A 55,644-nucleotide genomic window follows, 5' to 3' on the forward strand; every position below is an offset into this window, starting at 1 on the left:
GGGCGGCATCATCGCCTGGCGGGACGCGGGCGCCCCGCTGGTGCGCGACTGATGGCCGCCCCGCCGACCCCGCCCCCCCCCCCCCCCCCCCCCCCCCCCCCCCGGCCGCCCCCCCCCCCCCCCCCCCCCCGGACTCTTATCCGACACGCACATCGGAGGCCCTGCGGTGCACGAACTGCCGCAACAGCTGGCCAACGGCCTGTCCCTCGGTGCCCTCTATGGCCTCATCGCCATCGGGTACACCATGGTCTACGGCATCGTCCAGCTCATCAACTTCGCCCACGGCGAGATCTTCATGATCGGGGGCTTCGGCGCCCTCACCACCTACACCGCACTCCCGAGCGGAACCTCGCTCCTGGTGGCGATACCCCTCATGATCCTCGGAGGCGCCCTCGCCTCCGTCGCCGTGGCGACCGCGGCGGAACGCTTCGCCTACCGGCCACTGCGCAGCGCCCCCCGCCTGGCACCCCTCATCACCGCCATCGGCCTCTCGATCGCGCTCCAGCAGCTCGTCTGGCAGTTCTACCCGGACGCCAAGAAGGCCGTGAGCTTCCCCGAGTTCACCGGCAAGGCGTTCCAGATCACCGACAGCCTCTCCATCCAGCGCGCGGACGCCTTCGTCCTGGCCCTCGCCCCGCTCTGCATGCTCGCCCTCGGCGTCTTCGTCTCCAAGAGCCGCAGCGGCCGCGCCATGCAGGCCACCGCCCAGGACCCCGACACCGCCAAGCTCATGGGCATCAACACCGACCGCATCATCGTCATGGCCTTCGCCATCGGTGCCGCGTTCGCCGCCGTCGCCGCCGTCGCCTACGGCGTCGACAAGGGCCAGATCAACTTCGAGATGGGCTTCATCCTCGGACTCAAGGCCTTCACCGCAGCCGTCCTCGGCGGCATCGGAAACATCTACGGCGCCATGGTCGGCGGCGTCGTCCTCGGCCTCGCCGAGTCGCTCTCGATCGCCTACATCGAGGACATCCCGGGCATGCAGCAGCTCGGCGGTGGAGCCTGGGCCAACGTCTGGGCCTTCGTCCTCCTCATCGTCGTCCTCCTCGTGCGGCCCCAAGGCCTGCTCGGCCAGCGCGTCACGGATCGGGCGTGAGAACCATGACCACCAACGAAGCCACCCTCAGCCCCACCGCGGCCGAGAAGGCCGGCAACAGCACCACACTGCTGTACGCCATCACCGGCGGCTCCCTCCTCACCGTCGTCAGCGCCTTCCTCGCCTGGACGTGGACCTCCGCCTTCCCCGGCGACCTCACCTTCTACGGCAACCCGGCGCCGCTCCAGCTCCTCACGCTCATCGGCGCCCTGCTGACCGGCCTCTACGCCCTCGCCGCCCTCGGCACCAAGGGCCTCGGCTGGCTCGCCCCCAAGGGCAGCACCAAGGCCCTGCGGTTCCTCGCCCTCGGCGCCGCGGCCACCACCTGGTTCACCGCCGCCGCCATCTGCGTCGAACTCGGCGGCATCGTCAACCTCGAACCCGGTGCCTACCTCGCCCTCGTCGGCTCCCTGATCCCGGCCCTCGCCGCGTTCAAGCTCACCGACGACACCCGCAAGGCCGCCGCCACCACCGCGAAGCTGCCCTCCTGGGCCGAGATCCTGATCATCGTCGGCGTCTACGCCCTCGCCCTCTACGTGATCACCTTCGGCATCGACACCGATGACAAGGAACCGCAGCTCTTCATCGCGTACCTGATCACGGTCAGCCTCGCCGCCACCGGCCTCATCAAGTCCGGTGTCACCGACCGCTTCGCCGAGATCACCGCGAACCACCGCCAGGTCGCCCTCATCGCGACCATGGCCGCCTTCGTCGCCTTCCCCCTCATCCAGCAGAGCGGCGACACCTACACCCTCATCGCGGTCAACATCCTGATCTTCGCGACCGTCGCCCTCGGCCTCAACGTCGTCGTCGGCCTCGCCGGCCTCCTCGACCTCGGCTACGTCGCCTTCCTCGGCGTCGGCGCCTACACCGCCGCCCTGGTCTCCGGAAGCACCGCATCCGCCTTCGGCCTCCACCTCCCCTTCTGGGCCGCCGTCATCGTCGGCGCCCTCGCCTCCCTGGTCTTCGGCGTCGCCATCGGCGCCCCGACCCTCCGCCTGCGCGGCGACTACCTCGCCATCGTCACCCTCGGCTTCGGAGAAATCTTCCGCATCGCCATGGGCAACCTCGACGGCACCTCCGGCCCCCAGATCACCAACGGCCCCAACGGCATCCCCAACATCCCCCACCTCGACCTCTTCGGGTGGAACTTCGGGGAAGCCCACACCGTCCTCGGCATCACCCTCGGCGCCTACGCCAACTACTACCTCCTGATGCTGCTGGTCATGGCCCTGGTCATCGTGGTCTTCGCCCGCGCCGGCAACAGCCGCATCGGACGCGCCTGGATCGCCATCCGCGAAGACGAGACCGCCGCCGAAGCCATGGGCATCAACGGCTTCCGCGTCAAGCTCATCGCCTTCGCCCTCGGCGCCACCCTCGCCGGCCTCGCCGGCACCGTCCAGGCCCACGTCAACACCACGGTCGTCCCCGAGAACTACGTCTTCGCCGGACCCGTGCCCCCCAACTCCGCGTTCCTCCTCGCCGCCGTCATCCTCGGCGGCATGGGAACCATCCGCGGACCCATCCTCGGCTCCGCACTCCTCTTCCTGATCCCCGCGAAGCTGCAGTTCCTCCAGGACTACCAGCTCCTCGGATTCGGCATCGCCCTCATCCTGCTCATGCGCCTGCGCCCCGAAGGCCTCATCGCCGACAAGCGCGCACAGCTCGAGTTCCACGACGACACCGCCGACCAGGCTCCCACCGACCTGGCCACGGCCAAGGCGGGTGCGTGAACACCATGACGACCACCACCGACACCACCACCAAGCCCGCCGCCGCCCCGGCCGGCGAGACGGTCCTCCAGGCCAGCGGCGTCACCATGCGCTTCGGCGGCCTCACCGCCGTCAAGGGCGTCGACCTCCAGGTCAACTCCGGCGAGATCGTCGGTCTCATCGGCCCCAACGGCGCCGGCAAGACCACCTTCTTCAACTGCCTCACCGGCCTGTACGTCCCCACCGAGGGCACCGTCAGCTACAAGGGCACCGTCCTGCCGCCCAAGCCGCACCTGGTCACCAAGGCAGGCATCGCCCGCACCTTCCAGAACATCCGGCTCTTCGCCAACATGACCGTGCTGGAGAACGTCCTCGTCGGACGCCACACCCGCACCAAGGAAGGCCTCTGGTCCGCCCTCCTGCGCGGCCCCGGCTTCAAGAAGGCCGAAGCCGCCTCCGAGGCCCGCGCCATGGAACTCCTCGAGTTCATCGGCCTGGAGCACAAGGCCCAGCACCTGGCGAAGAACCTCCCCTACGGCGAGCAGCGCAAGCTCGAAATCGCCCGCGCCCTCGCCAGCGACCCCGGCCTCCTGCTCCTCGACGAGCCCACCGCCGGCATGAACCCGCAGGAAACCCGCGCCGCGGAAGAGCTCATCTTCGCCATCCGCGACAAGGGCATCGCCGTCCTCGTCATCGAGCACGACATGCGGTTCATCTTCAACCTCTGCGACCGCGTCGCCTGTCTCGTCCAGGGCGAGAAGCTCATCGAGGGCACCGCCTCCGAGGTCCAGGGCGACGAGCGCGTCATCGCCGCCTACCTCGGCGAACCCTTCGAGCCCCCGGCGACCGAAGCCGAGGCCGAGGCCGAGGCCGAGGCCCCCAAGGCTGAGGCCGAAGCCCCGGCCGCCGAGGCCGAGGCCGAGGAGACCGAAGCCCCCGCGGCCGAGGCCACCGAGGCGACGGACACCGACACGGCGGAAGCCGAGGCGACGGAAGCCGCCGACACCACGGACGCCGACACGGCCGAGGCGACGGACACGGAGACGGAGGCCGACACCCCGGACGCCCCCGCCCCGGCCCCGGCCGCCGACACCGAGGCGGCAGCCGCGGACAGCACCACCAGCAAGGACGGAGAAGCCAAGTGACCGCACTCCTCGAGGTCAACGACCTCAAGGTGGCCTACGGCAAGATCGAAGCCGTCAAGGGCATCTCCTTCACCGTCGAAGAAGGCCAGATCGTCTGCCTCGTCGGCACCAACGGCGCCGGCAAGACGACCACCCTGCGCACCCTGTCCGGACTCATCAAGCCCCGGTCCGGCAGCATCACCTTCGACGGCCAGCCCCTCGGCTCGGTCCCCGCCCACAAGATCGTCTCCCTGGGCCTCGCCCACTCCCCCGAGGGACGCCACATCTTCCCCCGGCTGACGATCGCCGAGAACCTCCAGCTCGGAGCCTTCCTCCGCAGCGACAAGGACGGCATCGAGAAGGACATCCAGCGCGCCTACGAGATGTTCCCCATCCTGGGCGAACGCCGCAAGCAGGCCGCCGGCACCCTCTCGGGCGGTGAGCAGCAGATGCTCGCCATGGGACGGGCCCTCATGTCCCGCCCCAAGCTCCTCATGCTGGACGAGCCCTCCATGGGTCTCTCCCCGCTGATGATGCACAAGATCATGGCCACCATCGCCGAGCTCAAGTCCACGGGCACCACCATCCTGCTCGTCGAGCAGAACGCCCAGGCCGCCCTCTCGCTGGCCGACCAGGCCCACGTGATGGAGATCGGCAAGATCGTGCTCTCGGGCACCGGCCAGGAGCTCCTCCACGACGAGGAGGTCCGCAAGGCCTACCTCGGCGAGGACTGACCCCCGCCGCACACCGCACCATGCGTGAGGCCCGCCACCGGATCCATCCCGGTGGCGGGCCTCACGCATTGCGTGCCGTGCACGCAGACGGGGCGGACTACCCCTTGCCGGCGTTCTTCTTCTCCTCGGCGTCCTCGATGACCGCCTCCGCGACCTGCTGCATCGACATGCGCCGGTCCATCGACGTCTTCTGGATCCACCGGAACGCCGCCGGCTCCGTCAGCCCGTACTGCGTCTGCAGGATGCTCTTCGCCCGGTCCACCAGCTTCCGGGTCTCCAGCCGCAGGGAGAGGTCCGCGACCTCCTTCTCCAGCGCGCGCAGCTCCGCGAAACGGGAGACCGCCATCTCGATGGCCGGCACCACGTCGCTCTTGCTGAACGGCTTCACCAGGTACGCCATGGCCCCGGCGTCCCGGGCCCGCTCGACCAGGTCGCGCTGCGAGAACGCGGTCAGCATCAGGACCGGCGCGATGGACTCCTGGGCGATCTTCTCCGCGGCGGAGATCCCGTCCAGGACGGGCATCTTCACGTCGAGGATGACGAGGTCGGGCCGGTGCTCACGGGCCAGCTCGACGGCGCTCTGGCCGTCGCCGGCCTCGCCGACCACCGAGTAGCCCTCTTCCTCCAGCATCTCTTTGAGGTCGAGACGGATGAGCGCCTCGTCCTCGGCGATGACGACGCGCGTCGTCAGCGGCGGAACGTGCGACTGGTCGGCGTCGGGCGTGGGCGTCGACTCGTGCTCGGCGGTCACGTGTGCTCCTCCTTGCGGGCATATCAAGCTCCCCTGAGCCTACCTAGCTACGGTATGGTGGTGTCCCGTAGGGCTCCCCCGAGCCTTCGTTTCTTAGGCCCCAGTACTCCAACCGGTTAGAGAGGCCGCTCTCAAACAGCGGACAGTGTGGGTTCGAATCCCACCTGGGGCACTTTGCTTAGATTCCATGGTCACGTGAAATTTGCGTGACCATCACTCGTTCCGGGGAAAGACCCCCATTTCGAGCCATCTGCCGCATCCATCTGAGCCAATGTCGCGCACATGTACGACATCGCCACCCGTCGACGAGCCCTCGCTCTCGTGGAGCAAGGTCGCAGCCTGAACTCGGTGAGCACGGAGACAGGCATCTCCCGTTCGGCACTCCGCGCCTGGAAGATCCGTATCGAGCCGCTCTCCCGCATGGCGCGGACCGCCGAGTGCTCCGGACCCGCCGATCAGGCGGCCTACGTCTATCTGCTCGGTCTCTATCTCGGGGACGGCTGCATCAGCCCGCACCCGCGCGGCGGCCATCACCTGCGTATCGCCTGCGCGGACGCCTGGCCGGGCCTGATCGAACTATGCCGGGCAGCGATGGCCGCCGTCCGCCCGGACAACCGGGTCTACATCCTGAAGCGACCCGGCTGTGTGATGGTGACCAGCTTCGGACACCACTGGACGTGCCTGTTCCCCCAGCACGCTCCGGGCAAGAAGCACGACCGCCGCATTCACCTGCGGCCTTGGCAGCAGGCTCTGGTCGACGCCCACCCCTGGGCCTTCGTCCGCGGACTGATCCACTCCGACGGCTGCCGGATCACCAACTGGACCGTCCGCAACGGCAAGCGGTACGAGTACCCGCGCTACTTCTTCACCAACAAGTCGGCGGACATCACCGCCCTCCTGACGACCACCCTGGACCGCCTGGGTGTGAGCTGGACCCGCGCCAACCGGCACAACATCTCCGTCGCCCGCAAAGAGTCCGTGGCGCTCACGGACCTCCACGTCGGGCCGAAGCACTGACCGGCCACGCTTTCCGGATTCCGTCCCTCGGCCGACCATGCGAGCGCCCGTCCGGCACCTCCGGTGTGCTACGGCGGCAAGCACAAGGCGCTGGGCTACTGGGGTCGCGCCGAACTGTGGGACGTCGACACCGGTGTGATGGTCGGTTCCATCGCCACCAACCAGTGGCGGTGGCAGCAGGCGGGCGTGGGCGGGTTGTACGGGCAGCACTACTACCTGCGCGGCACCGGTGGCGACTTCTACGGCGAGGTCTGGAACTAGCGGGCCCCATGCGGGAGGGCGCGACCCCGGCGGCACCATGGCTCGCCGGGGTCGTGCCCGTTCAGGTGTGCTCGATGTCGAATCGCCGCAGGTACCCATCCGGGTGGGGGCGGGGGCGGGCCCGCTGGCTACGGGCGGGCGTAGGAGCCGATGCCGACGAGGCAGTAGACGTATTCGTTGATGGGGACGCCGTTGCGGGTGTAGCGGTGGGAGAAGGCGTACTGGGTTTTGGGGTTGGCGTCGCAGCGGTTCATGTCGGAGGTGAAGGAGAAGCGCTGGATGACGCGGTAGTGGGCGTCGGAGGCGGAGCAGGGGACTTCGTCGACGTCGTTGACGCGGGTGGCGGTGGTGGAGTCGGGGAGGGTGCCGTTGAGGCAGGTGCCTTCGCCGTAGGGGCTGGGGTCGGGGGCTGCGCTGGTGGGGGCGCCGGCGCCGGGGAGGTTGAGGGTGGGGAGCGCGGGCGGTGACCAGGAGGGTGCCGTGGGGGTGGGGGTGGGGCGGCTGCCGGTCGCGGTGGTGTTCGGGTCGTCGTCGTTGTTGGTGAGGGCGATGATGCCGCCGATCAGGCCTGCTGCGATGAGGACGCCGAGGAGGCAGCCGAGGGGGTTGGGCTTCTTCGGGGCGGGGGCGCCGGCTATGCGCACGCGGAGGAGGACTTCGGTGGCGCCGAGTTGGGCGCGGACGAGTTGGCCGTCGCGGGCGGGTGGGACGCGGAGGTCGGCGGTGGTGCCGTTTTGGAGGGGGAGGGTGATGACGACGCCGGCGGCGGCTTGTTGGGGGGTGAGGGTGATGGGGATTTCCTGCTGTGACACCGGCTCCTCCAAGGGTGGGGGGACGTCGGGGATTGTGCCGGGTGCGGGGGTGGTGACGCAGGGATTCCGGTGGAGTGTGGTCGGTTCGGTATGGGCGGGGTGGTGCGGGCAGGGCGGAGTGGTGCGGGTACGGGAACGCCGCCGCCTTCGTGGGGCGGGGGCGTGCAGGGTGCGTGGGTCAGCGGACGGCGTCGCCGATGTGGTGGACGCGGACGAGGTTGGTGGAGCCGCTGACGCCGGGGGGTGAGCCGGCGGTGATGACGACGGTGTCGCCGGGTACGCAGCGGCCGATGCGGAGGAGTTCTTCTTCGACCTGGGCGACCATGGCGTCGGTGGAGTCGACGTGGGGGCCGAGGAAGGTTTCGGTGCCCCAGGTGAGGTTGAGCTGGGAGCGGGTGGCGGGGTCGGGGGTGAAGGCGAGGAGGGGGATGGGTGAGCGGTAGCGGGAGAGTCGGCGGACGGTGTCGCCGCTCTGGGTGAAGGCGACGAGGAACTTGGCGCCGAGGAAGTCGCCGATTTCGGCGGCTGCGCGGGCGACGGCTCCGGCTTGGGTGCGGGGTTTGTTGGTTTCGGTGAGCGGGGGGAGGCCGTTGGTGAGGATGTCCTGTTCGGCGGCTTCGACGATGCGGGACATGGTGGTGACGGTTTCGACGGGGTATTTGCCGACGCTGGTCTCGCCGGAGAGCATGACGGCATCGGTGCCGTCGATGACGGCGTTGGCGACGTCGGAGGCCTCGGCGCGGGTGGGCCGGGAGTTGTCGATCATCGAGTCGAGCATCTGGGTGGCGACGATGACCGGTTTGGCGTTGCGCTTGGCGAGTGTGATGGCGCGCTTTTGGACGATGGGGACGTGTTCGAGGGGCATTTCGACGCCGAGGTCGCCGCGGGCGACCATGATGCCGTCGAAGGCGGCGACGATGTCGTCGATGTTGTCGACGGCTTGGGGTTTTTCGATTTTGGCGATGACGGGGAGGCGTCGGCCTTCCTCGTCCATGATGCGGTGGACGTCTTCGATGTCGCGGCCGGTGCGGACGAAGGAGAGGGCGATGACGTCGGCGCCGGTGCGCAGGGCCCAGCGGAGGTCTTCGGTGTCCTTGTCGGAGAGGGCGGGGACGGAGACGGCGACTCCGGGGAGGTTGAGTCCCTTGTGGTCGGAGACCATGCCGCCTTCGATGACGTGGGTGTGGATGCGGGGGCCGTCGACGGCGGTGACTTCGAGGGTGACGCGGCCGTCGTCGACGAGGATGCGTTCGCCGGGGGTGACGTCGTCGGCGAGGCCGCTGTAGGTGGTGCTGCAGGTGTGGCGGTTGCCGGGGGTGTGTGCGGTGGTGATGGTGAAGGTGTCGCCGCGTTCAAGGAATACGGGTCCTTCGGCGAAGCGGCCGAGTCGGATCTTCGGGCCTTGAAGGTCGGCGAGGATGCCGACGCTGCGGCCGGTTTCGTCGGAGGCCTTGCGTACGCGGTGGTAGCGCTCCTCGTGTTCGGCGTAGGTGCCGTGGCTGAGGTTGAGGCGGGCGATGTCCATTCCGGCTTCGACCAGGGTTTTGATGCGGTCGTAGGAGTCGGTGGCTGGGCCCAGGGTGCAGACGATTTTTGCTCGGCGCATGAGGGGAGCGTATGCCCTACCGGGGGGTAGGTAGTGGGGTCTTGGTGTCTGCTCAACAACCTTTGGCTGAAGGGTTGTTGACAAGTGTTGAATGTGCGTGGGGGTGCTCCGATGAGCACCCCCACGGGCGGTTTCAGAGCCGGGGCGGGGTCATGGTGAAGCGGGCGTTGACCTGGGCGCGGACGGTCTGGCGCTGGGGTTCGAGGTCGAGGGGCGGGGCGGCGGTTTCCTCGGTGCCGGCGAAGGCCATGGAGCGGACGGCGCCGGCGGGGGCGGCGGTGTAGGCGAGGGTGTTCTCGGCGCCTTCGTCGGCGAGTTCGACGAGGGCGGTGAGGTCGGCGCCGAGGGCGGAGGCGTATTCGCGGGCGCGTTGGACGGCTTCGAGGACGGCTTGGCGGCGGGCTTCGCCGTGGGCGGGTGAGGTGGGTCGGAGGGACCACCAGGGGCCGTCGACGTGGGTGAGTTCGAGGTCGGCGAGGCGGGTGGTGAGTTCGCCGAGGGCGGTGAAGTCGCTGAGTTCGGCGGTGATGTGGACGCGGCCGTGGTAGGCGCGGACGCGTTCGCCGCGGCCGTGGCGGGTGAGTTCGGGGGTGATGGAGAAGGCGCCGGTTTCGGTTTTCTCGACGGCTTCGCCGTAGGTCTTGACGAGTTCGAGGACGGCGTTGTTGCGGCGGGTGAGGTCTTCGAGGGCGGTGCGTCGGTCGGTGCCGCGGGCGCTGACGGTGATGCCGATGCGGGCGATTTCGGGGTCGACTTCGAGGAGGGCTTCGCCGCGGACGGCGACGCGGGGGGTGTCGGGGGTGCCGTAGGGCGGGTGGGGGACGGGCTGCGGGGCCGGCTGGGGTGCCTCGTGGGTGGTGGTCATGGCTTCACTGTGGCACTGCTGTCGGCCGGTGGTCATCGGATCGAGATGTGGAGGGGGGTGGTTCGGTTGTTACCGATGAGTCAGAATCTACGCGCGTTGTCAGCTCCTTCAAGACAGCGCCTGAACAGGGGAGATGGCATGGCGTTCGACCGCAGGACGTTTTTGGGGACCTCGGCTGCGACGGGTGCGGCCGTCGCGCTGGCGGGGGCTGCGGCCGGCCCGGCCGCCGCGGCGAGCACGGCCGCCGCGGCGGAGTCGGGTTCGCGGCCGCCGCGGACGTATGCGTTCACGGTGATGGGGACGACCGATCTGCACGGAAACGTCTTCAACTGGGACTACTTCACGGACAAGGAGTTCGACGACAAGGCGCACAACGACGTGGGCCTGGCGAAGATCTCGACGCTGGTGAACCGGGTGCGGGCGGAGAAGGGGCGCTGCAACACGCTGCTCATCGACGCGGGTGACACCATCCAGGGCACGCAGCTGTCGTACTACTACGCGAAGGTGGACCCGATCACGGCGCGCCGTGGTCCGGTGCATCCGATGGCGCAGGCCATGAACGCGATCGGGTACGACGCGGCGGCGCTGGGCAACCACGAGTTCAACTACGGCATTCCGGTGCTGCGGAAGTTCCAGGAGCAGTGTGATTTCCCGCTGCTGGGGGCGAACGCGCTGGATGCGAAGTCGCTGCGGCCGGCGTTCCCGCCGTACAGCATGCACCGGCTGCGGACTCCGCACGGGCGGGACGTGAAGGTGGCGGTGCTGGGTCTGACGAATCCGGGCATCGCGATCTGGGACAAGGCCAATGTGCAGGGGAAGATGACGTTCCCGGGGCTGGAGGAGCAGGCGGCGAAGTACGTGCCGAAGCTGCGGTCGATGGGTGCGGACGTGGTGATCGTGTCGGCGCACTCGGGGTCGAGCGGTACGTCGTCGTACGGTGACCAGCTGCCGTACATCGAGAATGCCGCGGGTCTGGTGGCGGAGCAGGTGCCGGGGATCGACGCGATCCTGGTGGGGCACGCGCACACGGAGATCCCGGAGTACCGGGTGAAGAACAAGGCGACCGGCAAGGACGTGGTGCTGTCGGAGCCGCTGAAGTGGGGGCAGCGGCTGACGCTGTTCGACTTCGAGCTGACGTGGGCGAAGGGCTCGTGGTCGGTGGCGAAGGTGTCGGCGCGGGTGCTGAACTCGAACACGGTCGAGGAGGACCCGGAGATCGTCGGGCTGCTGTCGGACGAGCACCGCAAGGTGGTGGAGTACGTCAACCAGGTGATCGGTTCGTCGACGCAGGCGATGTCGTCGGCGGAGGGTCCGGTGAAGGACGTGCCGATCATCGACCTGATCAACCACGTGCAGGCGGAGACGGTGAAGGGAGCCCTCTCCGGTACGGAGTGGGCGTCGCTTCCGGTGCTGTCGCAGGCGTCGTGCTTCTCGCGGACGGCGGTGATCCCGGCGGGGAAGGTGACGCTGCGGGACGCGGCGGGGCTGTACCCGTTCGAGAACACGCTGGAGGCGCGGGTGCTGACGGGCGCGCAGCTGAAGGACTACCTGGAGTACTCGGCGCGGTACTTCGTGCAGACGGCTGCGGATGCGGTGGTGGATCCGGCGAAGCTGACGAACGCGGAGGGCATTCCGGACTACAACTACGACACGGTGTACGGGCTGGCGTACGGCATCGACATCGCGCAGCCGAAGGGTTCGCGGATCACGGGGCTGTCGTTCCAGGGGAAGCCGGTGGATCCGCAGGCGCGGTTCGTGCTGGCGGTGAACAACTACCGGGCGTCGGGTGGCGGTGCGTTCCCGCACGTGCCGCAGGCGAAGCAGGTGTGGGCGAACTCCGACGAGATCCGTAACACGATCATTTCGTGGGTGAAGGCGAAGGGGACGATCGACCCGTCGCAGTTCGCGTCGGTGGACTGGCGCCTGACCCGGGGCGGCGTGCCGGTGTTCTGATCCCTGCGGGGTGTCAGGGGCAATCGACGAGCGGGAGCAGTTCGACCGGGGGGTGGGGTCGGGTCTGCTCCCGCTGTTCGAGGCCGAAGGTGGTGAAGGTGGTGCGGGCGGGTTCGGGGTAGGGGTTTTTGCCCGTGAGGGTGTTGAGGATGGTGGCGCTGCGTCGGGTGGTGAGGCCGAGGTCGTGGGTGCCGATGCCGTGGGTGTGGCGTTCGGCGTTCTGGACGAAGATGCTGCCGGTGACGGTGGGGGCGAGGACCATGCGGTGGTGTTCGTCGATGCGGGGGCGTCCGGAGGAGTCCTTGCGCAGGTAGGGGTCGAGTCCTGCGAGGAGGCGGGTGAGGGGGCGTTCCCGGTAGCCGGTGGCGAGGATGACGGCGTCGGTGGTGAGGCGGGAGCGGGTGCCCTGTTGGGGGTGTTCGAGGTGGAGTTCGACCTTGGTGGTGGCGACGCGGCCGGCGGTGCGGACGGTGACTCCGGGGGTGAGGACGGTGTCGGGCCGGCCTCCGTGGAGGGTGCGGGTGTAGAGCTCGTGGTGGATGGCGGCGAGGGTGGCGGGATCGATGCCTTTGTGGAGCTGCGATTGGGTGGGGATGAGCTGGTCGCGGACGGGTTCGGGGAGGGAGTGGAAGTAGCGGGTGTAGTCGGGGGTGAAGTGTTCGAGGCCGAGGGTGGAGTGTTCCCTGGGGGTGAAGGCGGGGGTGCGGGTGAGCCAGGTGAGGCGTTCGCGGCCGGTGGGGCGGGCGCGGAGGAGGTCGAGGAAGACTTCGGCTCCGGACTGGCCTGATCCGATGACGGTGATGTGGTCGGCGCCGAGGATGCGGGTGCGGTGGCCGAGGTAGTCGGCGGCGTGGATGACGGGGACGGCGGGGGCGTCGACGAGGGGCCGCAGGGGGTCGGGGACGTGGGGGGCGGTGCCGATGCCGAGGGCGAGGTGCCGGGTGTGGGTGCGGCCGAGGGCTTCGGTTTCGCCGTCGGCGTCGAGGCGGGTGTGGTCGACTTCGAAGAGGTCGCGTTCGGGGTTCCAGCGGACGGCGTCGACCCGGTGGCCGAAGTGGAGTGCGGGGAGGCGGCCGGCGACCCAGCGGCAGTAGGCGTCGTATTCGGCGGTGCGGATGCGGAGCTGCTGGGCGAGGTAGAAGGGGTGGAGCCGCTCGGTGTGCCTGAGGTAGTTGAGGAAGGTCCAGGGGCTGGTGGGGTCGGCGAGGGTGACGAGGTCGGCGAGGAAGGGGCCCTGGAGGGTGGTGCCGTCGAGGAGGAGCCCGGGGTGCCAGCGGAAGTCGCGGCGTTCGTCGTAGAAGGCGGTGGCGAGCTCGCCGGCTCCTTGGGCGGGGAGGCCGTGGGCGAGGGCGGCGAGGGAGAGGTTGCCGGGGCCGATGCCGATTCCGACGAGGTCGAGGGGTGCATCGAGGGGTGCGGTCATCGGTGGTGTCCTCGGGAACGGTCGGGTGGGAGGGGGCCGGCCCTGTGGTGCGGGGCGCCTGGCGCAGGTGCGGCTGCCGCGGTGGCGGCCCGGGCACCCGCCGGGTACAACGACCAGACCCGAATGGGGTAACCGTCGCGAGGACGGGACGCGGACGCGGACAGGGGCACGGACGCGGACAGGGGCACGGGGGCGGGAAGCGGACGGGGCGGGGACGCGGACGGCGCGGGGGCGGGCGGAAAGCGGGCGGCCGCCGCCCGGTGGGTCCGGGCGGCGGCCGCGTGGCGGGGTGCCGGTGGCGGGGGTGCGGGTCAGGGCCGGCGGATGCGGAGGGCGCGGGCGAGGTCGTCGAGCTGGTCGGTGAGGCCGCGGTGGAGGCGGGGGACGAGGTCGGGGTCGGTGAGGGCGGCCTGGCCTGCCGTGAGGTTGTCGGTGTCGACGGCGTGGGCGGGGAAGGCGTACTGGGCGGCGGCCGCGGCGATGGCGGGGCCGCGGCGGGTGGCCAGGGCGATGGCGTCGGGGTAGTAGCGGGGTACGTACGCGTGGACGAGGTCGGCCTGTTCGGGCTGCCAGAAGCCGCGGGCGGTGGCGGTGAAGAGGTAGTTGGACAGGCTGTCGTCGTGGAAGAGGCGGTTCCAGGCGGCGGCCTTGGCTTCGGCGGTGGGCAGGGAGGCCCGGCAGCGGGCGGCGCCCTCCTCGCCGGTGGCGCTGGGGTCGGCGGCGAGGGCGGCGTCGACGGCGGCTTCGCCGACGGCGCCGAGGACGCTGAGCCGGGCGAGGATCCGCCAGCGCAGTTCGGGGTCGAGGGTGGGGCCGCCGGGGACGGTGTCGTCGTCGAGCCAGGCGGTGAGGGTGTCGGGCTGGGTGGCGCTGTCGATGAGGGCGCGTACGGCGGCGAGGCGCATGCCGGGGTCGGTGCCGTCCTCGGTGCGGCGCAGCAGGGCGCGGGTGATGGTGGTGATCGCGGCGAGGGCTGCGGGGCGGTGGTCGGGGGTGAGGTAGTGGTCGGCGATCTTGTCGCGGGCGAAGGTGAGGACGCCCTGGACGATGGCCAGGTCGGCTTCGTGGGGCAGGTGGGTCTCGGCGGTGGCGAGGTAGGCGGCGGGGTCGAGTTCGCCGTCGCGGACCATGTCGCGCAGGGAGTTCCAGACGACGGCGCGGGTGAGCGGGTCGGGGAGGGCGGAGAGGCTGCGCCGGGCGGTGTCGAGGGAGACCTGGTCGAGGCGGATCTTGGTGTAGCTGAGGTCGCCGTCGTTGAGGAGGAGGAGTGCGGGGCGGGGGCCGTCGGCGGAGAGGACCTCGTCGGAGGGGACGTCGAGGGTGAGGGGGTCCCTGGCTTCGAGGGTGCTGTCGGGTTCGCGGTCGTAGAGGCCGACGGCGATGTGGTGGGGGCGGGTGCCGTGGTGGTCGACGGTGAGGGTCCAGCCGCCGTGGCCCTCTTCGATGCGGGGGGTGAGGGTGTCGATGCCGGTGGTGCGCAGCCAGGTGTCGGCCCAGGCGTGGACGTCGCGGTCGGTGTGGGCGGCGAGGGAGTCGACGAAGTCGGCGAGTGAGGCGTTGGCGAACTTGTGGCGGGCGAAGTGGGTGTTGATGCCGGCCAGGAAGTCTTTTTCGCCGGTCCAGGCGACGAGTTGGCGCAGGGCGGAGGCGCCCTTGGCGTAGGAGATGCCGTCGAAGTTGAGGAGGGCGGAGTCGGTGTCGGGGACGGCCGCGGCGTCGGGGGCGACGGGGTGGGTGGAGGGCCGCTGGTCGGCGTCGTAGCCCCAGGGCTTGCGTTCCATGCCGAATTCGGTCCAGGTGCCGGTGAAGCGGGTGGCTTCGGTGAGGGTCTGGTAGCCCATGTACTCGGCGAAGGACTCGTTGAGCCAGATGTCGTCCCACCAGCGGAGGGTGACGAGGTCGCCGAACCACATGTGGGCCATCTCGTGGGCGATGACCATGGCACGGCGCTGGCGTTCGGAGTCGGTGACGGCGGAGCGGAAGACGTACTGGTCGCGGAAGGTGACCAGGCCGGGGTTCTCCATGGCGCCGGCGTTGAACTCGGGGACGAAGGCCTGGTCGTAGGAGTCGAAGGGGTAGGGCTCGGTGAACTTCTCGTGGTAGCGGTCGTAGCAGGCGGTGGTGACGGCGAGGATTTCCTCGGCGTCGGCGTCGAGGTGGGGGGCGAGGGAGCGGCGGCAGTGGATGCCGAAGGGCAGGCCGGCGTGTTCGGTGCGGATGCTGTGCCAGGGGCCTGCGGCGACGGCGGCGAGGTAGGTGGAGATGACGGGGGTGGGGGCGGAGGTCCAGGTGCCGGCGCCGTCGGTGTCGCGGTCGCCGGTGCGGGTGGTGGTGCCGTTGGCGAGGACGGTCCAGTGGGCGGGGGCGGTGACGGTGAACTCGAAGACGGCCTTGAGGTCGGGCTGGTCGAAGGCCGGGAAGACGCGCTGGACGTCGTCGAGGAACAGCTGGGTGTAGACGTAGGTCTCGCCGTCCGCGGGGTCGGTGAAGCGGTGCAGGCCCTCGCCGGTGCGGGAGTAGCGCATGCGGGTGTCGAGGCGCAGCTCGTGGGGGCCTTCGGCCAGGCCGGTGAGCGGGAGGCGGTTGCCGCTGAGGGTGGCCGGGTCGAGGGGGTGGCCGTCGAGTTCGGCTGAGCGCAGTTCGTCCGGCTTGAGCTCCACGAAGGTGTCGCCGGTGGTGCGGGCGGTGAAGCGGATGGCGGTGGTGGAGTCGAAGGTGTCCTCGCCGCCGGTGAGGTCGAGGGTGACGGCGTAGTGGTGGACGTCGAGGAGCCGGGCTCGGGCTTGCGCTTCGTTGCGCGTCAGTGCGGACATGGGCCCATGCTGCCCGAAGGGCGGGCCCTGGCCCTCTAGTCTTCGCGCGCAGCGATCGTCTCGTGGTGCCGGATGACCTCGGCGATGATGAAGTTCAGGAGCTTCTCGGCGAAGGCCGGGTCGAGTTTGGCGTTCTCGGCGAGCTGGCGGAGGCGGGCGATCTGGCTGGCCTCGCGCTGGGGGTCGGCGGGGGGCAGGTGGTGGCGGGCCTTGAGGTGGCCGACCTGCTGGGTGCACTTGAAGCGTTCGGCGAGCATGTGGACCACGGCGGCGTCGATGTTGTCGATGCTGTCGCGCAGGCGGGCGAGTTCTGCGGTGACGTCGGCGTCGGTGGCGTCGGGGTGGCTGTTGTTCATGGTCACCGAGAATACGTGGCGGCCGGGGGCGGGGGGACCGGCCGGCCGATCGGTGAGACGGTGCAGGTGGGGGCGGGGCCGGGGTCCGGCGGGGCCGGCGTCCGGCGGGGCCTGGGTCGGGCGGGCCGGGACGGGGTCGGGCGGGCCGGGGCGCGCCGGGGTCGGGCAGGCCGGGCCGGGGCGGAGTCTGGCAGGCCGGGCCGGGGCGGAGTCTGGCAGGCCGGGCCGAGGCGGGAGCGAGCGGGGGCGGGGGCTGTCAACCGGGGCGGCGGGGGCGGCGTCTTTGGGGTGGGGGGCGGATGCCCCGCCGTGGGGTGTCCGCGTGGACGTGCGCGCCGGGGCCGGGGGTGGTGGCGATCACGATGCATGGGCTGTCGCGGCAGTGTCCGGGGTGCCCGGCCCGGGGGCGCCCGTGTGCGGGGCGTCCGCCGGGCCGGGGCCGGTCGGAGGTGTCAGAGGTTCGCGGCGGCGGACTTGATCGCGGAGGCGAAGGTCGAGACCTCCGTGTAGACGCCGGGGTAGTTGGGCCGGGCGCAGCCCTGGCCCCAGCTGACGATGCCGACCTGGATCCACTGGTTGGCGTCGTCGCGGCGGAACATGGGGCCGCCGGAGTCGCCCTGGCAGGTGTCGATGCCGCCCTGGGCGTAGCCGGCGCAGATTTCCTCGGCGGGGACGAGGGAGCTGCCGTAGGAGCTCTTGCAGGAGGCGTCGGAGACGAAGGGGACGGCGGCCTTGAGCAGGTAGCGCTGCTGGCCGCCGCCTTCGCGGGCGGCGCCCCAGCCGGCGACGGTGAAGGTGCCGGTGTCGTACTGCTTGGTCTCGGCGATCTTGAGGGTGGGCAGGTTGATGGGCTTGGCGAGCTTGATCAGCGCCCAGTCCTTGCCCTGGCCGTTGTAGCCGGGGGCCTGGAGGACCTTGGTGGACTTGACCTTGATGGCGCTGCTGCTGTTGAGGTCGACGACTCCGGCGGTGGCGGTGATGGAGGTGTTGTTGCCGGAGCCGTTCACACAGTGGGCGGCGGTCAGGACGATCTGCTGGGTGTAGAGGGCTCCGCCGCAGCCCATGGAGAGGCGGACCATGAAGGGGAACTCGCCCTGCGCGGCGCGGGTGCCGCCGACGACGGGGGCCGGGGACGCCGTGGCGGTGCCGGGCTGGAGGCTGGCGGCGGCGAGGGCGACGGCGCCGACTGCGAGGGTGCGCTTGAGGAAGGTGCCGAGGGTGGAGGACACGGTCAACACACTGCCTTTCGTGGGGGGTTGGGGTCGTGCGCGCCATCGGGTGAATGACACGTACATGTCATACCCAGGGTTGTGCGGGCATCAAGGATCCGTTTTCGGACAACGGCCGCCGGCGGGTGCGGCATGACCGCGCACCGCAGGCGGGACAGCCCCGTCGAGCACGGCTTTCCCCACCTCGCCACCGTCCGCGCGGCGATCACCGCCCTGCTGCGGCGGCTGCCGGATGACGGGATCCGGCCGTACGCCGTGAGCCTCTCCCCCGCCGACGCCGCCTTCACCGACGCCGACGACCTCCACCTCGGGGCCCACCGCGTGGCGTCCGCGGTCGTCGCCGCGCTGGGGCTGCCCGACGCCCGGATGGTGGTCGCGTTCCGGCCGATGCGGGAGGCCGCCACCGTCGAACCGGCCGCCGGACCCGAGTACTTCATCGAGGTCAACGACCGCTTCCGCACCCACCGCCGCGACCTGGCCGCGGCCCTGTCGCACGAGGTCACCCACGTCCTGCTGCACCGGCTCGGCCTGCGCTTCCCCGCCACCGCGGACGACGAGATCCTCACCGACACCGCGGCCGCCCTGCTGGGCGTGGGCTGGCTGCTCCTCGACGCCTACCGGGAGGACGCGCTCGGCCACCAGAAGCTGGGCTACCTCACGCCGGAGGAGTTCGGGTTCGTCCTCGCCAAGCGGGCGGTGCTGGTGGGCGAGGACCACTCCGCGTGGTTCACCAGCCCGCAGGCGTACGAGGCGTACGTACGCGGGCGCGCGCTCGCCGACCGGGACCTGCGCCGGGCTCCCCTGGCGGCGGCGGACGGAGCGGAGCGCCGCCGGTACGCGCGCGAGCGCCGCGCCTGGACGGCGACGGGCGGAACGGGCCCGGGCGGTGCGGGCGGTCCGACCCCGGGCGGGTACCGCTTCGAGCGGCACGGCGGCGGGCTGCGGGTGACCTTCGGCTGCCCGGTGTGCGGGCAGCGGCTCCGGCTGCCGGTGGCGGGGCGGATGCAGGCCCGGTGCGGCCTGTGCCGGACGGTCCTGGACTGCGACACCTGAGCGGGCGCTCGGCCCCGCCCGGCCGGGCGGGGCCGGTCCGTACGGGCGGGCTGCCCGGGTCCGGGCGGACGGAACGCGCGCGTCCGTCGGATGCACCGCACAACTTGTCGGCCCGGACGCGGTTCGGCCAGGGGGTGCAGTGGGTAGTGATACGTCATCGCACGATTGCCGGACCGGTCCCGACCCCTCGCCAGGGGGCCGGGGCCGATTCGTGTCCGGGCCCGGCGGCCCCGCGGCCCCGGAGCCCTGCCGTCACGGTGCCGCTTCCGCCCCGTGGACCGGGTACGGCGGCCGGGCCGAGGCCAGCAGGCCCGTCGCGGCCTCGCCGGCCTCGGCCGGGGTCCAGCGGGCGCCGCGGTCGGCGGTGGGGCCGGGGCGCCAGCCCTCCATCACCGTGATCCGGCCGCCCTCCGCCTCGAAGACGCGGCCCGTGACCCCCGCCGAGGCGTCGCTGCCGAGCCACACCACCAGCGGGGAGACGTTCTCCGGGGCCATCGCGTCGAACTTCCCCTCCCCCGGCGCGGCCATCGTCCGCGCGAAGACCTCCTCCGTCATCCGGGTCCGCGCCGCCGGGGCGATGGCGTTGACCTGCACCCCGTACCGGCCCAGCTCCGCCGCCGCGACCAGCGTCAGCCCGAGGACGCCCGCCTTGGCCGCGCTGTAGCAGCCCTGCCCGACCGAGCCGGCCAGGCCCGCCCCCGACGAGGTGTTCACCACCCGCGCCGCGACCGGGCGGCCCGCCTTCGCCTCCGCGCGCCAGTACGCCGCCGCGTGCTGCAGCGGCAGGAAGTGCCCCTTGAGGTGCACCCGCACGACCGCGTCCCAGTCGTCCTCCGCCAGGTTGACGAGCATCCGGTCGCGCAGGAAGCCCGCGTTGTTGACCAGGGTGTCCAGCCGGCCGAACGCGTCCAGCGCGCAGTCGACCAGCGAGGCCGCGCCCTGCGCGGTGGCGATGTCCCCGCCGTGCGCCACCGCCTCCCCGCCGCGCGCCCGGATCTCGGCGACGACCTGCGCCGCCGCGCCGCCGGGGACACCGGAGCCGCCGGACGCACCGGAACCGCCGGAGGCATCGGCGCCGCCCCCGGCGCCCGGTTCTCCCTCCCGGCCCACGTCCAGGTCGTTGACGACGACCTTCGCGCCCTCCGCCGCGAACGCCAGCGCATGGGCCCGGCCCAGCCCCCGCCCCGCGCCCGTCACCGCGACGACCCGTCCCCGCGCCATGACTCCCGCCGCGCCTGCTGCCGCGCCTCGCGCCGCCGTGCCGGCTGCCGTGCCATCCGCCATGTCAGTCCTCCTTGTTGACCGTTGCCGCGTCCAGGAATGCGGGGCGTTCGCCGCCCCCGTGCACCAGCAGGCTCGCCCCGCTCACGTACCCCGCCCGGCCCGAGGCCAGGAACACCGCCGCCGCTCCGACGTCCGCCGGCTCGGCCAGCCGGCCCAGCGGGACCGTCGCCGCCACCGCGGCGACCCCGGCGGCGTCCCCGTAGTGCAGGTGCGCCAGCTCGGTCCGCACCATGCCGAGGACGAGCGTGTTCACCCGTACCTCGGGCGCCCATTCGACCGCCATGGAGCGCGCCAGGTGCTCCAGGCCCGCCTTGGCGGCCCCGTACGCGGCGGTCCCCGGCGAGGGCCGGGAGCCGCTGACGCTGCCGACCATCAGCACCGAGCCGCGCGCGGCGCGCAGCAGCGGGCGGGCGGCGAGCGAGGCGGTCAGGGGGGCGAGCAGGTTGAGCTGCAGTACCCGGGCGTGGCGTTCGGCGCCGCCGTCGGCCAGGGGCCGGTACGGGGTGCCGCCGGCGTTGTTGACGAGGCAGTCGAGGCGTCCGCGGGTGCGGGCGAGGGTGTCGAAGAAGTCCTGTACGGCGGCGGGTTCGCGCAGGTCGAGCGGGGCGTGGGCGGCGGTGCGGCCCGCCGCGGTGACCGGCCGGTCGGGTGGTCGGCGGGCGCAGACGACGACGTCCGCTCCGGCTTCGAGGAACGACCGGGCGATGCCGGCGCCGACACCGCGGGTGCCGCCGGTGATGACGGCGACCCTCCCGTCGAGCTCCATGGGCTGCTACCTTCCTCACCTGGCACCTAACAAACGTTTGGTGGAAAGGTAGCTGATGCGCTCATGGGTGTCTCCACCTCACGCCCCGGCAAGGGCATCGCACTGGTCACCGTCGACTTCCCGCCCGTCAACGCGCTGCCCGTCCGGGGCTGGTACGAGCTCGCCGACGCCGTGCGCGCGGCCGGCCGCGACCCGGACCACCGGTGCGTGGTGCTGGCCGCCGAGGGCCGCGGCTTCAACGCCGGGGTCGACATCAAGGAGATGCAGCGGGACCCGGGGCACGACCGCCTGATCGGCGCCAACCGGGGCTGCGCCGAGGCGTTCGCCGCCGTGTACGAGTGCGAGGTGCCGGTGGTCGCGGCCGTGCACGGGTTCTGTCTGGGCGGCGGCATCGGGCTCGTCGGCAACGCGGACGCGATCGTCGCCTCCGACGACGCCACGTTCGGCCTGCCCGAGCTCGACCGGGGGGCGCTCGGCGCGGCGACCCATCTGGCCCGGCTGGTCCCGCAGCACCTGATGCGCGCCCTGTACTACACCTCGCGCACCGCCACCGCGGCCGAGCTGCACGGGCACGGGTCGGTGTGGGAGGTGGTCCCGCGGGAGCGGCTGCGGGAGGCGGCGCTGGCGCTGGCGGCCGAGATCGCCCGGAAGGACGGGTACCTGATCCGGCTCGCGAAGGCGGCGATCAACGGCATCGACCCGGTGGACGTGCGCCGCAGCTACCGCTTCGAGCAGGGGTTCACCTTCGAGGCCAACCTCAGCGGGGTCGCCGACCGGGTCCGCGACACCTTCGGAAAGGCGGGAAGCACATGACGGCCGGCAGCAGCGGCAAGGTGATGTCGCCCGAGGAGGTCGTGGGGCGGCTGCGCAGCGGGATGACGCTCGGGATCGGCGGCTGGGGGTCGCGGCGCAAGCCCATGGCCCTGGTGCGGGCACTGCTCCGCTCCGGGATCACCGATCTGACCGTGGTCTCGTACGGCGGACCCGACGTCGGCCTGCTCGCGGCCGCCGGCCGGATCCGCCACCTCGTGGCCCCGTTCGCCACCCTCGACTCCATTCCGCTGGAGCCGCACTTCCGGGCCGCCCGCGAGAGCGGCGCCCTCACCCTGACCGAGCTCGACGAGGCCATGTTCATGTGGGGCCTGCACGCCGCCGCGAACCGGCTGCCGTTCCTGCCCGTGCGCGCCGGCCTCGGCTCCGACGTCATGCGGGTCAACCCGCACCTGCGGACCGTCACCTCGCCGTACGACGACGGCGAGGAGCTCGTCGCCGTGCCCGCCCTGCGGATGGACGCGGCGCTCGTCCACCTCAACCGCGCCGACCGGTTCGGCAACGGCCAGTACCTGGGTCCGGACCCGTACTTCGACGACCTGTTCTGCGAGGCGGCCGACACCGCGTACGTCTCCTGCGAGCGGCTCGTCGACACCGCCGACCTCGCGAAGGCCGGGCCGCCGCAGTCCCTGCTGGTCGGCCGGCACAGCGTCACCGGGGTCGTGGAGACCCCGAACGGCGCGCACTTCACCTCCTGCGTCCCCGACCACGGGCGCGACGAGGCCTTCCAGAAGCTGTACGCGGCCACCCCCTGGCCCGAGTTCGCCGCCCGCTTCCTGTCCGGGCCGGACGAGCAGGCGTACCAGAGCGCCGTCCGGGCCTGGCAGGAGGAGCAGCAATGACCACACCCGTACCCCCCTCCCCCGCACCCCCGTCCCCCGGGCCCGCCCCGAGTCGTGCCGAGTACTGCGTGATCGCCTGCGCCGAGGCGTGGCGCGGGGACGGGGAGGTGCTCGCGAGCCCGATGGGCCTGATCCCCTCGCTGGGGGCCCGCCTGGCGCGGCGGACCTTCTCCCCCGGCCTGCTGCTGACCGACGGGGAGGCCCTGCTGGTCGGGCCGGACGGGGAGGTCGAGGGCTGGCTGCCGTACCGCCGGCACCTCACGATGGTCACGGGCGGGCGGCGGCACGTGATGATGGGCGCGAGCCAGCTCGACCGGTTCGGCAACCAGAACATCTCCTGCATCGGCGACTGGGAGCGGCCGTCCCGCCAGCTCCTCGGGGTGCGGGGCGCGCCCGTGAACACCCTCAACAACCCGGTGAGCTACTGGGTGCCCCGGCATTCGCCGCGGGTGTTCGTCGAGCGGGTCGACATGGTCTGCGGCGTCGGGTACGACCGGGCGGCGGCGGCCGGGGTGACCCGCTTCCACCGGATCCCGCGGGTGGTCAGCGACCTCGGGGTGTTCGACTTCGCGACGCCCGACCGGTCGATGCGGCTGGCGTCCCTGCACCCGGGGGTGACCGTCGGGGAGGTCCGGGCGGCCACCGGGTTCGCCGTGGCCGTGCCCGAGGAGGTCCCGTACACGCGCGAGCCGACCGGGGAGGAGCTGCGGCTGATCCGCGGCGTCCTCGATCCCGCGGGCCTGCGCGAGCGGGAAGTGCGGGGCTGAGGGTCGTGGAGACGGCACTGACCGGGCTGGTCGGGGTGCGCCATCCGATCGTGCAGACGGGCATGGGCTGGGTGGCGGGGCCCCGGCTGGTGTCGGCGGCGGCGCGGGCGGGGGCGCTGGGCATCCTGGCGTCGGCGACGATGACGCCGGAGCAGCTGCGGGCGGCGGTGCGCGAGGTGAAGTCGCGTACGGACGCCCCGTTCGGGGTCAATCTGCGGGCGGACGCGGGGGATGCGGCCGAGCGGGTGCGGCTGATCGTCGAGGAGGGCGTACGGGTCGCGTCGTTCGCGCTCGCGCCGTCGAGGGAGCTCATCGCCCGGCTGAAGGACGCGGGCGTGGTGGTGATCCCGTCGGTCGGGGCGCGTCGGCACGCCGAGAAGGTCGCGGCCTGGGGCGCCGACGCGGTGATCGTGCAGGGCGGCGAGGGCGGCGGGCACACCGGGGAGGTGGCGACGACGGTGCTGCTGCCGCAGGTGGTCGACGCGGTGGACATCCCGGTGGTCGCGGCGGGCGGCTTCCGCGACGGCCGCGGCCTGGTCGCGGCGCTGTCGTACGGGGCGGCGGGCATCGCGATGGGCACCCGGTTCCTGCTGACGTCCGACTCGACGGTGCCGGATCCGGTCAAGGCCCGCTACCTGGCGGCCGGCGTCAAGGACATCACGGTCACGACGGCCGTCGACGGGATGCCGCACCGGATGCTGCGCACCGAGCTGGTCGCCGCCCTGGAGCGGTCGGGCCGGGCCGGTGCGCTGCTGCGGGCGGTGCGGCATGCGGCCGGGTTCCGGAGGCTGTCGGGCCTGTCCTGGTCGCGGATGGTGCGCGACGGGCTGGCGATGAAACACGGCAGGGACCTGTCCTGGAGCCAGGTGCTGCTCGCCGCGAACACCCCCATGCTCCTCAAGGCGTCCATGGTCGAGGGCCGTACGGACCTCGGCGTCATGGCATCGGGCCAGGTCGCCGGTGTGATCGAGGACCTGCCGTCGTGTGCGGAGCTCGTCGGCCGGGTCATGGCCGAGGCGGAGTCCGTGCTGGCCCGGCTGGAACAGCTGCACGTGTCCGGCGCTCTGCCGCCGGCAGGGTGATCCGTCCCCCTTCTGTGCCACAGGAGTCGACACCGATGAGCCGTGTCCGAACCCGCCCCGCGAACGCGAACGCGACCGCACCCGTGAACGCGGCCGTGGCCGTCGCCGCGGCGCTCGCCTGCGTCGCCGCCCTCACCGCGGCGTCCGCGCCCGCGGCCGGGTCCGCCAGGGCCTGGTCTACCGTTCCGACGCGCTGAACCGGCTGACCCCGGCGGACACGACCACGGTCTCGGGGCTGGGCCTGGCGCGGGTCGTGGACTTCCGCATCCCCCTGGAGGTCCGGTACGACGGCCCCGACCGGCTGCCCGCCGGCCCGACGCCGGTCTCCCGCCCGGTCAGCGACCTCGGCCTGTTCGCCACCCTCGCCGGCGTGATCGGCAGCGGCGACCCGGCCCGGCAGGAGGAGGTCCTCGGCGGCGGCCGCGCCGAGGCCGACATCCGGGACGTCTACCGCACGTTCGTGACGTCCCCGGAGAACCGGGCGCAGTTCGGGGCGACCCTGCGCGAGCTGGCGGAGGGCAGCGGGCCGCTGCTGTTCCACTGCACATCGGGCAAGGACCGGACGGGCTGGCTGGGCTACGTGCTGCTGCACACTCTGGCGAAACTCCGGTCCCGCCTGGTCCGCTGAGCGCCCCGAAGGGGCGCGGGGAACTGCGCGACCGGCCACGACGGGCCCGCAGGCGACCGCCGGCCCGTCACAGCGCCCCCCGCGGAGCGCTCGGCTCCCGGCCGGTCCGTCAGCGGCCGGCGGCAGGCCGGCCGGCCGCGGGCCGCCCGCCTCCGGAGCGGCGGCGCGCCGCGGCGCCGGCGCCGGTTCCGGTTCCGCCCGAGCGGGAGCCTCCGGAGCGGCCGCCGCCCTGGGCTGCCGTGCCGCTCTGGCCCGAGGCGTTACGGGCCCGGCGCGGCCGGCCCTCGCCCGTACCGGCTGCTGCGGCGGACGCGCCGACGGAACCCTGGGGGCCGCCCTGCTGCCCGCCGGCCTGGCCGCGGCCCTGGCCGCCGCGGCCGGAGCGGCGTCGGCCGCCGCCCGAACCGGAGCCCGAGCCGGAACCCGAACCGGATCCGGAGCGGCCGCCGCTGCGCGGCTTCGGCGGGGTGGGCTGCGGCACCTCCAGGACGACGGCGACGCCGGAGGGCGCCTGGGCGCCGGTCAGCCGGGCCAGTTCCTCGTCGGAGGACTTGATCTGGGCGGTGCGCGGGGAGATCCCGGCGTCCGACATCAGGCGGGACATGTCCCGCTTCTGGTCGGGCAGTACCAGCGTCACGACGCTGCCGGACTCGCCGGCGCGGGCGGTGCGGCCGCCGCGGTGCAGGTAGTCCTTGTGGTCGGTGGGCGGGTCCACGTTGACGACGAGGTCGAGGTCGTCGATGTGGATGCCGCGGGCGGCGACGTTGGTCGCGATCAGCGCGGTGACCTCGCCCGTCTTGAACCAGTCGAGGGTGCGGTTGCGCTGCGGCTGCGAGCGGCCGCCGTGCAGCCCGGAGGCGCGTACGCCCTCGGCGAGGAGCCGCTTGACCATGCGGTCGACGCCGCGCTTGGTGTCCACGAACATGATCACGCGGCCGTCGCGGGCGGCGATGCGGGTGGCCACGGCCCGCTTGTCGGTCTCGTCCATGACGTACAGGACGTGGTGCTCCATGGTGGTGACCGCGCCCGCCGACGGGTCGACGGAGTGGCCGACCGGGTCGTTCAGGAACATCTTGACGAGCTTGTCGATGTTCTTGTCGAGCGTGGCCGAGAACAGCAGCCGCTGGCCGTCGGGCTCGACGAGCTTCAGCAGGGCCGTGACCTGGGGCATGAAGCCCATGTCGGTCATCTGGTCGGCCTCGTCGAGGACGGTGATCGAGACCTGGTCGAGGACGGCGTCGCCGCGGTCTATGAGGTCCTTCAGGCGGCCGGGGGTGGCGACGAGCACCTCGGCGCCGCGGCGCAGGGCGCCGGCCTGCCGGTTGATGGACATGCCGCCGACGACGGTCGCGATGCGCAGGTTCAGCGCCGTGGCGTACGGGGTGAGGGCGTCGGTGACCTGCTGGGCGAGCTCGCGGGTCGGTACGAGGACCAGCGCGAGCGGCGCCTTCGGCTGGGCGCGGCGGCCGGCGGTGCGGGCGAGCAGGGCCAGGCCGAACGCGAGGGTCTTGCCGGAGCCGGTGCGGCCGCGGCCGAGCAGGTCGCGGCCGGCGAGGGAGTTCGGGAGGGTGGCGGCCTGGATGGGGAAGGGCTCGGTGACGCCCTGGGCGGCGAGGGTCTTCAGGAGCGCCTCGGGCAGGTCCATGTCCTCGAAGGCGGCGGCCGGCGGGAGTGCGGGCACGGCCGGCTCGGGCATGGTGAATTCCTGGGGCCGGGGGGCGGCGGGCGCAGACCTCTGCCGTTCCGCGCCAGTCTTCGGACGTCCCTGGGCCGCGCCTCGACTCCGCGCGGGGCGGCGGCTGGGACGTGCGGAGCTGGAGCTGATCATGCGGGAAAGCCCTCCTGAAACCGGCAGGTCGTACGAAGATCGAGACGGCACGCAAGCCGGGGCCCGCACCTCGCGGTGCGGACCCCGGCATGTGGTGTGCGTCAGGCAGGCAGGATGTTCTCGGCCTGCGGGCCCTTCTGGCCCTGGGTGACGTCGAAGGAAACGCGCTGGCCCTCGGTGAGCTCACGGTAGCCCTGGGTGGCGATGTTCGAGTAGTGGGCGAAGACGTCCGGGCCGCCGCCGTCCTGCTCGATGAAGCCGAAGCCCTTTTCCGAGTTGAACCACTTCACGGTGCCAAGTGCCATGTCGAATCTCCCTAGATCAGGCGAAGGGGCCCCATCCGGCGATTCCGGCGAGAAAACAATAAAAGCGCCTGCGGAACATTCCGTCAGGCGCACATAAAGTTCATGGGTACCACAACTGCGACGCCACCAAACTAGCACACATCTCGGGGGTCCCGACAGGAGCCGGGAGCGGACCCCCGGCTCCGCCCGTCACAGGCGCTCGATGACGGTGACGTTGGCCTGGCCTCCGCCCTCGCACATCGTCTGGAGGCCGTAGCGGCCGCCGGTGCGCTCCAGTTCGTGCAGGAGCGTGGTCATCAGCTTCACGCCGGTCGCGCCGAGCGGGTGGCCGAGGGCGATCGCGCCGCCGTTGGCGTTGACCCGCTCGGGGTCGGCGCCGGTCTCCTTCAGCCAGGCCAGGACGACGGGGGCGAAGGCCTCGTTGATCTCCACCAGGTCGATGTCGTCGAGGGACAGGCCCGTCTTCTTCAGGGCGTGGGCGGTGGCGGGGATCGGCGCGGACAGCATGCGGATGGGGTCCTCGCCGCGGACCGACAGGTGGTGGATGCGGGCCCGGGGGCGCAGGCCGTGTTCGGCGACGGCCCGCTCGGAGGCGATCAGCAGGGCCGCGGCCCCGTCGGAGACCTGGGAGGAGACGGCCGCGGTGATCGTGCCGCCGTCCACGACCGGCTTCAGCCCGGCCATCTTCTCCAGGCTGGTGTTCCTGCGGGGCCCCTCGTCGTGCACGACGGCCCCGTACGGGACGGTCTCGCGGTCGAAGCGGCCCTCGTCGATCGCGCGGACCGCCCGCCGGTGGGAGCGGAGGGCGAACTCCTCCATGTCCCGGCGGGATATCCCCCACTTCCGGGCGATCAGCTCGGCGCCGTGGAACTGGTTGACGGGCGCGTCGCCGTAGCGGGCCCGCCAGCCGGTGCTGCCCGCGTACGGGCCCTCGGTCAGGCCGAGGGGCTCGGCGGCCTGCCGCGAGGCGAAGGCGATCGGGATCATCGACATGTTCTGGGTGCCGCCGGCGACCACCAGGTCCTGGGTGCCGGACAGGACGCCCTGGGCCGCGAAGTGGATCGCCTGCTGCGAGGAGCCGCACTGGCGGTCCACGGTGACGCCCGGCACCTCCTGGGGCAGTCCGGCCGCGAGCCAGGCCGTCCGGGCGATGTCGCCGGCCTGCGGGCCGACCGTGTCGAGGCAGCCGAAGACCACGTCGTCCACGGCGGCCGGGTCGATGCCGGTGCGCTCGACGAGGGCGGTGAGGACGTGCGCGCCCAGGTCGGCCGGGTGGGCCGCGCTGAGCCCTCCCCCGCGCCGCCCCACGGGGGTGCGTACGGCGTCGACGATGTAGGCCTCGGGCATGGCGGCTCCTCCGGTCGTGGCCCGCGCGGGTCGCGGGTCAGCTGCGCAGGGAGATCCCGTCCAGGACCATCGACAGGTACTGGCGGGCGATCTCCTCGGGGCTGTGCTGTCCTCCCGGCCGGTACCAGGACGCCGCCACCCACACCGTGTCGCGGACGAAGCGGTAGGTGAGGCGGATGTCGAGGTCGGCCCGGAAGACCCGGGCGGCGACCCCGCGTTCCAGCGTACCCAGCCAGGCCTTCTCGAACTTGGCCTGCGATGCGGCGAGGTAGTGGAAGCGGGGCTGGTCGGTGAGGTGGCGCGCCTCCTTCTGGTAGATCGCGACGGCGGCGCGGTGCCGGTCGATCTCGCGGAAGGACTCGGTGACGAGGGCCTCGATGGTCTCCCGGGGGCCGAGCCCGGCGGCGAGGACGGCGTCGTAGCCCTCCCACAGCTCGTTCAGGAAGGTGGAGAGGATCTCGTCGAGCATCGATTCCTTGGAATCGAAGTGGTAGTAGAGGCTGCCGGCGAGCATGCCGGCGGCGTCGGCGATCTTGCGGACGGTGGTGGCGTTGTAGCCCTGGGCGGCGAACACCTCGGCGGCGGTGTCGAGGAGTTCGCGGCGGCGCTCGGGGCTGGCGGCCGCCTGGGTCTTCTTCTTGTTCGTCGTCTCGTTCGTTGGCACGCGCCCATTCTGTGCGGTACGCGCCCCGGAGGGGCGCGGGGAACTGCGCGACCGGCCCCCACCGGCCCGCGGTGTCACGACCGGACGGCCGGCGGAGCGTTCAGGCCCGCTGGCTGCTGACCGACACGGTCTCGCCGGTCATGTACGAGGAGTAGCCGCTGGCGAGGAAGACGATGACGTTGGCGACCTCCCAGGGCTCGGCGTACCGGCCGAAGGCCTCGCGGGCGGTCAGCTCGCGCAGCAGTTCCTCGCTGGTGACCTTCGCCAGGTGCGGGTGCATGGCCAGGCTGGGGGCGACCGCGTTGACCCGTACGCCGAACGCGGCCGCCTCCAGGGCCGCGCAGCGGGTCAGGGCCATCACCCCGGCCTTGGCGGCGGCGTAGTGGGCCTGCCCGGCCTGGGCGCGCCAGCCGATGACGGAGGCGTTGTTGACGATGGTGCCGCGGCCGTGCGGGGGCGGTGCGGGCCGGGCGCGGGCGGCGGCCCGGAAGGAGCGCAGGGCCGCGCGGGTGCAGCGGAAGGTGCCGCCCAGGGTGACGTCGAGGACCTTGTCCCACTGGTCGTCGGTCATGTCGACGAGGGCGGCGGTGCCGCCGAGGCCGGCGTTGTTGACGACGATGTCGAGGCGGCCGTGGGTGCGTTCGGCGTGCGCGAAGAGGGCCTGGACCTGGGCCTCGTCGGTGACGTCGCAGGGCAGGGAGGTGACGCGGTCCGGTCCGAACTCGGCGGCGAGCGCCTCCTCGGTCTCCTTCAGGCGGCGGGCGTGGGCGTCGCCGAGGACGACGCGGGCGCCTTCCTGGAGGAAGCGGCGGGCGGTGGCCCCGCCGATGCCGGCTCCGGCGGCGGCGGTGATGACGGCGCTGCGGCCGTCGAGCAGCCCGTGCCCGGGAACGGGAACGGGAGCGGGAACGGGAACGGGCTCCGGTGGTGGGGGCGGTGGGGGCGGTGCGGGGGTGTTCACGTCGGTGCCTCCTCGGCGCCTGCGCCTGCGGCGGGGTCCGCGTCCGTACGGCCGCCGGCCGCGGCTGCGGTGGCGGCGCCCTCGACTCCGGTCACGCCCGCACGTTAACCTACCAAACACTTGTTAGGGAAGCGGGGAGGCGAGCGCCTGATGGACCTGACCCATCCGCCGGAGGTGGAGGCCTTCCGGGCCGAGGCCCGGGACTGGCTCGCCCGCCACGTCCCAGCCTCCCCGCTGCCCTCCCTGGAGACCGGGGAGGGCTTCGCCGCCCACCGCGCCTGGGAGGCGGAACTGCACGCGGGCCGCTGGTCGGCGGTGTCCTGGCCCGAGGAGTACGGGGGCCGGGGCGCGGACCTCGAACGGTGGCTGGTCTTCGAGGAGGAGTACTGGGCCGGGGGCGCGCCCGGCCGGGTCTCGCAGAACGGCATCAGCCTGCTCGCGCCGACCCTCTTCGCCCACGCGACGCCCGAGCAGCGGGCGCGGGTGCTGCCGCCCATGGCGAGCGGCGAGGTGGTGTGGGCGCAGGCCTGGTCGGAGCCGGAGGCGGGCTCCGACCTGGCCTCGCTGAAGTCCCGGGCGGTGCGCACGGACGGCGGCTGGCTGCTGTACGGGCAGAAGACCTGGTCCTCGCGGGCGGCGTTCGCGGACCGCGCCTTCGGGATCTTCCGCACCGGTCCGGCGGCGGCGCAGGACCGGCCGCACCGGGGGCTGACGTACCTGATGTTCGACCTGCGGGCGCCGGGGGTGACGGTGCGGCCCATCGGCCGCCTGGACGGCAAGCCGGCCTTCGCGGAGCTCTTCCTGGACGGGGTGTTCGTACCCGACGAGGACGTGATCGGCGAGCCCGGGCAGGGCTGGCGGATCGCGATGTCGACGACGGGCAACGAGCGGGGACTCACGCTGCGCTCGCCCGGCCGGTACCTGGCGGCGGCCGGGCGGCTGCTCGCGCTGTGGCGGGCGGCCGGGGACCCGGCGGACACGGCGCTGCGCGACCGGGTGGCGGACGCGCTGGTCGGGGCGCGCGCGTACGAGCTGTTCACCTGGGCCGGGGCGGCGCGGCTGGCGGAGGGCGGGCGGATCGGGGCCGAGTCCAGCCTGAACAAGGTCTTCTGGTCGACGTACGACATCGCGCTGCACGAGACGGCGCTGGACCTGCTGGGCGCGGACGCGGAGCTGGCGGACGGGGAGTGGGCCGAGCCGTGGCTGTTCTCGCTGGCCGGCCCGATCTACGCGGGCACCAACGAGATCCAGCGCGACATCATCGCCGAGCGGCTGCTCGGCCTTCCGAAGGGCCGCCGCTGATGCGTTTCCTGCCGACGGAGGAGCAGGCGGACTTCGCCCGGGCGCTGCGCGGGCTGCTGGCCGGGGCGGACGTCCCGGCCGCGGTACGGGCCCGGGCGGCCGGGGACCTCGCGCCGGGCCGGGCGCTGTGGGGGCGGCTGGCCGGGGCGGGGCTGTTCGCGCCGGCCGTGCCGGAGGCGTACGGCGGGGCCGGGCTGCTGCCGGTGGAGCTGACGGTGGCCCTGGTGGAGGTGGGGCGGGCGGGGGTGCCTGGGCCGGTGGTGGAGACGGCCGCGGCCGCGGTGCTGCTGGCGCGGCTGGGGGACGAGGCGGTGGCGAAGCGGTTCCTGCCGGGGCTGGCGGCGGGCGAGGCGGCGGCGACGCTGGTGCTGCCGGGCGGGAGTCCGTACGCGCCGGACGCGGACGCGGCCGCGTACTGCTTCACGGTGTCGGAGGCCGGCGAACTCCGCGCCGGCCCGGGCGGGGCGGGCGGGGCACCGGGCCGGGCGGGCGGGGCGCCGCTGCTGCGGTCGGCGGACCCGGCGCGCCGGCTGTCCCTCCCGCCGGCCGGGGGCGAGCTCCTCGCCGCCGGCCCGCACGTCACGGCCGCGGCCCGGGAGGCGGCCGGCTGGGCGCGGCTGCTGACGGCCGCCCAGTGCCTCGGCGTGGGCGGGGAACTGCTGGCCCGCACGGTGGAGTACGCCCGGCAGCGCACCCAGTTCGGCATGCCGATCGGGGGCTTCCAGGCGGTCAAGCACCGGCTGGCGGACACGCTCCTGGCCCTGGAGTTCGCCCGGCCGCTGCTGTGGGCGGCGGCCCTGTCCCTCGCCCCCGGCGAGGTCGCGGCGGCGAAGCTCGCGGCGGGCGAGGCGGCGTACGGGGCGGCCCTGACGGCGCTGCAGGTGCACGGCGCGGTCGGCTACACCGAGGAACTGGACCTGTCGCTGTGGCTGCGCAAGGCCCGCCCGCTGCGGGACGCCTGGGGCAGCCCGCGGGCCTGCCGGGCGGCGGTCGTGGCGGAGGCGGCCGCGGCGGAGGCGGCCGGTCAGGCGGGCAGGTTCAGCTGCCAGGAGACGCCGAAGCGGTCGTTGACCCAGCCGAAGCGGGCGCTGAAGCCGTAGTCGCCGACGGGCATCAGCTCGGCGCCCTGCTCGGCGAGGGCCGCGTAGAGGCGGTCGAGTTCGGCCTCGGAGTCGCACTGGACGAAGAGGGAGACCGCCGGGGTGAAGCCGAACTCGTGCTTGACGTAGCTGTCGATGCACATGAACCGCTGCCCGGCGAGCGAGAACGTGGCGTGCTGCACGCTGCCCTCCGGGCCGGGCCCCTCGGCGCCGTAGCGGGTGACGTCGATGACCTCGGCGTCGTCGAACAGGGCGGTGTAGAAGGCCATCGCCTCCTCCGCCCTGCCCTCGAACATCAGGAACGTGGTGATCTTCTGGGGTGCCGAGGCCATCGTCGCGTCTGCCTTCCCGGAGCGGGTGGGAGCCTTCCGGGGCCGAGGTTAGGGCACACCCGTGACACCGGCCCGGCGGCTCACGGGCACCCCGCCCGCCCTCCGGGTCAGAGTCCGGCGCAGGGCGGCAGCGGCTCCGGCGGCGCGCCCGCGGGCTCGTTCATCCGTACGCGCCAGCCGTCCTCGCCGCCGATGCCGTCGCGCCGGACGTGGAGGACCTTGGCCTGGCCCGTGCCGGGGAAGCGCAGCACCACCCCCTGGTGGACCTCGCCGGGTTCGCAGAAAACCGCCGTGGCCTTCCCCCCGGCCCCCTTGCGGAACTCGGCGATCCAGCGACGGGCCGTACCCGCCCGCTCCTGCGGCGGGGCATCGCTGCCGGCGAGTTCCTCCAGCCGGTCCGGCTCGCCGTCCGCGATCCGCCAGACGACCTGCTGGACGAGGCGCAGCGACCCGTCGGTCGGGTACCCCTGCACCAGCAGCGGCTCGTGGCGGTCGAAGTCCTCGGCGTAGCGGACGTCGGCCTCGGCGGCGCCTCCGAACGGCACGCATGCGACCAGCCCGGCGCAGCACAGCACCGGCAGGACGGCGGCCCGCACGGCACGGGCGGTCAGCGGTATCGGTCTCATACGAGGGCCAGGCGGAGAGTGGTGACGTAGCGCTCCTCGACCGTGCCGTCCGGGAAGAGCGGGGCCAGCAGGGCCCGTTCGGCGTCCACGAACTCCCGGGTGCGGTCGGCGCCGACGACGAGGAACGCGGAGTGGCTGGCGAGGTTGGCGAGGTGCGCTTCGAGGGGGATCCGGCGCGCCCACGGCACCGCGCGGGTGGTGAAGGCGAGCTCGGCGGGCAGCGCCCGGGGCAGGGCCACGTCGGCGTGGAAGAAGGCGCGGATCCGGGCCTCCTGCCCGGCGATCCAGTCGACGGAGGTGTCCGCGTCGTTCCACCACAGCGCGAGCGCGCCGCCGGGGCGGAGCACGCGCCGGGCCTCGGGAACGGCGCGGGCGGGGTCGGTCCAGTGCCAGGCCTGGGCGTAGGCGAGCAGGTCGAACGCGGAGCCGGCGAGCGGCAGGCGGTTGCCGTCGCCGCGGACGAGCGGGATGTGCGGGTGGGCCCGCCGGAACTCGGCGGCCATGCCGCCGCCCGGCTCTACGGCGACGACGCGGGCGCCGCGGGCGTGCAGCAGGGCGGTGGCGATACCGGTCCCGGCGCCGACGTCGGCCACCCGGGCTCCGCGCAGCGGGCGCCCGGCGAGTTCCTCGACGGCGTCGAAGAGCCCGTCCGGATAGCCGGGCCGGTGCGCGGCGTACAGCGGGGCGGCCCTGTCGAAGGACCGGGCCCGCAGTTCCGCGCGGGGCCCGGCACCGGGTGCGGGCTCGGCCGGGGACCCGGATGCGGGCTCGTGCACGGGTGGGGGTGTGGGCTCGGGCGGGGGTGTGGGCGTCATGCGGGCATTGTTTTCGATCTACCGGCCGCTCTGCCAGCGGCGGCCCGGCCGGATCGCCCTCAGGCGCGCCGCCGCCGCGGGCGCGGGCGTGGCCGCCGCGCGTACCGGGCCACGGTGGCCGTCTGGACGACGAGCAGCACCGCGGCCCCCAGCCCGGCCGCCGTCGCCCGCGGGTCCGGCAGCCCCCACGCCCGGACGGCGAGTTCGACGACGCCGACGGCGGCGAGCGCGACCGCGAAGCGCGGGGTGAACTCGGCGTCGGTGCCGTGCAGGACGCCCGAGCCGACGACGAAGACGGCCAGCAGGACCGGAACCCACGGCACCGGCCCACGCAGCAGCACGGCGCCGCACTCCACCACCAGGAGGAGCAGGTTGCGCAGCAGTATCGACATGCACACATCATGCCCGCGGCCACCTCACGGACACGAGCACCGGCACGAGTACGGGCAACGGGCACGGGCCGGCACGGGCACGAGCACCGGCACGGCACCGGCCAGCACGGCACGGGCCGGGCCGGGCCGGGCGGGCACGAGCACGACCGCGGCCACGCGTACGGCCGCGGCCACGCGTGCAGGTATGCGCCCCGGCACCGAGACCGGCACCGGGGTGCCTGCGCCCTGCCGTACCCTCGGCCCATGACGGCCAGCGCGATCGACCTCCGCAAGATCGAACAGACCGCTCCGGCCCTGGTGAGCCTCTACAAGACCGCCGGGACCGCACTGCGCGAGCACGGGCTGGAGGGCGGCCGCGCCTCGGTGTACCTGGTTCTCGACCACTCGGGGTCGATGCGCCCGTACTACCGGGACGGCACCGTGCAGGCGCTCGCGGACCGGGTGCTCGGCCTGTCGGCGCACCTGGACGACGACGGGCGCGTCCCGGTGGTGTTCTTCTCCACCGACGTCGACGCGGTCGAGGAGATACCGCTCGCCGGGCACGCCGGGCGCGTCGCCGAGATCGCCTCCCGCCTCGGCCACATGGGCAAGACCTCGTACCACGCGGCGATGGACGCGGTCATCGACCACTACCTGGACTCGGGATCGGCCGCACCCGCCCTGGTCGTCTTCCAGACCGACGGCGGCCCGGTCAGCCGGCTCGCCGCGGAGAAGTACCTGTGCAAGGCGGCCAGGATGCCGCTCTTCTGGCAGTTCGTCGGCTTCGGCGACACCCGCAGCAAGCAGTTCGACTTCCTGCGCCGCCTCGACGAACTGCCCGTGCCGTCCCGTCGGGTCGTCGACAACGCGGGCTACTTCCACGCGGGCCCCGACCCCCGCGCGATGCCGGACCGGGAGCTGTACGACCGGCTGGTCGGGGAGTTCCCGGCCTGGCTGGCGGCGGCCCGGGCGGCGGGCATCGTGCGCGCCTGAGCGGCGGCCGCCGCCGTGCGCGCTTTGATGGACGTTTGACATCCTCCCCTCCCTGAAGGGAGGGGATTCCTACGGCTCGCGCCGTGGGTTTTCCTGCTTCGCCGCCGACTGCCCGCCCGGAGTTCTCCGTTGAGGTCTTACACCAGCTCCACAGGCCGTCACCGCCAGTCCGGCGGCCAGAAGGTTCTTCGCCGCGTTCACGTCCCGGTCGTGGGTCGCACCGCAGCCGCACGTCCAGGTACGGACGTGCAGGGGTATCTTCTCCTGGAGAGTGCCGCAGTTCGAGCACAGTTTGGAGGAGGGGAAGAAGCGGTCCACGACCACGACGTCCCGCCCGTACCAGGCGGCCTTGTACTCCAGGAGGCTGCGGAACTCCGCCCATGCCGCGTCACTGATGGCGCGGGCCAGAGAGTGGTTCTTGACCATGTTGCGCACGGCCAGGTCCCCGATCACGAGCGTTTGGTTTTCACGCACGAGTCGGGTGGTCAGCTTGTGCAGGTGGTCCCGGCGACGGTCGGTGATCCGGGCGTGGATCTTGGCGACCTTGATGCGGGCCTTGCGCCGGTTGGCGCCGTCGCCCTTGGCCTTCTTCGCCAGGACCCGCTGGGCTTTGGCGAGGCGGGCGCGGTCGCGGCGTTCGTGCCGGGGGTTGGTGATCTTCTCTCCGGTGGAGAGGGTCAGCAGGTGGTCCAGGCCGACGTCGATGCCGACCGCGTTCCGGTTGGCGGGGAGCGGCCTGAGGGACGCATCGTCGCACGGCATGGAAATGAACCAGCGGCCCGCGCTGTCCCGGGACACGGTTACGGTAGTCGGCTCGATGCCCTCGGGCAGGGGCCGGGACCAGACGATGTCCAGCGGCTGCGCCATCTTCGCCAGGGTGATCCTCCCGTTTCGGTACTTGAACGCGGAGCGAGCGCCAGGTTGTAGACCTTCCGCACACACCCGAACGTGCGCGACAGCTCGGCTGCCTGCGCATCGGTCGGATAGAAGCGGTATTTGAACCCCCGCTTCACGTCGGTCGTGGTCACGCCTCACAAGGAACAATCTCGGGCCAGAGCACTACGATCCGCCCCGGCGGCGAACCCCAGCTCGCCGCCCCGCTCCGCAGGGGTTTCGTTTCCTCCCCGGCTGAAGCCGGGGGCATCCACGAAAGGATCCAGATGACGACGAACAACTGGGCAGCGTTCGAAAAACAGGAACCGGAATTCGCGGCCACCGTCCGGGCCCGCTTCGCGCAGTACCCCCACCACGTCCTCGGCACCCTCCGCAAGGACGGCTCCCCGCGGCTGACCGGTATGAACGTCGACATCCGCGGCGGGGAGCTGTGGCTCGGCATGATGCAGGGCTCCATGAAGGCCCGCGACCTCCAGCGCGACCCGCGCTTCGCCCTGCACAGCAATCCGGGCGAGGACGAGGCCATGCCCGACGGGGACGTACGGATCTCCGGGCGGGCGATCGAGCAGGTGGACCCGCCCGAGCTGCACCGGTACGCGGAGGAGACGCAGACCCCGCACCCGTTCCACCTGTTCCACGCCGACCTGACGGAGGTCGTCCACGTCGGCGTCGACGGCGACGAGCTGGTGATCCGCACCTGGACCCCGCAGCACGGGCTCCACACCCTCCGCCGGGGCAACGACGACGAACCGCCGCGCGAGGAACCGGCGTAGGAGACGCACGGGGCGGGTGGTGCGCACCCCCACGGCGCACCACCTGCCCGTGCCTCCCCGAACCGTTCCGGCACCCCGGGCCGGGGCCGGGGCCGGTCAGCAGGACTTGGCGTCGGGCGGCGGGATGAACACGGTGTCCAGGACGCGCTCGTCGGCGAAGTCGACCGAGGTCCACTTCAGCGAGGTCGCGCCGTTGCGGAAGCTGAGCTCGTCCGGCAGCTCGTCGGCGGTGATGTCCTTCCCGATGTACACGACGGACAGCGTGCCGGAGCAGTTCTGCGCGGCGGGCGGCCGGCTGCCGGGAGCCATGCCGTCCTGCGGGCCCACGTTCACGGTGAGCGTGTTGATCGGCGCGTACGTGAACGAGTACTGGGCCGAGCCCGAGGTGGCGCGTTTCATGTCCACCCGGAAGTGGCCCAGCCGCAGCGGGACCGCCGAGCAGGGCCGCCGCGCCTCCTCCGGGAAGATGTGCACTCCGCTGTCGGTGGCGAACAGGGCCATGGGAAGGCGGGGTTCGCTGTTCTTCAGGTGCTTGAGGTAGTCGCGCCGCTCCGCCTCGCCCATGTTCGCCGTGGGCACGCACGACAGGGTGGGCGACGGCGAAGGCGTGGGCGTCGGCAGGGCGACCGGCGTACTGGCTGCCGACGACGGCGGCGGCGACGACGACGCGGGCCGGGAAGCGAACGGATCGGCGAGGGACGTCCCGGATGCCCCCGGGCCCGCACACCCCGCGAGCGCGAGCGCGGAGACGGCCAGTAGGGGCAGCAGGGGAACGACGGGCACACGGATTCGGCGCATGCAGCCTCCTCGTCAGGCGCGGCCGGTGTCCCTTCCGATGCTGGCAGCCCGGCCTCCGCAGCGGCATCCGTAGAACCGCCTACGTATCCCCGCCGTCCATTGCGGGTACCGGAGTTCCTGGGGGGAGGGTCACCATGACGGACAGGGTTCCACTGGTTGGCCGGGGGGCCGAACTGGACCGGCTGGAGGCGGTGCTCGACGGGAGGGGAGGCCGGCCGGGCGTCGTCGACCTGACGGGCGCGGCGGGGATCGGCAAGAGCCGCCTGCTGACCGAGTTGTGCGAACGGGCCGCGGACCGCGGGATGGCGGTACTGCGCGGCCGGGCCACCGAGTACGAACGACACATTCCGTTCCGCCTGTTCACCGACGCCTTCGCCGACCTGGACCCGGCCCTGCTGCACGGCCTGGACCCCCGGTCGCCGGCCGCCCCCGTTCTGTACGGGGTGGGGGCGCCGGCCGGGGAGCCGGAGCCGGGGGCCCGGGCTGCCGCGCCGGGGGTCGACGGGGCAGGTCCCGCGGACCGCTTCGCCGCGCACCGCGCGACCGCCCGGCTGCTCGCCGAGCTGGCCGGGCGCGGCGGGACCGGCCTCCTCATCGCCCTCGACGACCTGCACTGGGCCGACCCGGCCTCGCTGGAGCTCCTCGACCACCTCGTACGGCACCCCCTGCGCGCGCCCGTCGTGATCGCCGGGGCCCGGCGGGACCGGCAGACCTCGCCCTCCCTCACGGCCGCACTCACCCGGGGCGTCGACGCCGGGGCCGTACTGTGCCTGGACCTCGGGCCGCTCGCCGAGGACGCCTGCGTGGAACACCTCGCCGCCGGGCTGCCGCCCGACCGGGCCGCCCGGCTGTACGCGGCCAGCGAGGGCAACCCGCTGTACTTCCTGACCCTGCTCCAGGGGCAGTCCGGCAGCGCGGTCCCGGCCGGCGGGCTCGCCACCCTGCTGCTCGACGAGCTGACCCCGCTGACCGTCGCGCAGCGCCGCACCGCCGAGGCCGCCGCCGTGCTCGGCGACCACAGCACGCCGTCGCTGCTGGCCCTGACCCTGGCGGCCCCCGACCTGGCCGGGCTCCACGCGGACCTGAGCGCCCTGGCCCGCCGCGACCTGCTGCGACCGGGCCCGGGCGGCGGGTGGTCGCTGCGCCATCCGGTGCTGCGGGCCGTGGTCCACGAGAACACCGAGTACCGGCGGCGCGCCGGAATGCACCGGCGGGCCGCCGCCGCGCTGGCCGGGGCCGGCGCGGCCGCGTCCGTACGGGCCCACCACGTGGAGCGGGCGCTGACCGGCTGGGACCCGGACCTGGCCGATGTCCTGCTGGAGGCGGCCGGGCAGTCCGAGACCACGGCCCCGGCGAGCAGTGCGCACTGGCTGGGGGTGGTGCTGCGGGTGCTGCCGGACACGCCCCGGTACACCGCGCGGCGTCGGGAGCTGATGCTGAAGCGGGCGCGGGCTCTCAGCGTCTGCGGAAACCTGCGCGAGAGCCGGGACCTGCTCCACGAGGTGATCGCCACGATACCGACGACGGACGACGCCGGCCGGGACGACCTGCACGCCCGGGACGAGGGCGACGCCGCCGGGGTGCGGGCGGCCGCGGTCACCCTGTGCGCCTCGATGGAGCGCCACCTCGGCCAGTACCGGGCCTCGGTCGCCCTCCTGCGCCGGGAGCTGCGGCGGCGACCCGCCCCCGGGCCCGCCGAGGCGGTGGCACTCGGCCTGGAACTGGGCTCCTCCGCGCCGCATTCCTCGGCGTACCGGGACGTCCGCCCGGAGGTGCTGCGCACGTACGAGCTGGCCCGCACGCTCGGCGACGAGCCGGCGGCGGCGGGCGCCCTGGCGATCTCGGCGCTCGGGGAGGCGTACGACGGGAACCTGCCCGCCGCCCGGGAGTACACCGACCGGGCCGGGGCCTGCGTGGACGCCCTCACCGACCGCGACCTCGCGGACCTGTGCGAACCGCTGGCCCGGCTCGGCTGGGCCGAGTTCTACCTGGAGCGGTACGAGGACGCCGAGCGGCACGCCGACCGGGGCGTGGCCATCGCGCGGCGGGGCGGGCCCCTGCACCTGCTGCCGCACCTGCTGCTGTGCAAGGCGAACGTCCACATGCACTCGTGCCGGCTCGGCTCGGCCCTGGACCTGGCGGACGAGGCCGAGAGCATCGCCCGCGGCATCGGCAGCGACGAACTGCTGGCGCTGGTCCTGGCCAACAAGGCGCAGGTGCTGATCGCGGCCCAGCCGCCCGACGACGGCCTCGCGCTGGCCGCCGCCGAGGAGGCGGTCGCCGCGGCCGGACCGCGGACCAGCTGGTGGGCGTCCCTGGCGTGGTGCGTGATGGGCTACGCCGCCCTGCACGCCGGAGACACGCGGCGGGCCCGCTCGGCGATGCTCCGGGCGGGCGGGCCCGACCTGGCCGGGCTGCAGCCGTCGATGCGGCCGCTGTTCCTGGAGGTCCTGGTCACGGCGGCCGTGTGCGCGGGGGACCTGGCCGGCGCCGAGGCCTGGGCGCAGCGGGCCCGCCGCGAGGCGGACCACCTGGACCTGCCCGTCCAGCGGGCGTCGGCCCTGCGGAGTGAGGGCCAGGTCCTGGCCGGGCAGGGCTCCCCCGGCGCGGCGGCCCAGCGCTACGCGCTGGCCGCGGAGGAGGCCGCCCGCTCCGGCGCAGCCCTGTGGGAGGCGCAGTCCTTGCTCCTCTGCTCGTCCCTGACGGCGGAGTCGGGCGACACCGACGCGGCGGAACGGATGTGGCGCCGCGGCCGCGGCCTGGCCGAAACGGGCGGCGCCCACCTCCTGACGGGCCTGGCGGACCTGCTGCGCCCGACCCGAGTGACGGGGGCGGCGGGGTCTCCCCGATTACCGGGTCTGACCCGACGCGAACAGGAGATCGCGGCCCTGGTCGCGGAGGGCCTCACCACCCCGGCCATCGCGGCGCGCCTGTACCTCAGCCCGCGCACGGTGGACACCCACCTCTCCCACATCTTCCGCAAGACGGGCGTCACGAGCCGCTCGGCCCTGGCCGCCCTGACGGCCCGCACGACCTCCCACCCGGCCTCCCGCACCGGCGTTGTCAGTGGCACCGCCTAGCGTGGTACGAGCCGGGCCCGACCGGCCCGACGAAAACCACAAGGGGGAGAAATGAAGCGCACGTTGAGGCCCCGCAAGTCCGTAGCGACAGCGGCAACGACGGCGGCGATGACGGCGGCACTGGCGATGACGATCGGGGCGGGCCAGGCCTCGGCACAGGACGGACTCATCGGCTACCCCGGCCCCGACGGGCTGATCTGGGTGCAGGAGCAGAGGGGCTCCGGCGGCTTCGTCTCGGGCGGCCTCGCCGCCCGGCTGGACACGTACACCACCTTCGCCTGCGAAGGCGGCGGCAGCATCGAGGTGGCCTTCCGCCTCGAAGAGCATCCGGACCGCAACCCGGCCCCCTTCGCCCTCGCCTGCCCGGCCGGCAGCCCGGCCCGCATCACGGTCCCCCTGGGCACGGGCCTCCACGGCGGCTTCCACGCCGTGGTGACGGCCTCGTCCCCGTCCATACGCTGGGGCGCGACGGTCGTCCAGCCGGAGTAACACCAGGCCCGGCCAAGCTGCCCTCGACGGTACAGCTGAAAGCCCGCTTCGACGCCTCCAACGCGACGATCCAGAAGTCCGTCCGGCTCCTCAAGGACGAGGGACTGGCCGTCGGGCGGGCGGGCGCCGCAGTGACCGTACGCGAGAACCGGCAGCGGACCGTACGCCCGGCGGGCTCCCTCACCCCGGCGGCGGCCGGAGCCGCCTACCCGTGGCTCACCGAGGCCGCGGACCGGCAGGCGGTGGCGCGCAGCTCGCTGCTGTCGGTCGACGAGGTTCACGTCATGGGCGACGTTGCGACGGCCCTCGGCCTGCCCGAAGGCAGCCCGGCAGTGTGCCGACGACAGCTGATCAGCGTCGACGGCGAGCCTGCCGAGCTCGTGAGCTCGTACTATCCGCCGGACATCGCCAGGAACACGCCCCTGGCCGAAGCCCGCCGGATCCGCGGCGGCACGCCGACCCTGCTGACCGAGCTCGGCTTCCCTCCGCGCTCAGCGTGGACCGGGTATCAGCCCGGGTCGCCACGCAGGAGCAGTACAGGGCCCTGCGCCTCCCGGGTGAGCTGCCGGTGCTGCGCACGCTCCGCACGGTGTACGGAGACGGTGACCGGCCCGTGGAGGTCACGGTCATGGTGAAGGCCGGACATCTCTACGAACTCCGGTACGAGTTCACGCCCGAGCCCTGACGCGCCGCACCCACGCGCCACGGCGCCCGCCGTCCCTGGTCGGGGAAGGTGGCGGGCGCCGTGTCGAGTTCCGCACGCCGTTGTACGGACCGTATGAGGGGTCCTCCCGCGTCAGCGGGAGGGGTACTGCAGGTCGTACTGCCGGACTGTGCTCAGACCGCCAAGGCGCGGTCCGTCGGCTTGACCGGGTACGGGAGGGTGCTGCTGCCCGTCAGGTAGCGGTCGACGCCGCGGGCCGCGGAGCGGCCCTCCGCGATGGCCCACACGATGAGGGACTGGCCGCGGCCGGCGTCGCCGGCGACGTAGACGCCGTCGACGTTGGTGGCGTAGGCGGCGTCGCGGGCGATGTTGCCGCGCTCGTCCAGCTGCAGGCCGAACTGCTCGACCAGGCCGTTGGACTTGTCGGTGCCGGTGAAGCCCATCGCGAGGGTGACGAGCTGGGCCGGGATGCGGCGCTCGGTGCCCTCGCGCTGGACGAGCTTGCCGTCGACGAATTCGACCTCGACCAGGTGCAGGGCCTGGACGTTGCCGTCCTCGTCGCCCTCGAAGTGGGTGGTGGAGACGGAGTAGACCCGCTCGCCGCCCTCTTCGTGGGCCGAGGTGACCTTGTAGAGCATGGGGAAGGTCGGCCACGGCTGGGCGACCGGGTTCCGCTCCTCGTTGGGGCGGGGCATGATCTCCAGCTGGGTGACGGAGAGGGCGCCCTGGCGGTGGGCGGTGCCGACGCAGTCGGCGCCGGTGTCGCCGCCGCCGATGACGACGACGTGCTTGCCCTCGGCGGTGAGGGGCGGGGCGACGTAGTCGCCTTCCTGGACCTTGTTGGCGAGCGGCAGGTACTCCATGGCGAAGTGGATGCCGTTCAGGTCGCGGCCGGGGACGGGCAGGTCGCGGGAGACGGTGGCGCCGGCGGCGATGACGACGGCGTCGAACCGCTTGCGCAGGTCGGTGGCGGTGATGTCGCGGCCGACCTCGATGCCGGTGCGGAACTTGGTGCCCTCCGCGCGCATCTGCTCGATGCGGCGGTTGATGTGCACCTTCTCCATCTTGAACTCGGGGATGCCGTAGCGCAGCAGGCCGCCGATGCGGTCGGCACGCTCGTACACGACGACGGTGTGGCCGGCGCGGGTGAGCTGCTGGGCGGCGGCGAGGCCGGCCGGGCCGGAGCCGATGACGGCGGCGGTCTTGCCGGAGAGGCGGTCGGGGGCCTGCGGGGCGACGCCGCCGTTGTCCCACGCCTTGTCGATGATGGAGACCTCGACGTTCTTGATGGTGACGGCCGGCTGGTTGATGCCGAGCACGCACGCCGACTCGCACGGGGCGGGGCACAGGCGGCCGGTGAACTCGGGGAAGTTGTTGGTGGCGTGCAGGCGCTCGGAGGCGGCCGCCCAGTCCTCGCGGTAGGCGTAGTCGTTCCACTCGGGGATGAGGTTCCCGAGCGGGCAGCCGTTGTGGCAGAACGGGATGCCGCAGTCCATGCAGCGGCCGGCCTGCTCGCTGATGATGGGGAGCAGGGAGCCGCGGACGTAGACCTCGTTCCAGTCCTTGAGCCGCTCCTCGACGGGGCGGGAGCAGGCGGTCTGGCGGGTGGTGGTGAGGAAGCCCTTCGGGTCAGCCATGGGTCGCCGCCTCCATCATCTTCTCGGTGGTCTCGGACTCGGAGAGTCCGGCCCGCTCAGCGGCGTCCTTGGCGGCGAGCACTGCCTTGTACGTGGTCGGGATGATCTTGCTGAAGCGGGCCGCCGCGGCGTCCCAGTCAGCGAGGAGCTTCGCGGCGACGGTCGAGCCGGTCTCCTCCTCGTGGCGGCGCACCACATCGTGCAGCCACTGCTTGTCCTCGTCGGAGGGGGCCTCGACGGCCCCCGCGTTGCCGGCGTTGACCTGCCGCGGGTCGAGGTCGACGACGTACGCGACGCCGCCGGACATGCCGGCCGCGAAGTTGCGGCCGGTCTCGCCGAGGACGACGGCGGTGCCGCCGGTCATGTACTCGCAGCCGTGGTCGCCCACGCCTTCCGAGACGACCAGGGCGCCGGAGTTGCGGACGCAGAACCGTTCGCCGGTGCGGCCGCGCACGAACATCTCGCCGCCGGTGGCGCCGTAGCCGATGGTGTTGCCGGCGATGGTGCTGTATTCGGCGAGGTGGTCGGCGGCGCGGTCCGGGCGGACGACGATGCGGCCGCCGGAGAGGCCCTTGCCGACGTAGTCGTTGGCGTCGCCCTCCAGGCGGAGGGTGACGCCGCTCGGCAGGAAGGCGCCGAAGGACTGGCCGGCGGAGCCGGTGAAGGTGAGGTCGATGGTGTCGGCGGGCAGGCCCGCGCCGCCGAACTTCTTGGTGACCTCGTGGCCGAGCATGGTGCCGACGGTCCGGTTGATGTTGCGGATGGCGACCTGGGCGCGGACGGGCTGGGCCGCCTCGGCGGTGGCCGCGCCGAGGGCGTCGGCGGCGAGCTCGATCAGCTCGTTGTCGAGGGCCTTCTCCAGGCCGTGGTCCTGGGGGACGAGGGCGTGGCGGACGGCGCCGTCGGGCAGGCCGGGCACGTGGAAGAGCGGCTCCAGGTCGAGGCCCTGCGCCTTCCAGTGGGTGACGGCCTTGGCGGTGTCGAGCAGTTCGGCGTGGCCGACGGCCTCTTCGAGGGTGCGGAAGCCCAGCTCGGCGAGGAGTTCGCGGACTTCCTCGGCGATGAACTCGAAGAAGTTGACGACGAATTCGGGCTTGCCGGAGAAGCGGTCGCGCAGGACCGGGTTCTGGGTGGCGATGCCGACGGGGCAGGTGTCGAGGTGGCAGACGCGCATCATGACGCAGCCGGAGACGACGAGCGGCGCGGTGGCGAAGCCGAACTCCTCGGCGCCGAGGAGGGCGGCGATGACGACGTCGCGGCCGGTCTTGAGCTGGCCGTCGGTCTGGACGACGATCCGGTCGCGCAGCCCGTTGAGCAGCAGGGTCTGCTGGGTTTCGGCGAGGCCGAGCTCCCAGGGGCCGCCCGCGTGCTTGAGCGAGGTGAGCGGGGAGGCGCCGGTGCCGCCGTCGTGGCCGGAGATGAGGACGACGTCGGCGTGGGCCTTGGAGACGCCCGCCGCGACCGTGCCGACGCCGACCTCGGACACCAGCTTCACGTGGATGCGGGCGGCCGGGTTGGCGTTCTTGAGGTCGTGGATGAGCTGGGCGAGGTCCTCGATGGAGTAGATGTCGTGGTGCGGCGGCGGGGAGATGAGGCCGACGCCCGGGGTGGAGTGCCGGGTCTTGGCGACCCACGGGTAGACCTTGTGGCCGGGCAGCTGGCCGCCCTCGCCGGGCTTGGCGCCCTGGGCCATCTTGATCTGGATGTCGTCCGCGTTGACCAGGTACTCGGAGGTGACGCCGAAGCGGCCGGAGGCGACCTGCTTGATCGACGACCGGCGGGCCGGGTCGTACAGGCGGTCCGGGTCCTCGCCGCCCTCACCGGTGTTGGACTTGCCGCCCAGCCGGTTCATGGCGATGGCGAGGTTCTCGTGCGCCTCCTTGGAGATGGAGCCGTACGACATGGCGCCGGTGGAGAACCGCCTGACGATCTCGGAGACGGGTTCGACCTCGTCCACGGAGACGGCGGGGCGGTCGCTCTTGAAGGCGAAGAGGCCGCGGAGCGTCATGAGGCGCTCGGACTGCTCGTTCACCCGGTCCGTGTACTTCTTGAAGATGTCGTACCGGCGGTTGCGGGTGGCGTGCTGGAGGCGGAAGACCGTCTCCGGGTCGAACAGGTGCGGCTCGCCCTCGCGGCGCCACTGGTACTCGCCGCCGATCTCCAGCGCGCGGTGCGCGGGGGCGATCCCGGAGGCCGGGTAGGCCTTGGCGTGGCGGGCGGCGACTTCCCTGGCGATGACGTCGAGGCCGGCGCCGCCGATCTTGGTGGCGGTGCCCTGGAAGTAGGTCTCGACGAACTGCTCGTCGAGGCCGACGGCCTCGAAGACCTGGGCGCCGCGGTAGGAGGCGACGGTGGAGATGCCCATCTTGGACATGACCTTCAGGACGCCCTTGCCGAGGGCGTAGATCAGGTTCCGGATGGCCTTCTCGGGCTCGATGCCCTCGATGAACGTGCCGTCGCGCAGCAGGTCCTCGACGGACTCCATGGCGAGGTACGGGTTGACGGCGGCGGCGCCGTAGCCGATGAGGAGGGCGACGTGGTGGACCTCGCGGACGTCGCCGGCCTCGACCAGCAGGCCCACCTGGGTGCGCTGCTTGGTGGCGATGAGGTGGTGGTGCACTGCGGCGGTGAGCAGCAGCGACGGGATCGGCGCGTGCTCGGCGTCGGAGTGCCGGTCCGAGAGGACGATGAGGCGGGCGCCGCCCGCGATGGCGGCGTCGGCCTCGGCGCGGATCCCGGCGATCCGAGCGGCGAGGGCGTCGGCGCCGCCGGAGACCCGGTAGAGGCCGGAGAGGGTGGCGGCCTTCATGCCGGGCATGTCGCCGTCGGCGTTGATGTGGATGAGCTTGGCCAGCTCGTCGTTGTCGATCACCGGGAAGGGGAGCGTGACGCTGCGGCAGGACGCGGCGGTGGGCTCCAGCAGGTTGCCCTGCGGTCCGAGGGAGGACACGAGCGAGGTGACGAGCTCCTCGCGGATGGCGTCCAGCGGCGGGTTGGTGACCTGCGCGAAGAGCTGGGTGAAGTAGTCGAAGAGGAGCCGGGGCCGCTCGGAGAGGGCGGCGATCGGGGAGTCGGTGCCCATGGAGCCGATCGGCTCGGCGCCGGCGCGGGCCATCGGCGCGAGGATGACGCGGAGTTCTTCCTCGGTGTAGCCGAAGGTCTGCTGGCGGCGGGTGACCGAGGCGTGGGTGTGCACGACGTGCTCGCGCTCGGGCAGGTCCGTCAGCTCGATCTCGCCGGAGTCGAGCCATTCGGCGTACGGGGCGGCGGCGGCCAGCCCGGCCTTGATCTCGTCGTCCTCGATGATCCGGTTCTGGGCGGTGTCGACGAGGAACATGCGGCCCGGCTGGAGGCGGCCCTTGCGGACGACCCTGGCGGGGTCGATGTCGAGGACGCCGACCTCGGAGGAGAGCACGACGAGGCCCTCGTCGGTGACCCAGTAGCGGCCGGGGCGCAGCCCGTTGCGGTCGAGGACCGCGCCGACCTGGGTGCCGTCGGTGAAGGTGACGCAGGCCGGGCCGTCCCAGGGCTCCATCATCGTGGAGTGGTACTGGTAGAAGGCGCGGCGGGCCGGGTCCATGGAGGTGTGGTTCTCCCAGGCCTCCGGGATCATCATCAGCACGGCGTGGGGCAGGGAGCGGCCGCCGAGGTGCAGGAGCTCCAGGACCTCGTCGAAGGAGGCGGAGTCGGAGGCGTCCGGGGTGCAGATCGGGAAGATCCGGTCGAGGGCGCCCTGCCCGAAGGCATCCGTGACGAGCTGGGACTCGCGGGCCCGCATCCAGTTCCGGTTGCCCTTGACCGTGTTGATCTCGCCGTTGTGGGCGACGAACCGGTACGGGTGGGCGAGCGGCCAGGACGGGAAGGTGTTGGTGGAGAACCGGGAGTGGACCAGGGCGAGCGCCGAGGCGAAGCGGCGGTCGGAGAGGTCGGGGAAGAAGGGCTCCAGCTGGCCGGTGGTCAGCATGCCCTTGTAGACGATGGTGCGGGCGGACAGCGAGGGGAAGTAGACCCCGGCCTCGCGTTCGGCGCGCTTGCGCAGCACGAACGCCTTGCGGTCGAGGGCGATCCCGGTGTTCTCGCCGTCGGCGACGAAGAGCTGGGAGAAGGCCGGCATGGTGGCGCGGGCGCCGTTGCCGAGCAGCTCGGGGGTGACCGGGACCTCGCGCCAGCCGAGGACGGTGAGGTTCTCCTCGGCGGCGATGGCCTCGATCTGCTCCACGGCGGCGGCCTGTGCGGTGCCGTCGGCGGGGAGGAAGGCGATGCCGACGGCGTACGCGCCGGCTTCGGGGAGCTCGAATCCGGTGGCCTCGCGGAGGAAGGCGTCCGGGACCTGGCAGAGGATGCCGGCTCCGTCGCCCGAGTCCGGCTCGGAGCCGGTGGCGCCGCGGTGCTCGAGGTTCCGCAGTACGGTCAGCGCTTGCTCGACCAGCGTGTGGCCGGCCTCGCCGCTGAGGTTGGCCACAAAGCCGACGCCGCAGGCGTCGTGCTCGTTGCGCGGGTCGTACATGCCCTGTCGGGCGGGGCGACCGTCCATGGGCGACCAGGCGGTGTTGCTGGGGCCGGTCGCGGAGTGCGTGGATGCGGAACGCATCGGCTCTCCCGTCGTCGTCGTGGCATTGGTGCATAGCCGAGGGACGACGTTGGCCCTCTGCGAAATTTCGTGCAGGTTACATGATGGCTGCCATCCCGGGAAGCGGATATCGGCGTTTCAGCATGTGGACACCGCACGGGGCAGAGAAGGGGTGTTCCGGGGTCCCGCAGGGTCCTGCGGGAGTGTGTCGTAGCAGGTCAGGGTGGGTTGCGGCGCGTGCGGTGGCACGACGCCGGGCTGGTTCCCGGCGCGAAGAAGGTGGGCATCGTTGCCCGGCGCGCCCTGCTGTGATGCCCGGCGGACACGGGATCGAAACCGCCGGGTAACGAACTACTTATGTTGTGCTCTGCATAGTGTCTCATTCGATGCGCGGTCAGCCTATGGCTGTGCCGATCCAGGTTCCCAGGATGTACGTCACACCGGCGGCCGCGCCACCCAGGAGCAGCTGTCGGAGGCCGCTGGACCACCAGGACCGGGCGGTGACCTTGGAGACGACGGCCCCGCAGGCGAAGAGTCCGGCCAGGGCGAGCAGCACCGCGGGCCACAGGGCCGTGGCGCCGAGCAGGTAGGGCAGGACGGGCAGCAGCGCGCCGAGCGCGAAGGAGCCGAACGAGGACGCCGCGGCGACCAGCGGCGACGGCAGGTCGTCGGGGTCGATCCCGAGCTCCTCGCGGGCGTGGATCTCCAGGGCCTGGTCGGGGTCGCGGGACAGCTGCATGGCGACCTCGCGGGCGAGGGCCGGGGTGACGCCGCGGGAGACGTACAGCTCGGCCAGCTCCTCCATCTCGTCGACGGGGTGCCCCAGCAACTGCTGCCGTTCGACGTCGAGTTCGGCGAGGACCAGCTCGCGCTGCGAGGCGACGGAGGTGTACTCGCCCGCGGCCATCGAGAAGGCGCCGGCGGCGAGGCCGGCCAGCCCGGTGATGACGACGGCGTGCGGGGCGACGGCGCCGCCGGCCACGCCGGTCATCAGGGCGAGGTTGGAGACGAGCCCGTCCATGGCACCGAACACGGCCGGCCGCAGCCAGCCGCCGTTGACGTCCCGGTGGGTGTGGTTGTCCCGGTGGGCCGTGTGCAGCGGCGCTTCGGTGTCGATGATGGACATGCGACGTATCTCCCCTTTTGTCCGTACGGGGGCACACGGGAGCCCTGGCACGCTCCCCTCCCCCTCAACACCTCGAAACTACGCACGATTTCTGTTGCCCGCCAGCAAGGAAGGCCGTACTTACCTGGGCATTTGCGGGTCGGCGACCGGGTGACGACGGCGCGGCCGGGGTGTTTCGCGACGACCGGCAAACCGCATGTCATGACACAAATCCCCCTAGGGGTCGTGAGGGCCCCGTCCAGCCCCCTCGGATGGACCCCTTCGGATGGAGAGGCGCGCGCCATGGAGCTGACCGCCGCATGCACTCCGGGCAGTCCCTGCCCCCCGCAGGTCCTCCTCGAACGGTCCAGGGGCGCCCTCCTGGGCCTCGCGGTGGGCGACGCGCTGGGCGCCCCCGCAGAGAACATGAAACCGTCGGAGATCCGCGCGAGATGGGGCCGGATCGAGGGCTTCGTCACCGAGGACCCGACGGGCACGGACGACACCGAGTACGCGATCTTCTCGGGGCTGCTGCTGGCCCGGCACGGGTCGGCGCTCACCGTCGCGCACGTGGAGCGCGCCTGGCACCACTGGATCGCCGACCTGGACGAGGGCCCGTTCCGCGGGGCGGGATTCTCCGAGCGGGGCACGCTGGAGAACCTGCGGCGGGGCCTCGCGGCGCCCATCTCCGCGCAGCACCGGCACGCCTGGTCGGACGGCCTGGCGATGCGGGCGGCGCCGTTCGGGGTGTTCGCGGCGGGGCGGCCGGCCGAGGCCGCCCGGCTCGTCGCGATCGACGGCACCGTCAGCCACGACGGGGAGGGCATCTACGGCGGCCAGGCCGTCGCGGCGGGCGTCGCCGCGGCGATGGCCGGCGCCGGGCCCGCGTCGGTCGTCTCCGCCGCCCTCTCGGTCATCCCGTCCGACTCCTGGACCGCCCGCTCCCTGCGCCGGGCCGCCACCGCCGCCCCGCGCGGCGAACGGGCCGTGCGCTCCGCGGTGGTCATCGGCGGCTACCCGTGGACGGACCTGGCCCCGGAGGCCGTCGGCCTGGCCTTCGGGGCGTTCGCCGCCTGCCGGGGGGACTTCGCCGACTCGGTCCTGACCGCGGTGAACATGGGCCGCGACGCGGACACCACGGCGGCCGTGGCGGGCGCCCTCGCCGGGGCGCTGCGCGGCGTCGGCGCGATCCCCGGGGCGTGGGCGTCGGCGATCGGGCCGGTGCGCGGCCGGTGCCTGCCCTCGATGCGCGGCTACCACGTCCTGGACGTCGCCGACCTCCTCACCCCGGAATCCGAGACCCCCCGATGACCCCACCCCAGGACCCCGCCCCGCCCGCACCGCCGACCGCCCCGGCTCCGGCCCGCGCGTTCTGGTCCCCCGCCGACGGCGACACCCCCGTACCGCAGGCAGCCCCCGCCGACGCCGTGGTCGTTCCACGGGCGGCGGCCCCCGCAGGGCCCCCGCCCGCCCTGGCGGGCAGCGCGCCCCCGGCCGGGGCGGGCGGCGGGCTCGGGACCGTGGCGGGCGGCGGGCTCGCGGCCGTGGCGGGCCGGGGGCGCGGGGGCGGCGCGGGCCGGGGTGGGGAGGTGTGGCGGGGGCGGATCGAGGGGTTGCTGATCGGGTTGGCCGTGGGGGACGCCGCCGGGTGGCCCGCCGCCCGGCACCGGGCCAGCCGGATGCCCCAGTGGACCCGCCGGCTCACCCGGGAGCTGGATACGTTCGCCGAGCAGAACGCCACCACCACCCTCCCCGTCCCCATCGCCTTGAACCAGCCGCCGGAGCCCCTGCTCCTCGGCCCGTCGGACGACGCCGAGTGGGCGGCGTTCGCAGCCGAGTCGGTGCTCACCGCCGGCGAGGGGCTGCTCAGCGACCTCGGCCCGTCCCGCCGGATGCGGGCCGCGATCGACCTCGCCTGGAACGCCCTGGCCAGCGAGATCGCCGCCGCGGCGGAGCGCGCCCCCGAGGTCGAGTCCGCCGTGCTGCCGCTGCGGGCACGGATCTCCGTACGGGCCGGCCTCGGCAATCTCGCCGCCGGGCTGCGCCCGCCCGCCACCGGCCACGACAACCCGCACTACTTCGACGACGCCGCCTGCGTCCGTGCCTGCGTCCTCGCCGTCGTCCACCCCGGCGACCCGGAGGCCGCGGCCGACCTCGCCGAGTTCGACGCCCGCTACACCCAGGACGGCGACGGCGTCCACGGTGCCCGCGCCATGGCCGCCGCCCTCGCCGCCGCCCTCGCGGGCGCGGACACCGACAGCGCCGTCGAGGCCGCCCTCGCCCAGCTGCCCGGGGCCACCGAGATCGGCCGCAACGCCCGCCACGCCGTGAAGCTCGCCCGTACGCACACGGAGGGCGGCGGCGCCTTCGCCATCGTCCCGACCCTCGAACACGAGATCGTCGACCACGTCTACAGCTACGGCATCGCCGCCGCCGAGACCGTCCCGGTCGCCCTCGCCCTGGCCACCGCCGCCCGCGGCCGGGCGGTCGACGCCGTCCCGGCCGCGGCGTGCCTGTCCCGCGTCGCGGACTCCGCCCCCGCCCTCGCCGGCGCGCTCACCGGCGCCCTCGGCGGCGGCGACGCGATCCCCGCCGCCTGGCGCGATGCCTGCCGCGTCCTGTCCGGCTGCGCCCTGCCCCGCCTCGCCGGCACGGACCTCGTCGAACTCGCCGCGCTGCTCGCTCGCACGGAACTCACCTCACCCAAGGGATGATTCGGACATGACGCTCACTCTGGAAGACCGGGCGGCAGGCTGCCTCGTCGGGGCCGCCGTCGGCGACGCCCTCGGCGGCCCGGTGGAGGGCTGGTCCCCGGACCTGATCGCGCAGCGCCACGGCGGCCGCGTCCACGGCATCGTCGGCCCCTGGTACGAGGACTGGCGCACCGCCCGGCCCGTCGCCCCGTACCACAAGGGCGACGGCCACGTCACCGACGACACCCTGATGACGCACGCCCTGGTCCGGGTCTACGAGGCCGTACGGGACCACCTGGACGCGTACGCGGTCGCCGAGCACCTCGTCCCGGACCTGATGACCCGGCCGCGCTGGATCCCCGAGCTGGAGGCCGAGGCCCTCCCCCTCCAGCGGATCTTCCTCGCCGAGAAGTGGATCGTGGCCCGCCTGCACTACGGGCACGCCGATCCGCGCGAGGCGGGCAGCGGGAACATCGTCAACTGCGGTGCGGCGATGTACATGGCGCCGGTCGGCATCGTCAACGCGGGCAATCCGGCGGGCGCGTACGCGGAGGCGCTGGACGTCTCCGCCGCCCACCAGTCCTCGTACGGGCGGGAGGCCGCGGGTGTCCTCGCGGCGGCGGTGGCGGCGGCGTGCGCGCCGGGGGCGACGGTGTCGTCGGTGGTGGACGCCGCGCTCGCGCTGGCCAAGGACGGCACGCGGGCCGCGATCGAGGCGGTCTGCGAAGCGGCCGGGCGCCACCGGGACTTCGAGTCGGCGCTGGGGCCGCTGCGGGCGGCGGTGGCCCCGTACGACTCGGTCGGCGACGACTACCGCGCGCCGTCGCTGGGCGCCCGGCGGCCGTCCCGGCTGCACTCGATCGAGGAACTGCCGGTCGCGCTCGGCATGCTGGTCGTCGCGGACGGCGCGTACGAGGAAGCGGTGCTCGGGGCGGTCAACTACGGGCGGGACTGCGACTCCATCGCCACCATGGCGGGGGCGGTCGCCGGGGCGCTGGCGGGGGAGGCCGCGGTCCCGGCGGGCTGGGCGAAGCAGGTCGCCGAGGCCAGCCGGCTCGACCTGCACGCGCCGGCGGCGGCGCTGGCCGCGGTGGCCCGGGAGGTCTTCGCCCTGGACCGGTCGCGGCGCCGCGCCCACGAGGCGGCCTTCGCGACGATCGCGGCCCTGTGACGGGCGCCCCGGGCGGGCTGCGGCTGACCTGGGTGCAGCCGGAGGACCTCGTCGGCCACGAGCTGCGGCAGGCCGCCGAGGACGGGCGGGACGCGGAACCGCTGCTGCGCCGCTGGCTGGCCGCGGGCGGCCGCCCGGCCCCCGCCCGGGCCGGCGCCTCCGCCGACCCGGGCCCGCCGGGGCTCCGCGACCTGGCCGCCCGCCTCCTGACCGAACTGGCCGCCCTCCCCCGCCCGTCGGCCGCCGCCGAGCCGTCCGCCTGGCCGGCCGTCGCCGCCGCCTGCGTCCCCGCCCCGGGCCCTGGGCCCATCCCCCGACCGCCCGCCGAACCCACCGGGGCGGCCCCCACCGCGACCGGGCGCACCGGGGCGGACGGCGGCGGGGGCGCACCCGCCGGGAGGCCCGCCGCAGCCGGGCCCGCCTGGGGCGGGAGCCGCGGGGGGTCGGACGGTGGGCTGCGCGGGCGGCTTGAGGCGGCCTGGGTCGGGCGGGCCGTGGGCTGCGTGCTCGGCAAGCCCGTGGAGAAGCTGCCGCTGGAGGGGATCCGGGCGCTGGCCCGGGCGGCCGGGAACTGGCCGCTGGACGACTGGTTCACCGCCCGCGGCGTGCCGCCCGCCCTGCTGGCCGCGTACCCGTGGAACCGCCGCTCCGCCGCCACCTCCCTCGCCGAGAACATCGACGGCACGCCCGAGGACGACGACCTCGACTACCCGCTGCTGAACCTGCTGCTCCTGCGCCGCCACGGCCGCCGCTTCACCACCGCCGACGTCGGCCGGCTGTGGCTGGACGAGCTCCCGGCCGGCCGGGCCTTCACCGCCGAGCGCATCGCGTACCGGAACCTGCTGCTCGGGCTGGAGCCCCCGGCGACCGCCACCCACCACAACCCGTTCCGGGAGTGGATCGGCGCCCTCATCCGCGCCGACGTGCACGGCTGGACCAACCCCGGCGATCCGCGGGCCGCCGCCGAGCAGGCCTGGCGGGACGCCTCGCTCAGCCACACCGGCAACGGCCTGTACGCCGCCCTGTTCGCGGCGGCGGCGATCGCGGAGGCGGCCTCCGGCCGGGCCGACGTCCACACCGCGCTGCGGGCCGGGCTGGCCGTCGTACCACCGGGGGCGCGCCTCGCCGAGGCCGTCCGGCACGCGATCCGGGCGGCGCGCGGGGAACGGGACTTCGACCGCGTCGTGGACCGGCTGCACGCCCGCTACGGTCACTACCACTGGGTCCACTCCGTCCCCAACACCGCCCTCGTCGCCGCCGCCCTGACCCACGCCGACGGCGACTTCACCCGCTCGGTGTGCCGTGCCGTCTCCGGCGGCTGGGACACCGACTCCAACGGGGCGACCGCCGGCTCGATCGCCGCCCTGGTGGCCGGCCGGGTCCCGGACCGCTGGGCCGCGCCCCTGAAGAACCGCCTGGCCACCACCGTCGCCGGCTTCGACGGCATCGGCTTCGACACCCTCGCCCGGCTCACCGCACAGGAGGCAGCACGCTCATGACGGCCATCGCCGTGCTCGGCAGTACGAACATGGACCTCGTCGCCTACGTACCGAAGGCCCCCCGCCTCGGGGAGACCGTCACCGGCCGCGCGTTCCGCACCGTCCCCGGCGGCAAGGGCGCCAACCAGGCCGTGGCCGCCGCCCGGTCGGGGGCGCAGGTGGTGATGATCGGCGCGGTCGGCGCCGACGAGTTCGGCGTACGGCTGCGCTCCGCGCTCACCGCGGCCGGGGTCGACACGGCGGGCCTGCGCACCGTGGAGGGCGCCAGCGGCACCGCGCACATCACGGTCGACGACGAGGGCGGCAACAGCATCATCGTCATCCCGGGTGCCAACGCCCGCGTGACGGGCCTGGAGGAGGGCGACGAGGCGCGGATCGCCGCCGCCGGGGCGCTGCTGCTCCAGCTGGAGGTGCCGCTGTCCGCGGTCGGGGCGGCCGCCCGGGTGGCCCGCGCGCACGGCGTGCGGACGGTGCTGACGCCCGCCCCGGCGCAGCCGCTGCCGGCGGAGCTGCTGGCCTCGGTGGACCTGCTGGTGCCCAACGAGCACGAGGCGGCGGCGCTGACCGGCCTGACGGACCCCCGCCAGGCGGCCGCGGCACTGCTGGGGCGGGTCCCGGA

General features: G+C 73.3%; 48 protein-coding genes, 1 tRNA gene and 2 pseudogenes (1 of these 51 only partly in view). 27 read left to right on the top strand and 24 right to left on the bottom strand.

Features of this window, described 5'->3' with window-relative positions; all coding sequences use genetic code 11:
• Window positions 1-166 precede the first annotated feature (166 nt).
• From ACIQUT_RS04690 to ACIQUT_RS04705, 4 genes are read left to right on the top strand one after another with little or no spacing between them, the layout of a single operon-like run.
• A complete protein-coding gene (locus ACIQUT_RS04690) occupies window positions 167-1,099 on the top strand; it encodes a branched-chain amino acid ABC transporter permease (RefSeq protein WP_403559368.1) in 933 nt (310 codons plus the stop codon).
• A 5-nt stretch (window positions 1,100-1,104) separates the two neighbouring features.
• Window positions 1,105-2,832: a branched-chain amino acid ABC transporter permease gene (locus tag ACIQUT_RS04695; protein ID WP_403559371.1), complete on the top strand. Its 1,728-nt coding sequence runs from the start codon at window positions 1,105-1,107 to the stop codon at window positions 2,830-2,832.
• 5 nt (window positions 2,833-2,837) lie between these two features.
• The gene (locus ACIQUT_RS04700) at window positions 2,838-3,956 is read left to right on the top strand and encodes an ABC transporter ATP-binding protein (RefSeq protein ID WP_403560570.1); all 1,119 of its coding nucleotides are present in this window, start codon (window positions 2,838-2,840) and stop codon (window positions 3,954-3,956) included.
• Window positions 3,953-4,669, top strand: a complete 717-nt coding sequence (locus ACIQUT_RS04705) for an ABC transporter ATP-binding protein (RefSeq protein WP_403559373.1) — start codon at window positions 3,953-3,955, stop codon at window positions 4,667-4,669. The genes ACIQUT_RS04700 and ACIQUT_RS04705 overlap by 4 nt, the downstream gene beginning before the upstream one ends.
• A gap of 97 nt (window positions 4,670-4,766) precedes the next feature.
• Here the strand turns inward: ACIQUT_RS04705 and ACIQUT_RS04710 are convergent, their stop codons facing one another.
• Window positions 4,767-5,420, bottom strand: a complete 654-nt coding sequence (locus ACIQUT_RS04710; protein WP_403559376.1) for an ANTAR domain-containing response regulator — start codon at window positions 5,418-5,420, stop codon at window positions 4,767-4,769.
• Window positions 5,421-5,517: 97 nt separating this feature from the next.
• On the opposite strand from ACIQUT_RS04710, the gene ACIQUT_RS04715 reads away from it, so the two are divergent.
• The 3 genes from ACIQUT_RS04715 (at window position 5,518) to ACIQUT_RS04725 (ending at window position 6,698) form a co-directional block, all read left to right on the top strand.
• Window positions 5,518-5,592: transfer RNA gene (locus ACIQUT_RS04715), tRNA-Leu, on the top strand.
• Between the two features lie 110 nt (window positions 5,593-5,702).
• Window positions 5,703-6,437, top strand: a complete 735-nt coding sequence (locus tag ACIQUT_RS04720; RefSeq protein ID WP_403559379.1) for a transcriptional regulator — start codon at window positions 5,703-5,705, stop codon at window positions 6,435-6,437.
• Between the two features lie 63 nt (window positions 6,438-6,500).
• Window positions 6,501-6,698, top strand: a complete 198-nt coding sequence (locus ACIQUT_RS04725; RefSeq protein ID WP_403559382.1) for a hypothetical protein — start codon at window positions 6,501-6,503, stop codon at window positions 6,696-6,698.
• Between the two features lie 128 nt (window positions 6,699-6,826).
• Here the strand turns inward: ACIQUT_RS04725 and ACIQUT_RS04730 are convergent, their stop codons facing one another.
• The 3 genes from ACIQUT_RS04730 to ACIQUT_RS04740 form a co-directional block, all read right to left on the bottom strand.
• Window positions 6,827-7,510, bottom strand: a complete 684-nt coding sequence (locus tag ACIQUT_RS04730; protein WP_403559385.1) for a hypothetical protein — start codon at window positions 7,508-7,510, stop codon at window positions 6,827-6,829.
• A 178-nt stretch (window positions 7,511-7,688) separates the two neighbouring features.
• Complete coding sequence (gene pyk, locus ACIQUT_RS04735) at window positions 7,689-9,116, bottom strand: pyruvate kinase (RefSeq protein WP_403559388.1); 1,428 nt, start codon at window positions 9,114-9,116, stop codon at window positions 7,689-7,691.
• 133 nt (window positions 9,117-9,249) lie between these two features.
• Window positions 9,250-9,981, bottom strand: coding sequence for an SIMPL domain-containing protein (locus tag ACIQUT_RS04740; RefSeq protein WP_403559391.1), 732 nt, complete (start codon window positions 9,979-9,981; stop codon window positions 9,250-9,252).
• 138 nt (window positions 9,982-10,119) lie between these two features.
• On the opposite strand from ACIQUT_RS04740, the gene ACIQUT_RS04745 reads away from it, so the two are divergent.
• Entirely contained in the window at window positions 10,120-11,934 is a 1,815-nt protein-coding gene (locus ACIQUT_RS04745) for a bifunctional metallophosphatase/5'-nucleotidase (RefSeq protein ID WP_403560571.1), read from the top strand.
• Between the two features lie 13 nt (window positions 11,935-11,947).
• Here ACIQUT_RS04745 and ACIQUT_RS04750 read toward each other — a convergent pair whose 3' ends face one another.
• The 4 genes from ACIQUT_RS04750 to ACIQUT_RS04765 form a co-directional block, all read right to left on the bottom strand.
• A complete protein-coding gene (locus ACIQUT_RS04750) occupies window positions 11,948-13,357 on the bottom strand; it encodes a lysine N(6)-hydroxylase/L-ornithine N(5)-oxygenase family protein (RefSeq protein WP_403559394.1) in 1,410 nt (469 codons plus the stop codon).
• 311 nt (window positions 13,358-13,668) lie between these two features.
• Complete coding sequence (gene pepN / locus ACIQUT_RS04755; protein WP_403559397.1) at window positions 13,669-16,170, bottom strand: aminopeptidase N; 2,502 nt, start codon at window positions 16,168-16,170, stop codon at window positions 13,669-13,671.
• A 35-nt stretch (window positions 16,171-16,205) separates the two neighbouring features.
• Window positions 16,206-16,526: a chorismate mutase gene (locus ACIQUT_RS04760; protein WP_403559400.1), complete on the bottom strand. Its 321-nt coding sequence runs from the start codon at window positions 16,524-16,526 to the stop codon at window positions 16,206-16,208.
• A 452-nt stretch (window positions 16,527-16,978) separates the two neighbouring features.
• Window positions 16,979-17,764: a S1 family peptidase gene (locus tag ACIQUT_RS04765; protein ID WP_403559403.1), complete on the bottom strand. Its 786-nt coding sequence runs from the start codon at window positions 17,762-17,764 to the stop codon at window positions 16,979-16,981.
• Between the two features lie 123 nt (window positions 17,765-17,887).
• On the opposite strand from ACIQUT_RS04765, the gene ACIQUT_RS04770 reads away from it, so the two are divergent.
• Complete coding sequence (locus ACIQUT_RS04770; RefSeq protein ID WP_403559406.1) at window positions 17,888-18,808, top strand: hypothetical protein; 921 nt, start codon at window positions 17,888-17,890, stop codon at window positions 18,806-18,808.
• 252 nt (window positions 18,809-19,060) lie between these two features.
• Here the strand turns inward: ACIQUT_RS04770 and ACIQUT_RS04775 are convergent, their stop codons facing one another.
• Both ACIQUT_RS04775 and ACIQUT_RS04780 read right to left on the bottom strand, forming a co-directional pair.
• Entirely contained in the window at window positions 19,061-20,029 is a 969-nt protein-coding gene (locus ACIQUT_RS04775) for an SDR family oxidoreductase (protein WP_403560572.1), read from the bottom strand.
• 64 nt (window positions 20,030-20,093) lie between these two features.
• The gene (locus ACIQUT_RS04780; RefSeq protein ID WP_403559409.1) at window positions 20,094-20,858 is read right to left on the bottom strand and encodes an SDR family oxidoreductase; all 765 of its coding nucleotides are present in this window, start codon (window positions 20,856-20,858) and stop codon (window positions 20,094-20,096) included.
• A 63-nt stretch (window positions 20,859-20,921) separates the two neighbouring features.
• Here ACIQUT_RS04780 and ACIQUT_RS04785 point away from each other — a divergent pair, with 63 nt between their 5' ends.
• Genes ACIQUT_RS04785 through ACIQUT_RS04810 form a run of 6 tightly spaced genes read left to right on the top strand, consistent with a single transcriptional unit; the run spans window position 20,922 to window position 25,008 of the window.
• Complete coding sequence (locus ACIQUT_RS04785; RefSeq protein ID WP_403559411.1) at window positions 20,922-21,671, top strand: enoyl-CoA hydratase family protein; 750 nt, start codon at window positions 20,922-20,924, stop codon at window positions 21,669-21,671.
• Window positions 21,668-22,531: a CoA transferase subunit A gene (locus ACIQUT_RS04790; protein ID WP_403559414.1), complete on the top strand. Its 864-nt coding sequence runs from the start codon at window positions 21,668-21,670 to the stop codon at window positions 22,529-22,531. Before ACIQUT_RS04785 ends, ACIQUT_RS04790 begins: the two co-directional genes overlap by 4 nt.
• Window positions 22,528-23,298 carry a CoA-transferase subunit beta gene (locus ACIQUT_RS04795; protein WP_403559415.1) on the top strand — a complete coding sequence of 257 codons (771 nt, stop codon included), beginning with the start codon at window positions 22,528-22,530 and terminating at the stop codon, window positions 23,296-23,298. The genes ACIQUT_RS04790 and ACIQUT_RS04795 overlap by 4 nt, the downstream gene beginning before the upstream one ends.
• A 5-nt stretch (window positions 23,299-23,303) precedes the next feature.
• Window positions 23,304-24,380 (top strand): NAD(P)H-dependent flavin oxidoreductase, encoded by a 1,077-nt coding sequence (locus tag ACIQUT_RS04800; protein ID WP_403559417.1) that lies wholly within the window; start codon window positions 23,304-23,306, stop codon window positions 24,378-24,380.
• A 35-nt stretch (window positions 24,381-24,415) separates the two neighbouring features.
• The gene (locus ACIQUT_RS04805) at window positions 24,416-24,577 is read left to right on the top strand and encodes a hypothetical protein (protein WP_403560652.1); all 162 of its coding nucleotides are present in this window, start codon (window positions 24,416-24,418) and stop codon (window positions 24,575-24,577) included.
• A 5-nt stretch (window positions 24,578-24,582) separates the two neighbouring features.
• Entirely contained in the window at window positions 24,583-25,008 is a 426-nt protein-coding gene (locus ACIQUT_RS04810) for a tyrosine-protein phosphatase (RefSeq protein ID WP_403560573.1), read from the top strand.
• Window positions 25,009-25,117: 109 nt separating this feature from the next.
• Here ACIQUT_RS04810 and ACIQUT_RS04815 read toward each other — a convergent pair whose 3' ends face one another.
• The 5 genes from ACIQUT_RS04815 to ACIQUT_RS04835 all read right to left on the bottom strand — a co-directional run bounded on the left by ACIQUT_RS04815 (window position 25,118) and on the right by ACIQUT_RS04835 (window position 30,113).
• Window positions 25,118-26,836, bottom strand: a complete 1,719-nt coding sequence (locus ACIQUT_RS04815; RefSeq protein WP_403559420.1) for a DEAD/DEAH box helicase — start codon at window positions 26,834-26,836, stop codon at window positions 25,118-25,120.
• Between the two features lie 101 nt (window positions 26,837-26,937).
• Window positions 26,938-27,141 (bottom strand): cold-shock protein, encoded by a 204-nt coding sequence (locus tag ACIQUT_RS04820; protein WP_179176509.1) that lies wholly within the window; start codon window positions 27,139-27,141, stop codon window positions 26,938-26,940.
• A 189-nt stretch (window positions 27,142-27,330) separates the two neighbouring features.
• The gene (locus ACIQUT_RS04825) at window positions 27,331-28,488 is read right to left on the bottom strand and encodes an acetyl-CoA C-acetyltransferase (RefSeq protein WP_403559423.1); all 1,158 of its coding nucleotides are present in this window, start codon (window positions 28,486-28,488) and stop codon (window positions 27,331-27,333) included.
• A 37-nt stretch (window positions 28,489-28,525) separates the two neighbouring features.
• A complete protein-coding gene (locus ACIQUT_RS04830) occupies window positions 28,526-29,152 on the bottom strand; it encodes a TetR/AcrR family transcriptional regulator (RefSeq protein ID WP_403559426.1) in 627 nt (208 codons plus the stop codon).
• Between the two features lie 100 nt (window positions 29,153-29,252).
• On the bottom strand, window positions 29,253-30,113 hold the full coding sequence (locus ACIQUT_RS04835; protein WP_403559428.1) for an SDR family oxidoreductase: 861 nt from the start codon (window positions 30,111-30,113) through the stop codon (window positions 29,253-29,255).
• 150 nt (window positions 30,114-30,263) lie between these two features.
• On the opposite strand from ACIQUT_RS04835, the gene ACIQUT_RS04840 reads away from it, so the two are divergent.
• Entirely contained in the window at window positions 30,264-31,415 is a 1,152-nt protein-coding gene (locus tag ACIQUT_RS04840; RefSeq protein WP_403559431.1) for an acyl-CoA dehydrogenase family protein, read from the top strand.
• Window positions 31,415-32,515 (top strand): acyl-CoA dehydrogenase family protein, encoded by a 1,101-nt coding sequence (locus tag ACIQUT_RS04845; protein ID WP_403559434.1) that lies wholly within the window; start codon window positions 31,415-31,417, stop codon window positions 32,513-32,515. Before ACIQUT_RS04840 ends, ACIQUT_RS04845 begins: the two co-directional genes overlap by 1 nt.
• Here ACIQUT_RS04845 and ACIQUT_RS04850 read toward each other — a convergent pair.
• From ACIQUT_RS04850 to ACIQUT_RS04865, 4 genes are all read right to left on the bottom strand, one after another.
• Complete coding sequence (locus ACIQUT_RS04850) at window positions 32,440-32,847, bottom strand: VOC family protein (protein ID WP_403559436.1); 408 nt, start codon at window positions 32,845-32,847, stop codon at window positions 32,440-32,442. The two genes, ACIQUT_RS04845 and ACIQUT_RS04850, sit on opposite strands and share 76 nt — an antisense overlap.
• 107 nt (window positions 32,848-32,954) lie before the next feature.
• Window positions 32,955-33,473: a hypothetical protein gene (locus ACIQUT_RS04855; RefSeq protein ID WP_403559439.1), complete on the bottom strand. Its 519-nt coding sequence runs from the start codon at window positions 33,471-33,473 to the stop codon at window positions 32,955-32,957.
• Entirely contained in the window at window positions 33,470-34,288 is an 819-nt protein-coding gene (locus ACIQUT_RS04860; RefSeq protein ID WP_403559442.1) for a class I SAM-dependent methyltransferase, read from the bottom strand. Before ACIQUT_RS04860 ends, ACIQUT_RS04855 begins: the two co-directional genes overlap by 4 nt.
• A gap of 59 nt (window positions 34,289-34,347) precedes the next feature.
• Window positions 34,348-34,680 (bottom strand): hypothetical protein, encoded by a 333-nt coding sequence (locus ACIQUT_RS04865; protein ID WP_403559445.1) that lies wholly within the window; start codon window positions 34,678-34,680, stop codon window positions 34,348-34,350.
• A gap of 243 nt (window positions 34,681-34,923) precedes the next feature.
• On the opposite strand from ACIQUT_RS04865, the gene ACIQUT_RS04870 reads away from it, so the two are divergent.
• Window positions 34,924-35,652 (top strand): VWA domain-containing protein, encoded by a 729-nt coding sequence (locus ACIQUT_RS04870; protein ID WP_403559448.1) that lies wholly within the window; start codon window positions 34,924-34,926, stop codon window positions 35,650-35,652.
• Between the two features lie 69 nt (window positions 35,653-35,721).
• Here the strand turns inward: ACIQUT_RS04870 and ACIQUT_RS04875 are convergent.
• A pseudogene (locus ACIQUT_RS04875) lies at window positions 35,722-36,680 on the bottom strand (RNA-guided endonuclease InsQ/TnpB family protein).
• A 132-nt stretch (window positions 36,681-36,812) separates the two neighbouring features.
• Here ACIQUT_RS04875 and ACIQUT_RS04880 point away from each other — a divergent pair.
• Complete coding sequence (locus ACIQUT_RS04880; protein WP_403559450.1) at window positions 36,813-37,319, top strand: pyridoxamine 5'-phosphate oxidase family protein; 507 nt, start codon at window positions 36,813-36,815, stop codon at window positions 37,317-37,319.
• A 96-nt stretch (window positions 37,320-37,415) separates the two neighbouring features.
• On the opposite strand, the gene ACIQUT_RS04885 is transcribed toward ACIQUT_RS04880, so the two are convergent.
• Window positions 37,416-38,117 carry a hypothetical protein gene (locus ACIQUT_RS04885; protein WP_403559453.1) on the bottom strand — a complete coding sequence of 234 codons (702 nt, stop codon included), beginning with the start codon at window positions 38,115-38,117 and terminating at the stop codon, window positions 37,416-37,418.
• 134 nt (window positions 38,118-38,251) lie between these two features.
• Between ACIQUT_RS04885 and ACIQUT_RS04890 the strand changes: the two genes are divergently transcribed.
• The 3 genes and pseudogenes from ACIQUT_RS04890 (at window position 38,252) to ACIQUT_RS04900 (ending at window position 42,371) form a co-directional block, all read left to right on the top strand.
• Complete coding sequence (locus tag ACIQUT_RS04890) at window positions 38,252-41,197, top strand: AAA family ATPase (protein WP_403559455.1); 2,946 nt, start codon at window positions 38,252-38,254, stop codon at window positions 41,195-41,197.
• 51 nt (window positions 41,198-41,248) lie between these two features.
• The gene (locus tag ACIQUT_RS04895) at window positions 41,249-41,686 is read left to right on the top strand and encodes a hypothetical protein (protein ID WP_403559458.1); all 438 of its coding nucleotides are present in this window, start codon (window positions 41,249-41,251) and stop codon (window positions 41,684-41,686) included.
• Window positions 41,656-42,371: pseudogene (locus ACIQUT_RS04900) on the top strand (GntR family transcriptional regulator). Before ACIQUT_RS04895 ends, ACIQUT_RS04900 begins: the two are co-directional and overlap by 31 nt.
• 152 nt (window positions 42,372-42,523) lie before the next feature.
• Here ACIQUT_RS04900 and ACIQUT_RS04905 read toward each other — a convergent pair.
• From ACIQUT_RS04905 to ACIQUT_RS04915, 3 genes are all read right to left on the bottom strand, one after another.
• On the bottom strand, window positions 42,524-43,987 hold the full coding sequence (locus ACIQUT_RS04905; protein WP_403559460.1) for a glutamate synthase subunit beta: 1,464 nt from the start codon (window positions 43,985-43,987) through the stop codon (window positions 42,524-42,526).
• On the bottom strand, window positions 43,980-48,521 hold the full coding sequence (gene gltB, locus ACIQUT_RS04910; RefSeq protein WP_403560574.1) for a glutamate synthase large subunit: 4,542 nt from the start codon (window positions 48,519-48,521) through the stop codon (window positions 43,980-43,982). Before gltB ends, ACIQUT_RS04905 begins: the two co-directional genes overlap by 8 nt.
• A gap of 430 nt (window positions 48,522-48,951) precedes the next feature.
• Entirely contained in the window at window positions 48,952-49,683 is a 732-nt protein-coding gene (locus ACIQUT_RS04915) for a VIT1/CCC1 transporter family protein (RefSeq protein ID WP_403559463.1), read from the bottom strand.
• A gap of 282 nt (window positions 49,684-49,965) precedes the next feature.
• On the opposite strand from ACIQUT_RS04915, the gene ACIQUT_RS04920 reads away from it, so the two are divergent.
• The 5 genes in view from ACIQUT_RS04920 to rbsK are tightly spaced (at most 7 nt apart) and all read left to right on the top strand, a layout consistent with a single transcriptional unit that may run on beyond the window.
• The gene (locus tag ACIQUT_RS04920) at window positions 49,966-50,973 is read left to right on the top strand and encodes an ADP-ribosylglycohydrolase family protein (protein ID WP_403559467.1); all 1,008 of its coding nucleotides are present in this window, start codon (window positions 49,966-49,968) and stop codon (window positions 50,971-50,973) included.
• Window positions 50,970-52,376, top strand: coding sequence for an ADP-ribosylglycohydrolase family protein (locus tag ACIQUT_RS04925; RefSeq protein WP_403559470.1), 1,407 nt, complete (start codon window positions 50,970-50,972; stop codon window positions 52,374-52,376). The genes ACIQUT_RS04920 and ACIQUT_RS04925 overlap by 4 nt, the downstream gene beginning before the upstream one ends.
• A gap of 7 nt (window positions 52,377-52,383) precedes the next feature.
• On the top strand, window positions 52,384-53,526 hold the full coding sequence (locus ACIQUT_RS04930) for an ADP-ribosylglycohydrolase family protein (RefSeq protein ID WP_403559473.1): 1,143 nt from the start codon (window positions 52,384-52,386) through the stop codon (window positions 53,524-53,526).
• Window positions 53,523-55,025 carry an ADP-ribosylglycohydrolase family protein gene (locus tag ACIQUT_RS04935; RefSeq protein ID WP_403559476.1) on the top strand — a complete coding sequence of 501 codons (1,503 nt, stop codon included), beginning with the start codon at window positions 53,523-53,525 and terminating at the stop codon, window positions 55,023-55,025. The genes ACIQUT_RS04930 and ACIQUT_RS04935 overlap by 4 nt, the downstream gene beginning before the upstream one ends.
• Window positions 55,022-55,644 carry the 5' portion of a ribokinase gene (gene rbsK / locus ACIQUT_RS04940; protein ID WP_403559478.1) on the top strand. Its footprint extends 283 nt past the window's final position, so only the first 623 of its 906 coding nucleotides appear in the window; its start codon is at window positions 55,022-55,024; its stop codon lies off the right edge, out of view. The genes ACIQUT_RS04935 and rbsK overlap by 4 nt, the downstream gene beginning before the upstream one ends.

Source organism: Streptomyces sp. NPDC090445, from assembly GCF_044769385.1.
Classification (GTDB): Bacteria; Actinomycetota; Actinomycetes; order Streptomycetales; family Streptomycetaceae; genus Streptomyces.

Coding starts and splice junctions, on each gene's coding strand:
- ACIQUT_RS04695 (WP_403559371.1), top strand. CDS start 1,105: ATGACCACCAACGAAGCCACCCTCAGCCCCACCGCGGCCGAGAAGGCC.
- ACIQUT_RS04700 (WP_403560570.1), top strand. CDS start 2,838: ATGACGACCACCACCGACACCACCACCAAGCCCGCCGCCGCCCCGGCC.
- ACIQUT_RS04720 (WP_403559379.1), top strand. CDS start 5,703: ATGTACGACATCGCCACCCGTCGACGAGCCCTCGCTCTCGTGGAGCAA.
- pyk (WP_403559388.1), bottom strand. CDS start 9,116: ATGCGCCGAGCAAAAATCGTCTGCACCCTGGGCCCAGCCACCGACTCC.
- ACIQUT_RS04740 (WP_403559391.1), bottom strand. CDS start 9,981: ATGACCACCACCCACGAGGCACCCCAGCCGGCCCCGCAGCCCGTCCCC.
- ACIQUT_RS04745 (WP_403560571.1), top strand. CDS start 10,120: ATGGCGTTCGACCGCAGGACGTTTTTGGGGACCTCGGCTGCGACGGGT.
- ACIQUT_RS04750 (WP_403559394.1), bottom strand. CDS start 13,357: ATGACCGCACCCCTCGATGCACCCCTCGACCTCGTCGGAATCGGCATC.
- pepN (WP_403559397.1), bottom strand. CDS start 16,170: ATGTCCGCACTGACGCGCAACGAAGCGCAAGCCCGAGCCCGGCTCCTC.
- ACIQUT_RS04760 (WP_403559400.1), bottom strand. CDS start 16,526: ATGAACAACAGCCACCCCGACGCCACCGACGCCGACGTCACCGCAGAA.
- ACIQUT_RS04770 (WP_403559406.1), top strand. CDS start 17,888: ATGACCGCGCACCGCAGGCGGGACAGCCCCGTCGAGCACGGCTTTCCC.
- ACIQUT_RS04775 (WP_403560572.1), bottom strand. CDS start 20,029: ATGGCGCGGGGACGGGTCGTCGCGGTGACGGGCGCGGGGCGGGGGCTG.
- ACIQUT_RS04780 (WP_403559409.1), bottom strand. CDS start 20,858: ATGGAGCTCGACGGGAGGGTCGCCGTCATCACCGGCGGCACCCGCGGT.
- ACIQUT_RS04785 (WP_403559411.1), top strand. CDS start 20,922: ATGGGTGTCTCCACCTCACGCCCCGGCAAGGGCATCGCACTGGTCACC.
- ACIQUT_RS04790 (WP_403559414.1), top strand. CDS start 21,668: ATGACGGCCGGCAGCAGCGGCAAGGTGATGTCGCCCGAGGAGGTCGTG.
- ACIQUT_RS04795 (WP_403559415.1), top strand. CDS start 22,528: ATGACCACACCCGTACCCCCCTCCCCCGCACCCCCGTCCCCCGGGCCC.
- ACIQUT_RS04805 (WP_403560652.1), top strand. CDS start 24,416: ATGAGCCGTGTCCGAACCCGCCCCGCGAACGCGAACGCGACCGCACCC.
- ACIQUT_RS04815 (WP_403559420.1), bottom strand. CDS start 26,836: ATGATCAGCTCCAGCTCCGCACGTCCCAGCCGCCGCCCCGCGCGGAGT.
- ACIQUT_RS04820 (WP_179176509.1), bottom strand. CDS start 27,141: ATGGCACTTGGCACCGTGAAGTGGTTCAACTCGGAAAAGGGCTTCGGC.
- ACIQUT_RS04825 (WP_403559423.1), bottom strand. CDS start 28,488: ATGCCCGAGGCCTACATCGTCGACGCCGTACGCACCCCCGTGGGGCGG.
- ACIQUT_RS04840 (WP_403559431.1), top strand. CDS start 30,264: ATGGACCTGACCCATCCGCCGGAGGTGGAGGCCTTCCGGGCCGAGGCC.
- ACIQUT_RS04845 (WP_403559434.1), top strand. CDS start 31,415: ATGCGTTTCCTGCCGACGGAGGAGCAGGCGGACTTCGCCCGGGCGCTG.
- ACIQUT_RS04850 (WP_403559436.1), bottom strand. CDS start 32,847: ATGGCCTCGGCACCCCAGAAGATCACCACGTTCCTGATGTTCGAGGGC.
- ACIQUT_RS04855 (WP_403559439.1), bottom strand. CDS start 33,473: ATGAGACCGATACCGCTGACCGCCCGTGCCGTGCGGGCCGCCGTCCTG.
- ACIQUT_RS04860 (WP_403559442.1), bottom strand. CDS start 34,288: ATGACGCCCACACCCCCGCCCGAGCCCACACCCCCACCCGTGCACGAG.
- ACIQUT_RS04865 (WP_403559445.1), bottom strand. CDS start 34,680: ATGTCGATACTGCTGCGCAACCTGCTCCTCCTGGTGGTGGAGTGCGGC.
- ACIQUT_RS04870 (WP_403559448.1), top strand. CDS start 34,924: ATGACGGCCAGCGCGATCGACCTCCGCAAGATCGAACAGACCGCTCCG.
- ACIQUT_RS04880 (WP_403559450.1), top strand. CDS start 36,813: ATGACGACGAACAACTGGGCAGCGTTCGAAAAACAGGAACCGGAATTC.
- ACIQUT_RS04885 (WP_403559453.1), bottom strand. CDS start 38,117: ATGCGCCGAATCCGTGTGCCCGTCGTTCCCCTGCTGCCCCTACTGGCC.
- ACIQUT_RS04890 (WP_403559455.1), top strand. CDS start 38,252: ATGACGGACAGGGTTCCACTGGTTGGCCGGGGGGCCGAACTGGACCGG.
- ACIQUT_RS04895 (WP_403559458.1), top strand. CDS start 41,249: ATGAAGCGCACGTTGAGGCCCCGCAAGTCCGTAGCGACAGCGGCAACG.
- ACIQUT_RS04905 (WP_403559460.1), bottom strand. CDS start 43,987: ATGGCTGACCCGAAGGGCTTCCTCACCACCACCCGCCAGACCGCCTGC.
- gltB (WP_403560574.1), bottom strand. CDS start 48,521: ATGGACGGTCGCCCCGCCCGACAGGGCATGTACGACCCGCGCAACGAG.
- ACIQUT_RS04915 (WP_403559463.1), bottom strand. CDS start 49,683: ATGTCCATCATCGACACCGAAGCGCCGCTGCACACGGCCCACCGGGAC.
- ACIQUT_RS04920 (WP_403559467.1), top strand. CDS start 49,966: ATGGAGCTGACCGCCGCATGCACTCCGGGCAGTCCCTGCCCCCCGCAG.
- ACIQUT_RS04925 (WP_403559470.1), top strand. CDS start 50,970: ATGACCCCACCCCAGGACCCCGCCCCGCCCGCACCGCCGACCGCCCCG.
- ACIQUT_RS04930 (WP_403559473.1), top strand. CDS start 52,384: ATGACGCTCACTCTGGAAGACCGGGCGGCAGGCTGCCTCGTCGGGGCC.